At 33.2% G+C, this 57671-nt stretch carries 52 protein-coding genes (2 of these 52 only partly in view); 16 read left to right on the top strand and 36 right to left on the bottom strand.

Annotation, left to right across the window (positions count from 1 at the left end; translation table 11 throughout):
- Positions 1 to 921, top strand: the end of a protein-coding gene (locus tag ACHRWY_RS02420) for an LTA synthase family protein (RefSeq protein WP_395352159.1). 1197 nt of this gene lie to the left of the window's left edge; only the last 921 of its 2118 coding nucleotides appear in the window; its start codon lies off the left edge, out of view; its stop codon occupies positions 919 to 921.
- A gap of 407 nt (positions 922 to 1328) precedes the next feature.
- Here the strand turns inward: ACHRWY_RS02420 and ACHRWY_RS02415 are convergent, their stop codons facing one another.
- Both ACHRWY_RS02415 and ACHRWY_RS02410 read right to left on the bottom strand, forming a co-directional pair.
- Entirely contained in the window at positions 1329 to 2327 is a 999-nt protein-coding gene (locus ACHRWY_RS02415) for a zinc dependent phospholipase C family protein (RefSeq protein ID WP_395352158.1), read from the bottom strand.
- Between the two features lie 166 nt (positions 2328 to 2493).
- The gene (locus tag ACHRWY_RS02410; protein WP_395352156.1) at positions 2494 to 3513 is read right to left on the bottom strand and encodes a glycoside hydrolase; all 1020 of its coding nucleotides are present in this window, start codon (positions 3511 to 3513) and stop codon (positions 2494 to 2496) included.
- A gap of 323 nt (positions 3514 to 3836) precedes the next feature.
- On the opposite strand from ACHRWY_RS02410, the gene ACHRWY_RS02405 reads away from it, so the two are divergent.
- A complete protein-coding gene (locus ACHRWY_RS02405; RefSeq protein ID WP_395352154.1) occupies positions 3837 to 4787 on the top strand; it encodes a hypothetical protein in 951 nt (316 codons plus the stop codon).
- A gap of 13 nt (positions 4788 to 4800) precedes the next feature.
- On the opposite strand, the gene ACHRWY_RS02400 is transcribed toward ACHRWY_RS02405, so the two are convergent.
- From ACHRWY_RS02400 to ACHRWY_RS02300, 21 genes are all read right to left on the bottom strand, one after another.
- Positions 4801 to 5766: a YeiH family protein gene (locus ACHRWY_RS02400; protein ID WP_395352152.1), complete on the bottom strand. Its 966-nt coding sequence runs from the start codon at positions 5764 to 5766 to the stop codon at positions 4801 to 4803.
- Between the two features lie 73 nt (positions 5767 to 5839).
- A complete protein-coding gene (locus tag ACHRWY_RS02395; protein ID WP_395352150.1) occupies positions 5840 to 6736 on the bottom strand; it encodes a LysR family transcriptional regulator in 897 nt (298 codons plus the stop codon).
- Positions 6737 to 6929: 193 nt separating this feature from the next.
- Positions 6930 to 7697, bottom strand: coding sequence for a hypothetical protein (locus ACHRWY_RS02390; protein WP_395352148.1), 768 nt, complete (start codon positions 7695 to 7697; stop codon positions 6930 to 6932).
- Between the two features lie 51 nt (positions 7698 to 7748).
- Complete coding sequence (locus ACHRWY_RS02385) at positions 7749 to 9776, bottom strand: hypothetical protein (protein WP_395352146.1); 2028 nt, start codon at positions 9774 to 9776, stop codon at positions 7749 to 7751.
- A gap of 79 nt (positions 9777 to 9855) precedes the next feature.
- Positions 9856 to 10602: a 3-oxoacyl-[acyl-carrier-protein] reductase gene (gene fabG / locus ACHRWY_RS02380; protein WP_068840901.1), complete on the bottom strand. Its 747-nt coding sequence runs from the start codon at positions 10600 to 10602 to the stop codon at positions 9856 to 9858.
- A gap of 176 nt (positions 10603 to 10778) precedes the next feature.
- Positions 10779 to 11048, bottom strand: a complete 270-nt coding sequence (locus ACHRWY_RS02375) for a hypothetical protein (protein WP_395352144.1) — start codon at positions 11046 to 11048, stop codon at positions 10779 to 10781.
- 135 nt (positions 11049 to 11183) lie between these two features.
- Positions 11184 to 12539 carry a DUF4302 domain-containing protein gene (locus tag ACHRWY_RS02370; RefSeq protein WP_395352142.1) on the bottom strand — a complete coding sequence of 452 codons (1356 nt, stop codon included), beginning with the start codon at positions 12537 to 12539 and terminating at the stop codon, positions 11184 to 11186.
- A gap of 28 nt (positions 12540 to 12567) precedes the next feature.
- Positions 12568 to 13425 carry a putative zinc-binding metallopeptidase gene (locus ACHRWY_RS02365; protein WP_395352140.1) on the bottom strand — a complete coding sequence of 286 codons (858 nt, stop codon included), beginning with the start codon at positions 13423 to 13425 and terminating at the stop codon, positions 12568 to 12570.
- A 19-nt stretch (positions 13426 to 13444) separates the two neighbouring features.
- Complete coding sequence (locus ACHRWY_RS02360) at positions 13445 to 14932, bottom strand: RagB/SusD family nutrient uptake outer membrane protein (protein WP_395352138.1); 1488 nt, start codon at positions 14930 to 14932, stop codon at positions 13445 to 13447.
- A gap of 14 nt (positions 14933 to 14946) precedes the next feature.
- Complete coding sequence (locus ACHRWY_RS02355; protein ID WP_395352137.1) at positions 14947 to 18660, bottom strand: SusC/RagA family TonB-linked outer membrane protein; 3714 nt, start codon at positions 18658 to 18660, stop codon at positions 14947 to 14949.
- A 242-nt stretch (positions 18661 to 18902) separates the two neighbouring features.
- Positions 18903 to 20018, bottom strand: coding sequence for a FecR family protein (locus ACHRWY_RS02350; protein ID WP_395352135.1), 1116 nt, complete (start codon positions 20016 to 20018; stop codon positions 18903 to 18905).
- 91 nt (positions 20019 to 20109) lie between these two features.
- Positions 20110 to 20721 (bottom strand): RNA polymerase sigma factor, encoded by a 612-nt coding sequence (locus ACHRWY_RS02345; protein WP_395352133.1) that lies wholly within the window; start codon positions 20719 to 20721, stop codon positions 20110 to 20112.
- A gap of 397 nt (positions 20722 to 21118) precedes the next feature.
- Positions 21119 to 21547 (bottom strand): hypothetical protein, encoded by a 429-nt coding sequence (locus tag ACHRWY_RS02340; protein ID WP_395352131.1) that lies wholly within the window; start codon positions 21545 to 21547, stop codon positions 21119 to 21121.
- A gap of 152 nt (positions 21548 to 21699) precedes the next feature.
- The gene (gene sucD, locus ACHRWY_RS02335) at positions 21700 to 22572 is read right to left on the bottom strand and encodes a succinate--CoA ligase subunit alpha (RefSeq protein ID WP_055092315.1); all 873 of its coding nucleotides are present in this window, start codon (positions 22570 to 22572) and stop codon (positions 21700 to 21702) included.
- An 84-nt stretch (positions 22573 to 22656) separates the two neighbouring features.
- On the bottom strand, positions 22657 to 23019 hold the full coding sequence (locus ACHRWY_RS02330; protein ID WP_198999737.1) for a nuclear transport factor 2 family protein: 363 nt from the start codon (positions 23017 to 23019) through the stop codon (positions 22657 to 22659).
- 1 nt (position 23020) lies between these two features.
- Complete coding sequence (locus ACHRWY_RS02325; protein ID WP_395352129.1) at positions 23021 to 23950, bottom strand: UDP-3-O-(3-hydroxymyristoyl)glucosamine N-acyltransferase; 930 nt, start codon at positions 23948 to 23950, stop codon at positions 23021 to 23023.
- 136 nt (positions 23951 to 24086) lie between these two features.
- Positions 24087 to 24653, bottom strand: a complete 567-nt coding sequence (gene efp, locus ACHRWY_RS02320) for an elongation factor P (RefSeq protein WP_035624093.1) — start codon at positions 24651 to 24653, stop codon at positions 24087 to 24089.
- A 93-nt stretch (positions 24654 to 24746) separates the two neighbouring features.
- Positions 24747 to 25532, bottom strand: coding sequence for an acyl-ACP--UDP-N-acetylglucosamine O-acyltransferase (lpxA, locus tag ACHRWY_RS02315; RefSeq protein WP_029270176.1), 786 nt, complete (start codon positions 25530 to 25532; stop codon positions 24747 to 24749).
- 74 nt (positions 25533 to 25606) lie between these two features.
- Positions 25607 to 26995: a bifunctional UDP-3-O-[3-hydroxymyristoyl] N-acetylglucosamine deacetylase/3-hydroxyacyl-ACP dehydratase gene (locus tag ACHRWY_RS02310; protein ID WP_395352126.1), complete on the bottom strand. Its 1389-nt coding sequence runs from the start codon at positions 26993 to 26995 to the stop codon at positions 25607 to 25609.
- A complete protein-coding gene (gene lpxD / locus ACHRWY_RS02305) occupies positions 26988 to 28031 on the bottom strand; it encodes a UDP-3-O-(3-hydroxymyristoyl)glucosamine N-acyltransferase (RefSeq protein ID WP_395352124.1) in 1044 nt (347 codons plus the stop codon). The genes ACHRWY_RS02310 and lpxD overlap by 8 nt, the downstream gene beginning before the upstream one ends.
- 39 nt (positions 28032 to 28070) lie before the next feature.
- Positions 28071 to 29300, bottom strand: coding sequence for an HD domain-containing protein (locus ACHRWY_RS02300; protein ID WP_395352122.1), 1230 nt, complete (start codon positions 29298 to 29300; stop codon positions 28071 to 28073).
- A 223-nt stretch (positions 29301 to 29523) separates the two neighbouring features.
- Here ACHRWY_RS02300 and ACHRWY_RS02295 point away from each other — a divergent pair, with 223 nt between their 5' ends.
- The 5 genes from ACHRWY_RS02295 to ACHRWY_RS02275 all read left to right on the top strand — a co-directional run bounded on the left by ACHRWY_RS02295 (position 29524) and on the right by ACHRWY_RS02275 (position 33835).
- Positions 29524 to 31077, top strand: coding sequence for a PglZ domain-containing protein (locus ACHRWY_RS02295; RefSeq protein WP_395352120.1), 1554 nt, complete (start codon positions 29524 to 29526; stop codon positions 31075 to 31077).
- 80 nt (positions 31078 to 31157) lie between these two features.
- Positions 31158 to 31565, top strand: coding sequence for a tRNA (adenosine(37)-N6)-threonylcarbamoyltransferase complex ATPase subunit type 1 TsaE (gene tsaE, locus ACHRWY_RS02290; RefSeq protein WP_395352118.1), 408 nt, complete (start codon positions 31158 to 31160; stop codon positions 31563 to 31565).
- Positions 31566 to 31656: 91 nt separating this feature from the next.
- Positions 31657 to 32130 (top strand): GNAT family N-acetyltransferase, encoded by a 474-nt coding sequence (locus tag ACHRWY_RS02285; protein WP_395352116.1) that lies wholly within the window; start codon positions 31657 to 31659, stop codon positions 32128 to 32130.
- Between the two features lie 83 nt (positions 32131 to 32213).
- Positions 32214 to 33413, top strand: coding sequence for an alanine dehydrogenase (locus tag ACHRWY_RS02280; RefSeq protein WP_395352114.1), 1200 nt, complete (start codon positions 32214 to 32216; stop codon positions 33411 to 33413).
- 35 nt (positions 33414 to 33448) lie between these two features.
- Positions 33449 to 33835 carry a DUF4258 domain-containing protein gene (locus ACHRWY_RS02275; RefSeq protein WP_395352112.1) on the top strand — a complete coding sequence of 129 codons (387 nt, stop codon included), beginning with the start codon at positions 33449 to 33451 and terminating at the stop codon, positions 33833 to 33835.
- A 66-nt stretch (positions 33836 to 33901) separates the two neighbouring features.
- On the opposite strand, the gene ACHRWY_RS02270 is transcribed toward ACHRWY_RS02275, so the two are convergent.
- Positions 33902 to 34567, bottom strand: coding sequence for a uracil-DNA glycosylase (locus tag ACHRWY_RS02270; protein ID WP_395352110.1), 666 nt, complete (start codon positions 34565 to 34567; stop codon positions 33902 to 33904).
- 133 nt (positions 34568 to 34700) lie between these two features.
- Here ACHRWY_RS02270 and ACHRWY_RS02265 point away from each other — a divergent pair, with 133 nt between their 5' ends.
- On the top strand, positions 34701 to 36866 hold the full coding sequence (locus ACHRWY_RS02265; RefSeq protein ID WP_395352108.1) for a DNA mismatch repair protein MutS: 2166 nt from the start codon (positions 34701 to 34703) through the stop codon (positions 36864 to 36866).
- Between the two features lie 384 nt (positions 36867 to 37250).
- Positions 37251 to 37664, top strand: coding sequence for a thiol-disulfide oxidoreductase DCC family protein (locus tag ACHRWY_RS02260; protein ID WP_395352106.1), 414 nt, complete (start codon positions 37251 to 37253; stop codon positions 37662 to 37664).
- A 125-nt stretch (positions 37665 to 37789) separates the two neighbouring features.
- Here ACHRWY_RS02260 and ettA read toward each other — a convergent pair whose 3' ends face one another.
- The 3 genes from ettA to holA all read right to left on the bottom strand — a co-directional run bounded on the left by ettA (position 37790) and on the right by holA (position 40799).
- Positions 37790 to 39481, bottom strand: coding sequence for an energy-dependent translational throttle protein EttA (ettA, locus tag ACHRWY_RS02255; protein ID WP_395352104.1), 1692 nt, complete (start codon positions 39479 to 39481; stop codon positions 37790 to 37792).
- A 63-nt stretch (positions 39482 to 39544) separates the two neighbouring features.
- A complete protein-coding gene (locus ACHRWY_RS02250) occupies positions 39545 to 39727 on the bottom strand; it encodes a CAL67264 family membrane protein (protein ID WP_035666747.1) in 183 nt (60 codons plus the stop codon).
- Between the two features lie 67 nt (positions 39728 to 39794).
- Positions 39795 to 40799, bottom strand: a complete 1005-nt coding sequence (holA, locus tag ACHRWY_RS02245; protein ID WP_395352495.1) for a DNA polymerase III subunit delta — start codon at positions 40797 to 40799, stop codon at positions 39795 to 39797.
- A gap of 98 nt (positions 40800 to 40897) precedes the next feature.
- On the opposite strand from holA, the gene ACHRWY_RS02240 reads away from it, so the two are divergent.
- Genes ACHRWY_RS02240 through ACHRWY_RS02230 form a run of 3 tightly spaced genes read left to right on the top strand, consistent with a single transcriptional unit; the run spans position 40898 to position 43261 of the window.
- On the top strand, positions 40898 to 41344 hold the full coding sequence (locus ACHRWY_RS02240) for a type I restriction enzyme HsdR N-terminal domain-containing protein (protein ID WP_395352101.1): 447 nt from the start codon (positions 40898 to 40900) through the stop codon (positions 41342 to 41344).
- A 29-nt stretch (positions 41345 to 41373) separates the two neighbouring features.
- Entirely contained in the window at positions 41374 to 42393 is a 1020-nt protein-coding gene (locus ACHRWY_RS02235) for a glycosyltransferase (RefSeq protein ID WP_395352099.1), read from the top strand.
- 34 nt (positions 42394 to 42427) lie between these two features.
- Positions 42428 to 43261 carry a flagellar motor protein MotB gene (locus ACHRWY_RS02230; RefSeq protein ID WP_395352097.1) on the top strand — a complete coding sequence of 278 codons (834 nt, stop codon included), beginning with the start codon at positions 42428 to 42430 and terminating at the stop codon, positions 43259 to 43261.
- 253 nt (positions 43262 to 43514) lie between these two features.
- On the opposite strand, the gene ACHRWY_RS02225 is transcribed toward ACHRWY_RS02230, so the two are convergent.
- The 4 genes from ACHRWY_RS02225 to ACHRWY_RS02210 all read right to left on the bottom strand — a co-directional run bounded on the left by ACHRWY_RS02225 (position 43515) and on the right by ACHRWY_RS02210 (position 48785).
- Positions 43515 to 44552 (bottom strand): carboxypeptidase-like regulatory domain-containing protein, encoded by a 1038-nt coding sequence (locus tag ACHRWY_RS02225; protein WP_395352095.1) that lies wholly within the window; start codon positions 44550 to 44552, stop codon positions 43515 to 43517.
- An 80-nt stretch (positions 44553 to 44632) separates the two neighbouring features.
- A complete protein-coding gene (locus ACHRWY_RS02220; RefSeq protein ID WP_395352093.1) occupies positions 44633 to 45253 on the bottom strand; it encodes an L-threonylcarbamoyladenylate synthase in 621 nt (206 codons plus the stop codon).
- Positions 45254 to 45471: 218 nt separating this feature from the next.
- A complete protein-coding gene (locus ACHRWY_RS02215; RefSeq protein WP_395352091.1) occupies positions 45472 to 47811 on the bottom strand; it encodes an ATP-dependent helicase in 2340 nt (779 codons plus the stop codon).
- Positions 47812 to 48017: 206 nt separating this feature from the next.
- Positions 48018 to 48785: a sulfite exporter TauE/SafE family protein gene (locus ACHRWY_RS02210; protein WP_395352090.1), complete on the bottom strand. Its 768-nt coding sequence runs from the start codon at positions 48783 to 48785 to the stop codon at positions 48018 to 48020.
- Positions 48786 to 48909: 124 nt separating this feature from the next.
- Between ACHRWY_RS02210 and ACHRWY_RS02205 the strand changes: the two genes are divergently transcribed.
- Complete coding sequence (locus tag ACHRWY_RS02205) at positions 48910 to 49431, top strand: hypothetical protein (protein WP_395352088.1); 522 nt, start codon at positions 48910 to 48912, stop codon at positions 49429 to 49431.
- 62 nt (positions 49432 to 49493) lie between these two features.
- Here ACHRWY_RS02205 and ACHRWY_RS02200 read toward each other — a convergent pair whose 3' ends face one another.
- From ACHRWY_RS02200 to ACHRWY_RS02190, 3 genes are all read right to left on the bottom strand, one after another.
- A complete protein-coding gene (locus ACHRWY_RS02200) occupies positions 49494 to 50123 on the bottom strand; it encodes a hypothetical protein (RefSeq protein ID WP_395352087.1) in 630 nt (209 codons plus the stop codon).
- Between the two features lie 328 nt (positions 50124 to 50451).
- Entirely contained in the window at positions 50452 to 51351 is a 900-nt protein-coding gene (locus tag ACHRWY_RS02195) for a patatin family protein (protein WP_395352085.1), read from the bottom strand.
- 223 nt (positions 51352 to 51574) lie between these two features.
- Positions 51575 to 53635 carry a M1 family metallopeptidase gene (locus ACHRWY_RS02190; protein WP_395352083.1) on the bottom strand — a complete coding sequence of 687 codons (2061 nt, stop codon included), beginning with the start codon at positions 53633 to 53635 and terminating at the stop codon, positions 51575 to 51577.
- Between the two features lie 67 nt (positions 53636 to 53702).
- Here ACHRWY_RS02190 and ACHRWY_RS02185 point away from each other — a divergent pair, with 67 nt between their 5' ends.
- Genes ACHRWY_RS02185 through ACHRWY_RS02175 form a run of 3 tightly spaced genes read left to right on the top strand, consistent with a single transcriptional unit; the run spans position 53703 to position 55421 of the window.
- Positions 53703 to 54467: a diphthine--ammonia ligase gene (locus tag ACHRWY_RS02185; protein WP_395352081.1), complete on the top strand. Its 765-nt coding sequence runs from the start codon at positions 53703 to 53705 to the stop codon at positions 54465 to 54467.
- Positions 54468 to 54471: 4 nt separating this feature from the next.
- On the top strand, positions 54472 to 54870 hold the full coding sequence (locus tag ACHRWY_RS02180; protein WP_395352079.1) for a hypothetical protein: 399 nt from the start codon (positions 54472 to 54474) through the stop codon (positions 54868 to 54870).
- Positions 54871 to 54917: 47 nt separating this feature from the next.
- The gene (locus tag ACHRWY_RS02175) at positions 54918 to 55421 is read left to right on the top strand and encodes a hypothetical protein (RefSeq protein WP_395352077.1); all 504 of its coding nucleotides are present in this window, start codon (positions 54918 to 54920) and stop codon (positions 55419 to 55421) included.
- Between the two features lie 80 nt (positions 55422 to 55501).
- On the opposite strand, the gene ACHRWY_RS02170 is transcribed toward ACHRWY_RS02175, so the two are convergent.
- A complete protein-coding gene (locus tag ACHRWY_RS02170; protein ID WP_395352075.1) occupies positions 55502 to 56041 on the bottom strand; it encodes a DUF1697 domain-containing protein in 540 nt (179 codons plus the stop codon).
- A gap of 74 nt (positions 56042 to 56115) precedes the next feature.
- Positions 56116 to 57671 carry the 3' portion of a hypothetical protein gene (locus ACHRWY_RS02165; RefSeq protein WP_395352073.1) on the bottom strand. The gene runs 208 nt beyond the window's last position, so 1556 of the gene's 1764 nt are visible here — the last part of the coding sequence; the start codon falls outside the window, past its right edge; the stop codon is at positions 56116 to 56118.

Below are 57671 nucleotides of genomic sequence, written 5' to 3'. Positions count from 1 at the left end.
AAAAATAAATTTTCTACGGGTGCTCTTTTCAAACAGAGAGGTTACCATGTCAAATTTATGTATGGTGGTGATGCGTTCTTTGATAATATGCAGGATTTTTATTCCGGAAATGGTTATGATATTGTAGATAAATCGAGCTTTTCACCGGAAGAGGTAACTTTTGAAAATGTCTGGGGAGTTTGTGATGAAGACATGTACAACAAAGCCATAAAAGTAATGAACGCCGAAGCGAAAGAAAACAAGCCGTTTTTTAATCATATCATGACTGTAAGTAATCACAGGCCATTTACCTATCCAAATAATAAAATTGATATTCCGGGCGATATTAAATCTCGTGACGGTGGTGTAAAATATACAGATTATGCATTGAGAAAATTCTTTGAGATGGCAAGTAAGCAGTCCTGGTTTAAAAATACAGTTTTTGTAATTGTTGCAGATCATTGCGCTTCTAGTGCCGGAAAAACGGAGCTGCCGTTAGATAAATACAGAATTCCCGCTTTTATTTACAGCCCTGGTGCTAAACCTGCAAAATACAATCAAGTCATGTCGCAAATTGATCTTATGCCTACTCTTTTTGGATTATTGCATTTTAGTTATGAAAGTAAATTCTTTGGTCAGGATGTTTTTAAACCGGATTATAAACCAAGGGCTTTTATTGCTACTTATCAGGATCTGGGTTTAATAAAGGACAATGTTTTGACTATTTTATCCCCTAAACAACAAGTAAAACAGTTTGATTTACAAATAAACACAAAACCAGGTATTGCACCGGAATATCAAATTGATTACAATGAAATTCCAATGAAAAAGGAAAGAACTGATCTGGTAAATGAAACAATTTCTTTTTATCAGTCGGCTTCGGATATGCTGAAACAGAAGAAGTATCAGAAATATACTGAACTTAAAAATTCCAAAATTTAAATTGGTTCGCCTGTTCCCCAGCGCTGGGTCCAAATTCTAAAGATGAGGGTGAAATGACACATGGATGATCCGGATTAAAACTGGTTTGTAACAGATTTATTATTTTTGTCTTAATGGTACAAATCACTTTGCGGGAATTGTTTGTTTTATCCTTAGTCTGACAAAATTCGATTTTTTCTTATGAAAACGAGTGCCTTAGCCCTGATGGAAGCGGTATCCTTTTATTTTTTTTCTTTAGAAAAATAAAAGATATTAGCGTACAGCAGGAAATAGCTCCTAACTCTGCAACTTCGCCTAAACTTACAATCTGAACATAAAAAAGCCTCAAATTCCAATGAATCTGAGGCTTTTTTGTTTTTAATAATTTAGTCTTAAACCTTTAAACTAAAATCAGAGTTAGCACTTTTTTAGTCGTTCTGATTCTTCATTCCAAATAAATTCCCTTGTTGGAATAATTTTAAATCGTCTTTTAAAGACTGGTTGTTTCTTTGCGTAACCGCTGGTGCATCCAGATCGCTTAAATCTGGTTTTCCTGCATTTACCCAGGCAGTATACCAAAAGCTTGCCGTTGCTGTAATGGCTTTTTTCATTTGATTTTCTACCATTCCGTTTAACTGTTCGTGCAGTTTTTTAGCGTATTCATCAGAGAAAACAGCCGAGTTGTATTTACTTTTCAATACTTTTCCATCAGCATCCATTTTAAAAACCTGATTCTCCGGAGTCGAAGTTCTTAGTTTTTTATCAATATCTAATAATGGCTTAGCCAAACTATGTGTATCATTGATCATATCCCAGGTTGCTTTATGAACATCGGTATAATATTGAGCTTCAGGAACATTTAATTTGTAATTTTTAGCAAATAATTCAGGAAGTTTACTTTCCCAAAGGGAATGAATTCCTTTTTGATCGCTCAATTGTCCGTCATGATTTGCAGAAGTATGCAGGGGCATGTGGGCATCACCTATATAATGTCCTAAATCTGCAGCAAGAAATAAAATTTCGGCTCTGTTTTTATCTTTAAATGCTTTGGTTAATTTAACCATCATGTCTTCAATATACCAAGGTAAAATTCCGTTGTCATTCAGGAATTTAGCATCGTACTTTTTCTTGGCCTCTTCCAGGTTTTTTGGTAAGCTGTCAGCAGAACCAAAATTTTCCATGTCAAAATAATGTCTTGGATTTTCATCTTTATAATTCAAGGCGTATTTACGAATATCCGGTACAGAAGCCTCTTGTGTGATAAAATCGATGTGATTGTAAAAGAAAACCTGAAGCGGATGCGGCAAAGCCATCACTGCAGCTTTATTAATACGTTCATGTCCAACGATTCCCCAGGATAATGTCAAAAAACCAATGGCTAACGCGAATAATGCGATTAGTCTCGGTTTCATTTTAAAGTTTTTCATTTGCATTTTTTTGTTTGATGCAAATTTATCTCATTTAAAGATAATTCAAAAGAATACTAACAAATATTGTGTTAATTTAATTTTTGAGCTCCTGGAAACTCTTATTTTGAGATTTTTTCAGCCATAAATAAAACAGTGTAAATGTATGGCTGAAAATTTCTACTCCTTATAATTTATTATAAACAACATTAAAATAAGAAGATTGACTATATGTTTTTGGACTTCCGCTAACATACGCCTGAAATTGTGGTGTTGCCATGTTCATGGATCCTCCGTCGCCGTTCCAGGCCCAGCCTAAAATTGTCCAGCCTTTATTTTTGGCATAATCCACAATTCCGGACCAATCTGCACCGGATCCGCCGCTGTTGCCAAATTCCCCAATCATGCAAGGTCTTCCTGACGAAGCCAGGTCATCGATATCGGATGTATTCATATAACGTCCTTTTGCCTGATTATACGCTCCCGGATAAATATGTGCCGAAAGTATAATTTTAGTATCATTGATTTTTGTTTGTCCTGTTGAACAACCTTTTACCGCACAGGCAGCTGTAGCGGTTTCTTGTCCCCAACCCGGAATATCAATAATAATAGTACCACTATATACTTTGCGAACCTCGGTAATGGCGGTATTATAAGCTGCAGCATAAGCCGCCGGTGTAATAGTATGGCTTCCCCACTCGTTGGAAAGATTTACAATAAAATTACCTCCTAAGTATGCATAATTGTTTTTCCACCAGGTTGCCGCAGCATTAAGTTCTGATGTACTGTCTGAGCCTAATACACTTGATTTATGATAACTTACGATTACAATAAATCCGTTTGATTTGGCTTCAGAAATCCATCTTTTAGCATTTACTTCCTGACCTGGTTCTACTTCAATACGCACTGTTTTAATTTTAGTATTTTGTTTCATCAGGTTCCAGCCTAAATCAGAATTTCCGCCGTTGTAATAAGAAGGCTGTAAGTTGACACCATTCCCGATATCTCCAAAAGTTGAGGTCGTTTTTGCCGTGGCATTTGATTTTAATGCGGTCGAAATTTCAGCTGTTCCGGTTTCTGTTTTTGCAGATAGTTGGTTTTCGTTTATTTCAGTCTTTTCGCAGCTCACTAATAATGTGAGGCTTAGGGCTAAAATTAAGGAATTTACTGTTCTAATGCTTTGTGTAATAAAAGGTGTTTTTTTCATAAGTTGGTTTTTAAAATAGTTAATAAAGTTTTTATGGTTATTAAATCCTTTATGCAAATATTTAATTTAAAGTAAGATAAAACTGATGCTATTTCATCAAACAACGATACGAAAAATACATTTTTAACCAGTTAAAATAAATTTGACACATAATTAATGTTAAAAAACAAAATTAATCACAACAAAATACTCTTTTACTCATATTTAAAGATGTGTTACTCCTTTGTTTATTCACAGAAATAACGGTTCCTAAAAACATTATTTTATTGTAACTATACTAAAAAAAACAATGTAAATTTGGATTCAATTTTACTCAAACCTTTATGAATTGGACTAAATTTTTTATTTTTTATTTTCTGGTAATTTGTTCGGGCAACGCTCAGGATATTATACAGCTAAAAAATGTTAACGATACTATTTTAAATACCAAAAGAACTTTGCAGGTATCAGACCCTTTAGACGCCGTAAAAACAATGCAAAAATTGTTTCCCGGTAAAGTATACAACCTATCCGATCATAATACTTTTATAAGCTGGAATTGTAAAAACTGCAAAACTACTCCTTACACTGATGTTAATGGCGTTGAAGGGGACCAGATTTTTCCATACAGCAGAGGTGTTGCAACAAGACTGCTCTCTAATCTTGATTACACGGATTCAAAAGGAAATCAATTCAGGTTGTTGTTATTTAATCATTCCATTTATGATGAAGACGGATTGCAAACCGGTAGATTTTCCGGTGGTCTTGTAGGTGTGGCTAAGTTTACAAAAAATGATAAAACCTGGCAAATGAGGTCTTTTCAACCGGGTGTTGCAGCTTTTGGGGCGTTTGCCCAGGCTCCAAAACCTAAACTTGTAGAGATTGGCGAAGATCAATATGCTTTTACTTTATTGCATGTGAATGGCGGCGGCGGAGGTCCTTTTGAAGGTGTGCTTTATCTTGTCGCGGGGTTTGATGGTAAATACCAGCCTATTTTGGAAGTATTTAATTATCAGCTCAGCAACGTTGAAAGTGTCAAATGGTCAAGTTCTTATACTGTTGTAAATAACAATACTAAAAAGCATTTTAGAGATATTGTTATAAAAACAAATGGCTCTTTTAATAAGGCTGCGCAAGCTAATGATGAATTTGAAGTAAGTTTACCCGCTGAAATAGCTACAATGGCAAAAACGAAAAAACAATTTAATTTTGAAATTGAAAAGCATTTTTCATTTAAAGGGAAATTTTACAAGATGACAGAGAAGCCAATTGTTAAGTTTTCAAATGTAAAATAAATTAGTGTTTATCTTAATGCAAATACAATATCGCAGCCAAAGCTAAACCGGCAATAAATATCCAAAGAAAAACTCCCTGAAGCAAAGGCTTTACTCCTACTGATTTCAAGGTGTCAATATTTAAAGTGGTTCCAATCAGGAATAAGGTTACAGTTAAACCAATTTTGGCAATAGTAACAATATAGGGTCCAATAACTGTTGTGGCAGGAACATACGTGTTTAAAAGCATTGCCAAAATGAATAAACCAATAAAGTAAGGAATCTTGATTTTTGAATTTTTATTCTTAAATATCGCAGCAGTTAAAAGTGAAATTGGGATAATCCACAAAGCTCTCGCCAATTTTACGGTGGTGGCAATTTGCAAAGCTTCTGCACCGTATTTGTTGGCTGCACCAACCACTGAGCTGGTGTCATGAATAGCAATTGCACACCATAAGCCAAAATCTTTTTGAGATAAATCAAGCTGATGTCCGATAAACGGAAAGACAAATAAAGCTATTGAATTGAGAATAAATATTACACCTAAAGCAATCGACGTTTGACTTTCGTTTGATTTAATTACAGGGGAAATGGCTGCTATGGCACTTCCGCCACAAATTGCTGTTCCGCATGAAATCAAATGGGATGTCTTTTTATCTGTATTTAGCCATTTCCCTAACAATGTACCCAATAATAAGGTGCTAAAAATTGAAAATATGGTTAGCAACAAACCTTCTTTGCCCGCGGAAATTGCACTTGCAGCATTCATTCCAAAACCCAGGCCAACAACTGAAAATTGTAGTAAATATGTAATTGCTTTATGGTTGAATTCAACAAATGGATTTCCGAAAACATTCACCATAATTACTCCTAATAATAAGGCAACTGGCGGAGAAATAACAGACAATAAACACAATACGATAATTAAAGCAAAAATAGCTTGCTGGATATAGAGATTAACTTGTACTAAATGTGCGGTTGTATGTTGTTTTGTTTTCAAAATAATGAATTTGATATTTCGTTACAAAGGTCTGTTGTTTATACCATAATCACTAATCGTAAAAAACAATCGGCTATAACTCTAAGTTATAATAAGAAGACATGTTCTGAATAAAAAGTTCTGATAAAGAATCCGATTTACCTAATAAAGTGATAATATAAAAATACCTGTCTATCGCTAAATTTGCGATATCCAAAACCATTAATTCGTTATTTTTAAGCTCCTTACTTACCGCATGTACAGACATGAATGCAAAGCAATCTGAATTTAAAAGATATGATTTTATACTTTCTGTAGACCCTAATTGCATTTCGATTTGTAAGTCGGTTATTTTAAGATTAATTTGTTTCAGGGCAAATTCTATAACTTCAAGTGTTCCTGATCCACGCTCACGAGTAATAAATTTTATGGATTTTAAATCTTCTACTGAAATTTCGTTTTGCTGTGCCAAAGGATTTTTGGTATTACAAACCAAAACTAATTCATCTTTTAAAAATGGAATATATTTAATCGACTGATTTTTAGATTGACCTTCGACAATTCCGATTTCGATTTCTTTGTTGATCAATGCATTTTCGATTTGTTCTGTATTGCCGTTTAGCAAATTGACTTTGATTTCTTTTTGCTTTTGATGAAAACGGGCTAAAACCGGAGAAATAATATATTGCGAAATGGTTGTGCTTGCTCCTAGCCTTAACAATCCCTGGCGTTCCTTGATAAAGGAGCTCATATCAAAGTCGATTTCGCGGTAGATTTCGAATATATTTTTGGTATGTTTCAGTAGAATTTCCCCTGCCGGAGTTAAGACTATTTTTGAACCATTTCGTTCAAAAAGCTTTGTTTTATAGGTCTCTTCCAGCTCCTGAATGTGCTTAGAGACTGCCGGCTGCGAAATATATAGTTCCTGGGCTGCTTTAGTAAAGTTTAAGCGAAGTGCAACGGTGTAGAATACTTTTAGCCTGAAATCCATGTCTTTTGTTGTTTTTGTTTCATGTTTAAAGTTTCAGGTTAAGCAAAAGCTTTAATTTTTGTAAGTCTACAATATTCGGCTAAAGCCAATGTATGATTCAATTAATTCATCTTCAGCTAAAGCTATAGGCTATTCAATAAAATTTGAGCACAACGTTACAGAATACTTTTTAGCCTGAAATCCATATTCTTATTTAATATTTTCCCATTGCTTTAACTCCATTTTCTGAAAATTTCAAAATTTCAGTTGTAATTGGATATCCGGATTTCTCATATTCTTCAACTACAACAGAACCGAGACGTTCAGAAAAATACTCAAAATCTTGTTCTCCAAAAATATAACAAAAGTCTCTCACAGGAATAACAGCATAAAATGGGAAACCAATATTATTTTGAACTAAATCCTTGATTTTTGATGAAAAAAGACAAGCACTTTTAAGCCAAACTTCCTCAATATCAATCATTCCTAATTTATGATTATCAACATCTTCAACCTCAATTTGTACTTTATCTAAAAAAATATCTAAATTTAAATCAACTTGATTTTTTAGTTGTTCTAAGTTTAAATTCCAGTCTATCAAATCATCTTCAGAAATAAATGAAAAGTTATTATTAGTGTTTACCATAAAAACTTTGCTAAATTCATTTGTTACCTTTTCATATATCAGGTTTTCAAACTCAAAGTCATTAGGGAAAAATTGCACGTATATCTTTTCTTTAATATTCTCCCAATCTTCTTTTTTTGATGAATGTGAAACAATTGTATTAACTAAATCTGTAATATAACTATCATCACTATCTCTTTCGTAATTACGTCTAACATTATCCAAACTTACTTTTAATTCAGATTCTTCTACATTTATAAGAATAAATCCATCTTTATCAATAGAATCAATAGTTAAGCCTTTGCTTTCGAGTTGTGTTTTAAACGTATTAAAAACAACATCTTCTGAATTAAACATATATTAACAAATTTAGATTTAACTTAATTTAAATGGTACTTATAAGAGATACTACAACAAACCATTATACTTCCTAACAAACCACTCAGCAGTTAATAAGACTGCTATTAAAATCAATAACCAAACCCAGTCAATTAAAGGCGTCTTGGTCGAAACATTTTTCTCGATCGATTTGTATTCCTGATTCTCTAAAAGTTGCTGAATTAAATCATCGGCCTGATTTTCGAAAAAAGCTTTTCCATTGGTTTGCAATGCTAATTGTTTCAATTTTGAAACGTCGGGATTTACAAATTGCTTTTCAATATCAAAATCTAAAATCTCAAAATGAGCAGAATATGAGGTATTTGTATTTAATTCTTTTACAGTAAAATTATACTTACCAGTAGATAATCCGTCCAGATTTACTGAGAACGAATTATTTCCTTTTAACAGATCATAATTTTTGGATTGTTTTGTTTTGGCATTTGTAACCGTAATAGTAAGCCTGGCTTTTTCGTCAAACTCATAATTTTTATTGAAATATTGTGCGTTGATTACAATGGCTTCTCCTGAGTTATAAAAGCTTTCGTGCGTTACCACCAATGATTTTCTGGAAGTTGTCGAAGCCAGATATTGAATAATCTTATCTATAAATACATCATATTTTTCAAAGGACTGATGGTCGATATGGCTTTGCAAACGCCATTTCCAGCTATTTTCTCCTAAAAGAAAAGCAGTTCGTTTTCCCTGATTTTCGGCGAAAGCCAATAAAGGTGCATTTGTTGCTACATTTCTTATTTTCGAAGAAAGTAAAACCGATACATTTCCGTTTGTGGTGATAGTACCGAAAAGATTTTGTAAGGGTGGAAAGTTTTCAAAACCAATATTATCTATTGCAAATAAATTAAACTGAGACTGAAACTCGGATAAGTAATCTTCTCTTTGTCCGCTCATTTTAAAAACCAGGCTGTTTTGTTGCTGGTTCAGAAAATTAAAATCGGTGTTGGTTCCTGTAATGATAAAAGTATTTGTTCCGGCTAATTTGTTGTTGTCAAAAATAGCTTTAAAAGATGAATTTGGCTGATATAAAACTAAAACCGAAGCTTCCTGCAACTGGCTAATTTCATTTGGTTTAACCAATATTACTTTACGTTGCGCATTAACTTCAATTGAACGTTTTAAAGCTGCAATATCCGGATGATTTATGACCGAAACTATTGCAATGGCTGACTTTTGATCTATAACTTCAACTGCAAAATTCTTGATGTTATTATAGCTGTTTTTCTCTTTTGAACCCGATGAAATACTGGCTTTAAAGATTTGCAATCCCACTTTATCAGCCGGTAAAAGCAAATTTAGGTTTGCCGTTTTTTTAGAAGCTGAAAAAGATACTTTCTCTTTAGCTACTACAGTATTTCCTTGTGTAATGGTAAAATCAGCAGTTGTGTTTTTATCTCCGGCATATTGCAGAAAAACTTCTACCGGAAATTTATTTTTATGAAAAGCGTATTTGTTTACGTTAAGCTGATTGATTTTTAAATCCAGAAAGGTAGTTGTATCTCCCACAACCAAAGGATAAACTTTATTGACAGGATCAAAACGGTATACATAATCGTTTCCTGTGGTCTGATTTCCGTCTGTGATAATAACCGTTGGAAAAATCAGGTTTTTATTGATGCTTTTTAAATTCCTGGCTGCTTCATCCAGATTGGTTTGTTTTCCTTTAAAATCAAATTTATCAGAAGGTTTAAAATCCGCATCAAATTGATACGACTGGATTTCAAATTTTTCTTTAAGTGCCGGATTAGAAATTAGTTTCTGGTACAACTCGTTAACTTTTTTATCCGATTTTAAAACTGAAATCGAACTCGAATTATCAACCGCTATTGCCAAAGGTGTTTTGGTAATTTCCAGTGAATTTTTAGTCATTATTGGGTTTATCAATAAAACTAACAACCCAAAAATGGCGAGAAAACGTAAAAAAGCCAAAAACCAAATCACATTGGATTTGTTTTTGGCTTTAAAAAAATATTGAAAATACGATAACCCACCCGCTATTACTAAAGAAAGTAATAATAATAGAATCGTGTTTGTAGTCATATTTTATATAGTTTGTAGTTTATAGTTTTTAGTTTATGGTTGCAGAACAATAAACAACAAACCATAAACAATTAACTTTTTAAGTAAGCATTCCTCCGCATACATTAAGTACTTGTCCGGTAATATACGCGCTCATATCTGAAGCCAGGAAAAGACAAGCATTAGCCACGTCTTCTGTAGTTCCTCCACGTTTTAACGGAATTCCGTCTCTCCATCCTTTTACTACATCTTCCGGTAATTTTGCTGTCATTTCGGTTTCGATAAATCCCGGAGCAATTGCATTGCAACGAATGTTACGGGAACCTAATTCTAATGCCACTGATTTTGTAAATCCAATTGCACCCGCTTTTGAAGCTGCATAGTTTGTTTGTCCCGCATTTCCGGAAACCCCAACTACAGAACTAATGTTAATAATTGAACCTGCACGTTGTTTTAGGAAGGTTTTCTGAATAGCTTTTGTCATATTAAACACTGACTTTAGATTCACATCAATAACCTGATCAAAATCAGCTTCAGACATACGCATTAACAAATTGTCTTTTGTAATTCCTGCGTTATTAATTAAAATATCAACTGTTCCGAAATCCGCCAAAACAGCATCAACAAAAGTCTGTGCTTCATTAAAATCTGCTGCATTGGATTGGTATCCTTTTGCTTTTACGCCTAAACCATTTAACTCTGCTTCTAAAGCCTGAGCTGATTCTACAGATGAGCTATAGGTAAATGCTACATTTGCTCCGTGTTTAGCAAAAACTTCAGCAATTCCTCTGCCTATTCCGCGGCTAGCGCCAGTAATGATTGCTACTTTTCCTTCTAGTAATTTCATATTGAAGTATTCGTTTTTATTTTTTGAAATACAAATATAGAGTATTTGACCGTTTAATAAAATTTGTGGTATAAAAAATGGTTTAGATTTTCATTTATGTGAAAACAAAAAAAGCAGCTTACAAATGAGCTGCTTTATTCAAAATATAAATGGTAGTAAGACTACAATTTTAATGTTTATTTCTGATTAATGATAAAAAATAAAACTCCAAGTATTACCGCTGAAATCAATATATTGTAAATTGATAGCTTAAAACTCTCTGTATCTTCGACTTTATCTTCTTTTCTCTTTTTTATCAGGTCCAAAATGATCACCGGAACCAATATTATAATAGCGATATATGTAAAATATCTGGTGTAGGCCGGAAACAATAATGATATTGCCCAAAGCATGAATACCAGAAAAAAAGAAATAATGCCTGTTAATGTGATATACTGTTTAATCATATTCTTAGCTTTTTAATTGCTATTCTTAATTGTTACTATGAATTAAATGAAGGATGGTTTTATTCAGGCAAATTATAAAAAAGCAGCCCGAAGTGAGCTGCTTTAATTCAAAATAAATACAAAAATAAAATAAAATTACAATTGATAAGTTGTCATTCTAAAACTGCTTGATGCGCTGGCTAAAGTATAGATAACATTACTGTATGTAATTTTAAAATTTTCTTTTTTAACATATAACCCTTTGGTATTCAATAATTCATTATCTATATCTTTTAAGAATGCGGCTGCAGCAGCACCTCCAACCCAACCAGCATCTTTTAAAATAATGGTTTTATTAACAGCGTCTTCAGTTGTTGTTACTAAATGATTCATAGCTGCTTTTCCACCATTAAATTGATATTGAATGTAAGTACCATTAACAGCGTTGTTAAAATATATTTGCACTCTGGCAATAGACTGATTTGCAGGCAGTGTCGCATTGACTTTATTTATTAAGTATCTAAAATAGTCACTGGTAGTTGGAGCTGAATATAAGTTAGCCGCTATGTACCCTAAAACAATTTGAGGATTTCCTTTTCCACTTAAGAAAAGTTTGTAATCATCTGTTATTATTGGTGGCGTATTTGTATACTTAATTGTTGCACTAACTCCATTTGTACCTGTAGCTACAAAATTAGTAGTTGCACTATCATAAATAAAATTAGTAAGTTTCTGACCTTTAACTTCTACTGGAAGTTTAGTTACAGCACTGGTTGGCGTGAATGCAAATGCCACATCATAAGCATCTCTGCTTGCAGGATCTAAAGATGTTGCTGTACCAAAGCGAGCGCTGGCATTGTAATCAAAATCAAATTTATGTACCGCTGTTCCATCATTTGTTTCCAACAATCGATATAATGGACTAAACATATCGCCCGTTATATTTTTGATAATTGGTACATTTTTTGGCAAATCTGTCCAGTCTTTTGCTGTTGCTTTTACAAAACGCAGTTCATGACCATTTCTGTTGGTTTTAAAAATGATATCACCATTCTTTTGCCCATAATAATAAAATTGAAAGTCACCTAAATACCCTTTTGCTAAAAGTGCAGCCGTTGGGTAATTACCGGCATCAGACAAAAGATGAATTCTATTTTGAGTTGTAAAAACCAAACTTACGGTACTTCCCATCTGAATCTCATATTGACTTCTGTAGGTTTTTGTATCTATGTCTGTACCTATAGTAAAATCTGATGCCATATCTACTTTTCCTTCCGGCAGAAATTTAAATAAATGGGTCCATCCTCCTAATTGCGTACTATCAGTATAATAAACGGCCTTCCATCCTTCTGCTGATGAAAGTAACAGGTCATTCAATTCTTTTTTACGTCCGCTTAATCTATCCGTAGCATTTTGATCAAAATCCGAATCTACTTCTGTGCTTGTACATGATCCTAAAAGCAATGCTCCTAAAGAAATCATTAAGTACTTGTATATATTTTTTACTTTCATAACATCTATTTTTAGAAAATTATTGTCCTTAATTATTTATTACAAAATCAGTATTTTTTTGAGCTTCATCTCTTAAAGCATAAAAATCAATGTTGAAAGCATCTCTGTAATATTTAACCACAAGTGCTTCTTTTGCTTTTATATTAGCTTTTGCTGTAGCGTCTGTAACACCAGCCAATATAGCATCATATTCAGCTTTTGAACTTGTTAAAATCGTAGCGGCAGTTTCAGCAAAATCTTCATAAATACTTAGTCTGGCATAACTTGTTATAAAACCTAAGTTTCTTGAGGTAGAAATTGCCGCAGTATACCAGCTTGTAGTATATCCGGTAGGTGTTAGTTTTGCCCATGCCTGCTCATCAAAAGGCTTAGTCTGATTCAAAATATGAACATACTCATGTTGAATCGTGTGAATAAATTGAGTTACGTTTGCTCTGTTTTTTTTGTTAAGATTATCTACCTGAAAAAGGGTTACTTTTTGGCCTGCCTCGGCAAGTCCTAATGTAACTGTACCATTAGTATTTAAGTTTACTCCTCCCACAAGTACAAATTCTCTTGGTGCAATTATCTTAACAAAATTTGCCCCTCCAATAGTAGTATAACTATCGATCCAGATTTTCTTAACCACTTCCATCGCTGGCTGTACTTTATCTTGTTTTGGCGGATACAGGTATCTGTTGTTGTCTACCAGGTTCTGATTCCATATATAATACACATTGATATTATAAGGATCCAGAAAATTTACACCAATCCATTTATCTAAATCCGTTTTTGCTGGTACTGTAAAATCCAACCAGCTTTCTTTTGGCTGGTCTTCATGAGCACAGGAAGAAAGAAGTAATACTCCTGTCATAAGCACCACCGTATATATTTTTGCTATTTTCATAATACTTTCTAATTAAAATTTATCGAGGATTCATTTCTATTCCATTACTTGAAGCTCTAAGTGGTATTTGTAAAGCTCTGCGTTTGTCATCTTTTCCTAAAACATTTTTTCGAACTACTTTACCAAACTCAAGAGTATTATGCTCTACTACCAGATTAAAACGTCTTACATCAAACCATCTAAGACCTTCTCGCATAAAGTCTCTTCTTCTTGCTTCTGCAATAGCTTTAATATAAGAAGTCTGAACATCTGTTAATGCATAAAATGGAGTAAATTCATTTGCTATAACAGGATATTTAGCAACTACTCTCGCCTCATCCAATATATCTGTAGCAGGATTATATCCAGAAGTTCTTGTTCCTAAAAAATACCCCAACTCAGTATTAACCTCTGAAAATCTATTTTTCATTACAAGTGCTTCAATACGGTTCAGATACATTTCATCATTACTAAATAAAACTGTTCCGGTATAAGCTTCTCCAACACCTGCTGTCACATTAGTAAATTTAAAATACTCATAAAGTTTAGGAATAAAAACATTTGAACCACCGTAATAGTAACCATTTGCATTTATTAAATTAGCCTTACCCCACATATTTGTTAGTGTTCCCAGCAATTCATCTGATTTAAGAGATGGAAAAGCAAACCTGTATGATGCAGCCCTGTTTGCCGTTGAATTAGGAAAATTAATCAATAGGTTAGTATCCTGCTCTGACTTAGAATAATCAATTGGCATCTGAGCGAAAGCTGCAGCATTGAAAGCAGTATAATTTCTAAGCTTAGTTGGTTTAGAACCCAGTCCTTCAGAATACTCAAGTACTTTATCCCAATCTCCTTTTATCAAATAAAAACGACAGGCAAATGCTTTAGTAGCATCTACATTAAAATGATATTTAGGCTCTTTATAGTTACTTGTAATGTACTTCATTCCTTCAATAAGATCCTTTTCTACAAGGTCAAAGACTTCTTTAACTGTATTACGTTTGTATTGCGCCAACAAAGCTGTTTCAGGCTCTGTAATATAAGGAACTCCTAAATCTGTAGCTGCAGTTGCAGGATTATAACGATTTCCCCATAAAGAAACCAACATAAAATGGTTGTAGGCTCTAGTTATTAATGCTTCTCCTTTTTGAGGGTTTAAACTCGTTGGGCTGCCAAGCTTTTCAATAGAAACCAAAGCCTGGTTTGCTGCTGCAATTGCTTCGTAAGACCCTGTCCAAAATCCATTTTCAGTGTCTTTATCGATTTGAGTCTGCATTTCCCAGTTAAAGCTCTGCTCATTACTTATATTCGCATTTGTTTTTACCTCAGTGTCAAAAATATTATCTGACATTGTCTCTGCAATTACAAAATAAGTAGTTTTAGGATAGGCTGTAACTAGTAGTTCAGATATCTTTTCAGGCGTATCTATCTGTGTTCTATTATCTGGTACTTCTGAAAGAAAATCATCACAACTGCTAATACCAATTAGTAATAATAATGACAGTGTTATTTTTATATTTTTCATAATCAATTTTATTGTTAAAATGAAAGGTTTATTGCAAAAGTATATTGTGCTGTAATTGGGAAAGCTACCCCTCCTGTATTACGAAACTCCGGATCCTGACCGTGTAATTTTTTATCTGAATAAATTAACCATGGGTTAACTGCTGAACCTTTCAGATTAAAAGTACTCACCCCTAATTTTCTCTTAAAATCACTTGGAAATTCCCAGCCCAAAGAAATATTTTTTAATCTGACAAAATCACCACTGGCAATTCTAACATCAGAGAAATTATAAGTATTATATGCAATTTGTAAATTATTAGTACCATAATTTCTGTTCATCAACTGATCAGCAATAACCGGTACATCAGTATAATTCTCATCGCCCGGATTGATCCATCTGTTAGCAAATTCTTTAGTAAAAACAGTTTGATCCGTGTACTTGTTACTGTATACAGGGTTTAATCGTACCTTATTTCCACCTGATCCTACTACAAAAACATATAATGACCAACTTTTATAAGTAAATGTATTGGCAAGACCAATTGATTTATTAGGCTCAACAGACCCTTCATATTTCAAATACTTCATCACATCATTTGTATCCTGAAAATTTGCTTCTGTAATATTATTTTCAGCACCATCCTGTAATTTAAAAGTTGGCAATCCTTCATTGTTTAATCCGGTAAATTGATAAGAATACAATGAATTTCTAGGATGTCCTACAGTATTACCTCCATTTCCGGATACTAAATCAAATACAGAAGGTTTGTTAGCTAGTTTTGTAATCTTTTGATCGTATACAGAAAAATTTAATGTAGTAGACCATTTAAAATCAGATGAAACAATATTCTGAGTAGTAAAACCAACTTCAATACCTTTAGTTTCCATATCAGCATTATTTCCCATTTTTACATCCTGTCCTCCAACTCCTGAAGTAATTACATAATCAATCAAATCGAATGCTTTACGTCTATAAACATCAGTTGTCAACTGCACTCTGTTTCTAAACATCCCTAAATCGATACCAATATTAGTTTCATATTGTTTTTCCCAAGTCAAATCTTGATTTTGTAAATCCTGAATACGTATTGCATTTTCTCTGTCAGTTGTAGCAAAACGATCTGTGATATAACTTTTATAAATCGCCAAAGAGTTAGTTGCTGGTCCTGCTGTCGCTGTTAAACCATAAGAAGCCCTAAGTGCTAAAGTATTAACAGATTCCACATCTTTCATGAATTTTTCCTCTTTAATATTCCATTTACCACTCACTGTGTAAGTAGGCAGCCATCTTGAAGATCCTGTATCACCTTGTCTGTTAGATCCATCATAACGTCCTGTCACCGATCCTGTGTAACGACGATCGTATGTATATCCTACTTTTCCAAAGAAACCAACAGTACGCTCTCTTTCTGCTCCAAAGTCATAATAAGAGTTACCTTCGTTTACCATTTTTTCAATCAGCTTTGGATCAACAAAAGCACTAAGTCCTTTTTCATATTGTATTCCTGCTGCTGTAAAGTTGTCATTATTTCTGTCTACTGATCTAAACTCTGTACCAAAGAAACCTTCCAGTTCATGTTTGTCATTCAATGTATTTCTGTACGTAACACTATTTCTAACATTATATGAAGTCATATCGTTAGTGTATTTTCTTAAGAATCCACCGTTTTGCAACACTGAAACTTTAGGCGCTGTTAAATCATTTGGATTTTGGTATAAAAACACGTTATCTTTTTGGATTTGTGTATTTGGATTATCTCCCACACCCGCATTATAAGCTCCTACAACATTTGAACCTTCATAAATTCTATGCTCTCTCGATGTATTAGCATAACGGGCTGAACCAGTAAAATTATAAGTTAAGTGCTTATTGATTTTATAATCTATATCTGCCTGAAAACGAATGTCTTTCACTTTAATTCCTAAAGTATTATTTTTCAATTCGTTAAGGATGTTCATTTTGGCCCAGTTATTTTGATAATATTCTAAATTTCCATTATCATCATACGGTCTTAATGTTCTGCTTGTACTTAAAACATAATTAAAAGGGTTAATATCAAAATCCCTTGTAACCTTTCCAAATACAACATCATTTTTACTTTCATAAGTACCCGGAGCTTCCTGATCACGAGCAGAAGCAAGTGTTGATAAAGTAATATTTAATCTGTCATTTATAAAAAATGTTCCTTTTAAATTTGATGACAATTGCTTTACGTTATCAGCCAAAGTCCATCCCGGATCCGTATAATATCCTAAAGAGCCATAAAAAGTATTATTCTTTCCTCCTCCTGAAAAACTTAATGAGTGACTTTGCGTAATAGAAGGTCTAAATAAAACTTTAAACCAATCTGTATTTGCCAATTCATATTTTTTTAAGAATTCATTGATATAAGGCTGCTCATTTTTTACTCCATATAAACCATTTGAAGTATCGTAAAGATTAACCTGTTTTGCCAAAATACCATAAACCCCACTAAATCTGGAAGTTAATGACGCACTTTGACTAAGGTATCCTTTTTCTCTCATCTCTTGAAAAACGCTCATTGACTCTTGAGAATTCAAAACATCATATTGCGTATAACTTGGCACAGATCTTACTGTGTTTTCAACAGAATAGCTAATTTTTAAAGGAGAATCTCTACGGCCTTGTTTGGTTGTTACAACTACCACTCCATTTAATGATCTTGAACCATAGATTGAAGTAGCCGATGCATCTTTAAGGATTTCAATACTTTGAATATCATTCGCATTTAATCCAGCTACAGCAGAACTTAATAATGTCGCTGAATTCCCTGAAGCTAAATCTGCAAAAGTAACATTGATAATATCTTCCTGTACCACTCCGTCAATAACCCATAAAGGTTTTGTATCTCCAAAAATTGAAGAAGATCCACGTACAGTAATTTTAGGAGTAGAACCAAAAGATCCGGTAACGTTTTGTACCGTAACCCCGGCAGCTTTACCCTCGATCATTCTGCTTACATCTACAACACCATCTACTTTTAATTCAGCACCAGAAATTTTACTGATAGCTCCCGTAAAAGTTCTTTTAGATGTTTTTTCGTAACCAGTAGTAACTACAACTTCTTTTAAATTTTGTCCTTCTTCACTTAAAACAATAGAAGGATTAACATTTCCGATACCAATTTCTTTAGACTCCATACCTACATATGAAATTACAAGTCTATCATTGTTAGTAGGAACTTCTATAGTAAATCTACCGTCAAAATCAGTAAGTACAGCAACTTTAGTTCCTTTTACCATTACAGTAGCTCCTGGTAATGGACTACCATTTGAATCCGTAACAATACCTTTAATAATTGGTCCTGCCGTTAATATTTCGAATAAAGAATTATTAGCTTCTGAACTTGCAAAAGGATCTGCAGCACTTTTTTGAAGTACAATTTGATTGCTTACTTCTGTATAAGTAATATTAAAAGGTATTAAGATTCGGTTTAAAATACTTGATAGTACTTCCTCATTTGCATCTATAGTTACTTTTTGAGTAAGCTGAGGCAATCTTGAGTTGTACGAAAATTTTACATGAGCAGACTTTTCCAACTTGGATAATGCATTGTCTAAAGTTAAATTAGCAACATTTATAGTGACCTTAGTATCTAGTTTTTTTTGCCCACTTACATCATTTGCCATGGCAACGCTTGAAAATACAAGTGCCAGGACAAACTGAAATAGTGTTATTTTCATGATTCGATGGAGTAATCGTTGTTTAACAACTGGTTTTTTCATAATTTTGGATTGTTTTGATTAATACTGATTCGAGTGTATTTTAAGAAACGTCATGAATTGCTCTTTACAGAGAGCATTTCAACTAATTTAAGTGTCGAAAATGTTACAGCATTTCGGCACTTTTTTTTCTGCATTTTCATTTACATAGGCGTCTTTTATTTAGTTTATTTTGGATTGTTTTTGGTTGTTTTTTTTGCATTTTAAATAAAATCCCATTTTATAATTACAGTTATAAATGAGCATTAATTACAGCCATCGGATATTATAATAATCTGATTTCCATTCATTTCAAAACTGGTATTGTTCCCAATGCTATTACAGACTATTTTTAGTTTTTCTGTCAAAGGCTGGTCACTGAGCGAAGTGGTGAGATGACAATCTTTCAGCTTATTTTTAGGATAATCAATCTCAACTAAGTAAGCCTGTTCGATGGTCTCGAAGATTTGCGATACCGGAATATCTGTAAACTCAAAACTTAATTGTTCAATATTGCCAACACTTTTTGTCAAAACCTGATCTTGTGTAATATTGGTAATTTTATTAAAACTTAAATCACTCCTTAAGAATCGTAAGGCCTGGTTAGGTAGTAAAACCACTTCTTCCTGATCTGATTTAGAAACCAAATCATTTGATTTTACCCTAACCTTACCGGTGCGAACAAGAACTTCAACATCAGGCTGATCAGAATAAGCTTTAACTCTAAAACTAGTTCCGACAACCTTGGTTACAATTTCGTTTGCATAAACAAAAAAGGGCTTTTTAGGATTTTTACTAATTTCAAAGAAACCTTCGCCGGATAAATACACCTTTCTTTCGTTTCCGGTAAAGATTTTAGGATAACTTAGTTTACTGTTAGGCTGTAATAAAACCGAACTACCATCCGATAACGTGATGATTTGGGGTTTATCTGAATTATTGGTCTGTTCTACCAATCCTTCACTATTTTCATCGATAAGTTGTTTGTAAGTAACTACTTTGCTTTGTGGTTCAAATTGATTTTTGTAAAGCCATACTGAACTCAGGCCAATAATTAAGGCAGCAGCAACTCCTGTAAGAAAATATTTTTTGAAATATTTTATTTTTGAATTTTGAGTAGTATTATTTTGAATTTCCTTCTCTTCAATTTTAATCCAGGTAGACTGTAAGGCATTATGAAGATCAGATGGAGATATTGCTGATTCCGGCACTTTCATTGCTAACAACAATAGTCTTGCACCTTCTACCAGTTTGGCACGTTGCTGACTTTCTAATGTCCATTCTTCCCAACCATCTTTGTCAATTTTAAATAAGATCCATGACTGGAATGATTCATCAGATAAGAAATCTTCTATTTCGGTATATTTATTACGTTTTTGCATCTAAAAAATAAGGTTACAAAAACATAGAGGACAGCTTTCTTATTATATACTCACTAAATTGTGTTTTTTTTTACTTTTTTTTAAAATAAATTTAACAAGCTGTAGAAAATAGAAAAAGAATTAACGAAAAACTACTCTTCCATTCCTTGCGAAGCGTAAGTAAACCGCGGTGTAACAAGTTATTTGCAGACTGATAATTAACATCAAGCATTTCAGCAATTTGTTCTACTGATAATCCCTGATGATATCTTAGGTACAAAGCTTCTTTTTGACGTGCAGGCAAATTATTTAATAAATTATTTAAATAAACTACCTTCTCCTTAGTTACAGTGTCATCATCAATAAGATCATACTCAACAGAAAATTCCAAAAGAAACGCGACAGTATCAGTACTTGTAGATTTGCGAAAAATACGATCACGCTCATGTAAACGTGCTATTCGTTTACGAACACTCGATAATAAGTATGCTTTTACTACCACTGAACTTTGTAAACCATTTCGATATACCCAAATATCAGTAAAAACATCCTGAACACAATCCTGCACTTTTTCGGCATACGGAAATAAAGAGTTTCCATAACTAACTAAGTCTGCATAATACTTCTCAAACAACATTGAGAATGATTTTTCATCTCCATCTTTTAAGTTATTCCAAAGCGTAATATCATCAAAAGTTTTTAATTGTAAAAATTTGGTCTTCATATTTATTTGTGGTAGAATTCCTGAAAATAAGCACTTCATTTTAACATAAAGAATACGTTTTTTTAACATTATCCTTTACTTGTGTGCGATAAATATATAAAAGCAAATATTTAAAAACAATTTTTTTACACAAAAGAAGTAGTTCGCTAACATAGAGAATCACCCGTTTTTATTGATCTGTCGCGGGTTAAAGTAAATTAAAAAATATAAAATTATTTAAATAATATTAAAATATGTAAGATTTTATTACGGATAAAAATTTTAGTTTTTTTTAACATTTTATTGTTTGTCTATTTCTTAACCCGTTTTTATACTGAAATTCTGAAAAGTAATAAATTTAAAAAGCCTTACTAAATACATAGTAAGGCTTTTTAAAGTATGATTTTGAAATAGCTTTTTAGAAAGCTACATTCCATCTTGGTAATTTTGAATTTGCATCTAAGAAATTTTGTAAAACTTGTCCTTCAACAGTTGTTGGAATTCCTTTTACGTCAGCAGTGAAAGTTTCATACCAGACTACTTCTAAAGCCGAAATACCTTCTAACTTCATTTGTGCCGGCCATGAATATTTTCTTCCTGTTTTTGCAAATTGATGACCGTTTACAATTTTATCATAAAGACCGCCATTTTTACTTTTCAAAGTTCCGTCGTTTTGAACAGTTCCTGTAGAACCCACCATGATCAATTCTTTTGCATCGCCTTCAACAGCATAAACAACAAAAACTCCTGCACCTGCTTCAGGAGCATTACATGCTTGTTCTAAACTATCCTCAATAGTAAAAGTAAAACTATTGCTTACTTTAAACTTTTCTAATTCTTTGTACATATTATTTTTTGTTTTTTCACGAAGGTTCTAAGATTCTAAGGAACTCAGTTGCTAAGCGTTTGTTTACATTCCATACACTTTATTAATGTAAAAAAAGTCTCAACAAAATATTGAGACTTTTTTTTGGAATTTATTATTTTGAATATTAGAGATTATCCTAATATTTCTTTTACTTTTTTACCAATTTCAGCTGGTGAATCAACAACATGAATTCCGTTATCTCTCATAATTTGTTTTTTAGCAGCAGCTGTATCATCAGAACCACCAACAATAGCACCTGCGTGACCCATTGTTCTACCAGCAGGAGCAGTTTCTCCAGCGATAAAACCAACAACTGGCTTGCGGTTACCATCAGCTCTAACCCATTTAGCAGCATCAGCTTCTAATTGACCTCCAATTTCACCAATCATGATGATAAGTTCAGTTTCAGGATCGTTCATTAATAACTCAACAGCTTCTTTAGTTGTAGTTCCAATAATTGGATCCCCACCGATACCAATAGCTGTAGTAATACCTAAACCTTGTTTTACAACCTGGTCAGCAGCTTCGTAAGTTAAAGTTCCTGATTTAGAAACGATACCAACAGTTCCTTTTTTGAAAACAAAACCTGGCATGATACCAACTTTAGCTTCACCCGGAGTAATTACTCCCGGACAGTTTGGCCCGATTAATCTGGAATTTCTTTCTTTAACATAATTATTTGCTTTAATCATATCTGCCACAGGAATTCCTTCTGTAATAGCAATAATTACTTTAATTCCAGCATCAGCAGCTTCCATAATTGCATCAGCAGCAAAAGCTGGCGGTACGAAAATGATAGATGTATCAGCTCCGGCCTGATCAACAGCATCTTTTACTGTATTAAAAACCGGACGGTCTAAATGGCTAGTCCCCCCTTTTCCAGGAGTAACACCACCAACAACATTAGTACCGTACTCAATCATTTGAGAAGCGTGGAAAGTTCCTTCGCTTCCTGTAAATCCTTGAACAATTATTTTGGAATCTTTATTAACTAAAACACTCATGATATATATTTTATGTAGTTTTTAAAATTGTGATGCAAAAGTAAGGTTTTGTAACGTATTTTAACCTTTTTGTCTTCAAAAAAATTAAGAAAATTGACTCATCTGATAGCCACGATATAATTTATCATCTTTTATTTGCCAAATTGTAGCAAAATGGGCTAATAACATCTCTTCCCTCGGGTTTTCAATCGTTTTCACAAAATGAGAATATCGTATTGAAACTAAATCATCTTCAGCAATAATATGGCTAATTCTAACTTTAGAACGTACGTAAGCACGGCTTAACTCATTGGCCATATCTAACATCGAATTATAATCCATCTCGATCAATCCTTTGGTGCTATTCCAATCTAACTTTACATCAGTATGTAAATACGTCTTCATGATTTCGCTATCAATTAAGGCATCCGATTTATAAAATTTCTGAACAAACTCTTTTATAGACATATTACTTCAATTTATTTAAAATTTCAGGAATCTTTTTGATATTCGCCAATTGTTTTAGCTTTTCTCTGGATTCTTCGATTGGAGTTCCAAAATAAGATTTCCCCCCTTCAACCGATTTTGTAACACCAGTCTGTCCCATAATAACAGCCTTAGCTCCTATTGTGATACCGCTTGTTGTACCAACCTGTCCCCAAATTGTTACTTCATCTTCTATAACAACACAACCTGCAATACCTGTTTGAGAAGCAATCAGACACTTCTTCCCTATTACAGTATCATGTCCAACGTGAACCTGATTGTCGATTTTTGTCCCTTCACCAATAGTGGTATCTCCTGTAACACCTTTATCAATGGTACAAAGTGCACCAATACCAACATTATTTTCGATTACAACTCTTCCTCCAGAAAGCAGCTGATCAAAACCATCCGGGCGTTTTTTATAATAGAAGGCATCTGCTCCTAAAATAGTCCCCGCGTGAATAATTACATTATCTCCAATTACGGTATGATCATAAATCGTAACATTTGGATGTATCAGGCAATTTTTACCAATTGTAACATAGTTTCCAACAAAACAATTGGGCTGAATCACGGTTCCTTCTCCAATAGTTGCAGAAAGAGACACTGATACAGTTGTAGCCTGGAAAGGCCTGAAATGCCTGGTTAGGGTATTAAAATCTCTGAAAGGATCATCAGATATTAAAAGGGCTTTACCTTCCGGACAATCTACTTTTTTATTAATTAAAACAATAGTAGCTGCTGATTGTAAAGCTTTGTCGTAGTATTTAGGATGATCTACAAAAACGATATCACCCGGCTCAACAACATGTATCTCGTTCATGCCTAAAACCGGAAAGTTCTGGTCACCTATAAATTCGCACTGAAGCAAATTTGCAATTTCTTGTAAAGAATGAATCTTTGGAAATTTCATATTTTATAATTAGAAAATTTGTCAATTAGAGAATGTGTCAATTAAAAAATGTGTCAATTAGAAAATAAAATTATTCAATTTCTGCTGAAGCATCAATTTTCTAATTGACTCATTGACAAATTATCTAATAGATAAACTACTCTTTTACACGCTCCATGTATGAACCTGAAGCTGTATCAATCTTAATTTTATCGCCTTCGTTGATGAACAACGGAACGTTTACAGTTGCTCCTGTTTCTACTGTAGCAGATTTTGTAGCATTTGTAGCTGTATTTCCTTTCACACCAGGCTCAGCATAAGTAACTTCAAGAATTACTGAAGATGGCATATCTACTGATAAAGGTAAATCAGTTTCAGTATTTACCTGAACCATTACACTTGTTCCTTCTTTTAATAATCCCGGAGCATCCAAAATGTTTTTATTCAGGGAGATTTGCTCAAAAGATTCTGTATTCATGAAATGAAATTCATCACCTTCAGCATACAAAAACTGATAGTTATGCGTCTCTACACGTACATCGTCTATCTTATGTCCTGCAGAAAACGTATTGTCTAATACTCTTCCTGTGGTTAAACTTCTTAATTTTGTTCTAACGAAAGCCGGACCTTTTCCAGGTTTTACGTGAAGAAATTCAACGATTTTATAAATATCATGATTGAATTTAATACATAATCCGTTTCTAATATCTGATGTAGATGCCATTTGTTTTGTTTTATTTAATATTTTGTTGAATTGTTAAATCGTTTATTTGTTTTTCGACTAAACGATTTAACAAATAAACGATTACACTTTTATCTAATAATTCCCTGAATAACCTTTCATGATTCCTCTTGATGAATTTCGGATAAAATCTAAAATTTCATCTCTCTCAGGAGTAGCTTCCATTTCAGCTTCAATTATACTTAAAGCTTGTGTTGTATTGTAGTTTTTTTGGTATAAAATTCTGTAAATTTCCTGAATTTCTCTAATTTTTTCAGTACTAAATCCTCTTCTTCTTAAGCCAACTGAATTAATCCCAACGTAAGACAAAGGTTCTTTTGCTGCTTTTGTATACGGAGGAACATCTTTTCTAACCAGTGATCCACCGGAAATCATTGCGTGATCTCCAATATGAATAAATTGGTGAATCGCTGCCAAACCACCAATAACGGCGTGATTGCCAACTACAACGTGACCTGCCAAAGCCACACCGTTTACAATAATAGCATTATTACCAATTTCGCAATCGTGCGCAATGTGCGCGTATGCCATCACTAAACAATTATTACCTAAAATGGTTTGTCCTGAAGCAACTGTACCTCTGTTTATTGTTACACATTCTCTGATTGTGCAATTATCTCCAATGATGGCAAGAGAATCTTCTCCTCCAAATTTTAAATCTTGTGGCACCGCAGAAATCACAGCTCCTGGAAAAATATTGCAATTTTTACCAATTCTGGCTCCTTCCATGATGGTCACATTTGAACCAATCCAAGTACCATCGCCAATAACAACATTATTGTGAATTGTTGTAAAAGGCTCTATTACTACGTTTTTAGCGATTTTGGCGCCGGGATGAACATATGCTAATGGTTGATTCATCTGTATGTTTTATATTTTAAATTAAAATAGTCTAATTTGGGCAACAAACGTAAACAATAAAATTGATTTATTAATTATTGTTTTCTTGCAATCTGAGCCATCAATTCTGCCTCAGTTACTAATTTACCGTTTGCATACGCATTTGCCTGCATGTGACAGATCCCTCTTCGGATAGGAGAAATCAACTCGCATTTGAAAATTAAGGTATCACCTGGCAAAACTTTATGTTTAAACTTAACATTGTCAATTTTCATGAAATAAGTTAAGTAATTTTCAGGATCCGGAACTGTACTTAATACCAGAATCCCGCCTGTTTGTGCCATTGCTTCAACAATTAAAACACCTGGCATAACCGGGGCTTCAGGAAAATGTCCTACAAAGAAATTCTCATTCATTGTCACATTTTTCATTCCCACCACATGACTGTCAGACATTTCTATAATTCTGTCAATTAACAAAAATGGAGGTCTGTGAGGCAATACGGCCATAATTTTATGGATATCCATTAAAGGCTCCAGATTTAAATCATAAACAGGAACATGATTTCTTTGTTCAATTTTAATAATTTTTGCTAATTTTTTGGCAAACTGGGTATTAACGTAGTGCCCTGGCTTATTCGCAATAATTTTTCCCTGAATTCTAACGCCAATTAATGATAAATCACCAATAACATCAAGCAATTTATGTCTTGCCGCTTCATTAGGGTAATGCAAAGTAAGATTGTCTAAAACTCCGTTTGGCTTAACTGAAATCTTATCTTTTCCAAAAGCTTTTTTCAGGTTTTCCATTGTAGAATCAGAGATTTCCTTATCTACATAAACAATCGCATTATTTAAATCGCCCCCTTTAATTAATCCGTTTTCTAATAATGATTCTAATTCATGTAAAAAACTAAAAGTTCTTGAATTGGCTATTTCTTCTTTAAAATCAGCTATACTTTTTAAAGTAGCATTTTGAGTACCTAAAACTTTAGTACCAAAATCAACCATTGCAGTAACCTGATAATCGTCGCTTGGCATTACCAAAATCTCGCTTCCTGTAGTTTCATCAGTAAAAGAAATCACTTCTTTTACCACATAAACATTACGTTTCGCATCTTGCTCTTCAATACCCGCATTCTCGATCGCTTCAACAAAATATTTTGAAGAACCATCCATAATAGGAAGTTCTGAAGCATTTAATTCTATAATGACATTATCCAGATCACAGCCTACTAAAGCAGCTAAAACGTGTTCCGGAGTTTGAATTTTTACACCTAATTTTTCTAAATTGGTACCTCTTTGCGTATTAACAACATAATTAGCATCAGCCTCAATGACTGGTTGACCTTGCAAATCTACTCTTACAAAAGTGAAACCATTATTAATTGGAGCTGGTTTAAAAGTCATTGTAACTTCTTTCCCAGTGTGTAATCCAACTCCTGTTAGTGAAATTTCATTTTTGATGGTCTTCTGTTTAACCATTATTTCCATTTTTTGGGTTTATTATTTGTTTTTTTAATTCTTCTACTTCGGCTACAATTTTAGGCAGATTCTTGAAATGAACGTATGATTTATTAAAATCACTATATCCAAGTGATGGTGAACCTTGTAAAATTTCATCATCTTTTATGTTTCTTGCCACTCCTGACTGAGCCTGCAATCTTACATTATTGCCTATAATTAAATGACCTGCGATACCAACTTGTCCGCCAATCATACAGTTTTCGCCAATTTTTGTAGAACCTGCAACGCCTGATTGTGCTGCTATTACTGTATTTTTACCAACTTCTACATTGTGCGCAATCTGAATCTGATTGTCTAATTTAACCCCTTCTCTGATTATGGTTGAACCAAGAGTTGCTCTGTCTATTGTCGTATTGGCCCCAATATCAACATTATCTTCTATTATAACATTTCCTATTTGTGGTACTTTACTATAAACTCCTTCTTCATTCGGTACAAAACCAAAACCATCTGCACCTATAATTGTTCCTGAATGTATCGTACAATTATTTCCAATTATGGTTTCAGAATATATTTTAGCGCCTGCAAAAATATACACATTATTGCCAATAACAACATTATCACCAATAAAACTGTTTGGATAAATTTTTACATTGTCTCCTAAAACAACATTTTGACCTACATAACTAAAGCTGCCTAAATACAGATTTTCGCCATATTTAGTTCCTTCAGAAATAAAAGAATGAACTTCTATTCCTGTTTTATTCAATTTTACCTGATTATAAAAGTGTAAAAGTTTTGAGAAAGACGCATAAGCATCTTCAACTTTTATTAAGGTTGTAGTGATTTCCTGTTCTGGTACAAAGCTATCATTAACAATAGTTACCGAAGCTTTTGTAGTATATATATAATTGATATATTTGGGATTAGCCAAAAAAGTGAGCGATCCTTCCTCACCCTCTTCTATTTTAGACAGCCGAGAAACTTCTGCATTGGGATCCCCAACAACTTCTCCTTCTAAAATTCCTGCTATTTGTTCTGCTGTAAATTTCATTGCGACAAAAATATAAAAAATAGATTTTAAATGTTAATTTTAGATAAGTTGTTTTGGAAAACAGATGTAATATTTTGTCACCAATTTAGATAACGATTTCAAATTCAGCTGATCAGATGCTTCTACGACATCCTCAATTGTTTTATCTTTTTTCAAAATTCGTATCGGTTCAGCTTCTTTACTATAAGCCTGATTTTTTATTTTACCCCTGAAAATGAAATATCCGGCTTCTAACTGCGTAATATGATGGTCGTTAGCAAATTGTTCTTTCAAAGATTGGGATTCTTCAGCCGGAATTTTTTCCGCGCTTAATTTTATTTTCAATAAATCCCTATTAATCAACATCTTACTCAAAGTAGAAAGTATAAAATCATCTTGCTTTTGCCAGGCTTTTAAAGCGCTAATAATATCAAAATCATCCAGTTGAGAAAACAAATCCAATTTTTCAGCATCAAAATCTTCTAAAGAAACCTTATTTTGCATAAAATACAAAAGAGGTTCACTACAAGGTAAATTAATTCCTTTTAACGTTAATTCTTTGGCTCTTTTTAAAACATTCATCAAAATAAGCTCGGCCACTAAACTTGTTTTATGCAAGTATGCCTGCCAATACATTAACCTTCTGGAAAGTAGGAATTTTTCAACGGAGTATATCCCCTTTTCTTCAATTACCAATACATCATCAACGACATTCATCATCTGGATCAGTCGCTCAGAATTGACATTTCCTTCTGCAACTCCTGTATAAAAACTATCGCGTTTTAAATAATCCATTCTATCCATATCTAACTGACTTGAAATCAATTGCAACATGAACTTTCTATGATAATCCCCTTTAAAAACCTGAATTGCCAGGCTTAACCTTCCGTCAAACTCTTCATTTAACTGATTCATGAACAATAATGAAATCGCTTCATGATTTACATCTTCAACAATACTTTTTTCCATTGCATGCGAAAAAGGCCCGTGACCTATATCGTGCAGTAAAATAGCAATTAACAATGCGCATTCCTCATCGCCTGAAATGGCAACACCTTTAAAACGAAGTGTTTCAACAGCTTTCTGCATTAAATGCATGCAGCCTAATGCATGATGAAAACGTGTATGATTGGCTCCCGGATAAACCAAATACGACAATCCCATTTGTGAAATGCGGCGTAAACGCTGAAAATACGGATGCTGAATTAAGTCGTAAATAAGTTCGTTCGGGATGGAAATAAACCCGTAAATGGGATCATTGAATATTTTTAACTTATTGATATGAGTCACTATTTGGTGTTTTTTTTAGGTGAACAAATATAAGTAATTAACCATAAACTGCTTTGCGTTTTTCATTTTAAAATTGACATTAATTTAATGTGATTTTCAGTCAGATAACAAATTAAAAAAACGTTTTTATGCAAAAATCAGTATTTGTTATTCTGAAATTTATACTATTTTTAATACTTTTTAAGTTCTATACCTCTAAATTGCATTAAAATTAAATACGTTTATGGATAAGATAAAAATACTTTGGGTCGATGATGAGATCGATCTTTTGAAACCACATATATTATTTCTGGAGAAAAAAAACTACGCTGTAACTACCTGTAATAATGGGCTGGACGCTATTGCTTTGTTTGAAGAAGACAATTTTGATATTGTTTTTTTAGATGAAAATATGCCCGGAATGAGTGGTTTGGAAACACTTTCTGAAATGAAAGAAAAAAAGTCTGCTACCCCCATGATTATGATCACAAAAAGCGAAGAAGAATACATAATGGAAGAAGCCATTGGTTCTAAAATCGCCGATTACCTGATCAAACCGGTAAATCCGAATCAGATTTTATTGAGTTTAAAGAAAAACCTGGATCATTCAAGATTAATTTCTGAAAAGACAACCTTAGATTATCAAAAGGAATTTCGTAAAATTTCTATGGAGCTGGCCATGGTAAATTCTTTCGAAGACTGGGTAGAATTGTATAAAAAATTAATTTTCTGGGAGTTAGAACTCGAAAATATCAACGATCAGGGAATGATAGAAATTCTGGAATCCCAGAAAGTCGAAGCGAATTCGCAATTTGGTAAATATATTGAAAGAAATTACGAAGACTGGTTTGCTCCCAAAGCAGACAAACCAATTCAATCTCACAATCTATTTAAGGAATTAGTGGTTCCGGAAATAAAAAAGAAAGACAAGCCTATTTTATTTGTTGTGATTGATAATTTACGTTACGATCAGTGGAAATCATTTGAAACAGTAGTTTCTAATTATTACAAATTAGAAAAAGAGGTACCTTACTTTTCAATCCTTCCAACTGCCACACAATATGCCAGAAACGCAATTTTCTCCGGTTTATTACCAACCGAAATGGAAAAACAATTTCCGCAATACTGGAAAAATGACGTCGAAGACGGGGGAAAAAACCTATATGAAGCTGAATTTCTTTCTGCACAATTAAAACGTTTAGGACTAAACATCAAAGAAGATTATTTTAAAATTACCAACTACGCCGGAGGAAAAAAACTAGCCGAAAACTTTAAAGCCTTAAAGGGAAATGATTTGGTAACTGTTGTTTATAATTTTGTAGACATGCTGTCTCACGCAAAAACTGAAATGGAGGTCGTAAAAGAACTTGCTTCGGATGATAAAGCGTATCGCTCACTGACTTTAAGCTGGTTTAAAAATTCTCCTCTTTTGGAAATTATACAGCAAGCACAGCTTTTAGGCTTTAAATTAATCTTAACCACAGATCATGGTACAATTAATGTAAAAAACCCTTCGAAAGTAGTGGGAGATAAAAATACAAGTTTAAATTTGCGCTACAAAACAGGGCGTAGTTTAACCTACGAACAAAAAGATGTGTATGTTGTAAAAGAACCTAAAACAATTGGTTTACCGGCCATAAACATGAGTAGTTCTTTTATTTTTGCAAAAAATGATTACTTTTTAGCTTATGTAAACAACTACAATCATTATGTGAGTTATTACAAAAACACCTATCAGCACGGTGGAATTTCATTAGAAGAAATGATTATTCCGTTTCTGGTATTTAATCCGAAATAGAAAAAGTTTTCGTCGCAGTTCCAGGTTTTCAATTGAGATTAAAACTGCGACGAGACTATTATACAAATAAAATTTAAGCAATGAATATCGTTTTTTCATTAGATCAGATTCAGGAAGCAGCAGCGCAAATTTTAGCATCAAATCCTAAGAAAATTATTCTTTTTAACGGAGAGATGGGCGTTGGAAAAACTACTTTAATCAAACAATTATGCAAAAGCCTTGGCGTTCAGGATGCCACAAGCAGCCCTACATTTTCCTTAGTGAATGAGTATTATACTTCTGACAATCAGATTGTTTATCACTTCGATTTTTACCGATTAAACAAAGAAACCGAAGCGCTCGATATGGGTGTTGATGATTATTTATATTCAGGGAACTGGTGTTTTATAGAATGGTCTGAAAAAATTGCAAATTTGATTCCGGAGGAACATTCAGCAATCAATATTGAGTTAATGGCAGATGGAAAAAGAGAACTGAAATTAACTTAAAATCGCTGTGAAAACTTTGACTGTCTGGTGTTATAATTATTTCACGGAAATTCTCAAAGTTCGCGCAAAGTATCACAAAAAACGGAGTAAAATGAATACCCAAAATACAGTGGAAATCATCCCTTTTTCGCCAGATTTAAAAGAGCCAATCAAAACCTTAAATAAGGAATGGCTACAGAAATATTTTAGAGTTGAAGAAAAAGATGAATTGGTACTTTCAAATCCGCAGGAAGAAATTATTGATAAAGGGGGCTTAATTTTTTATGCTAAATATAATGATGAAATTTTGGGTACGGTTTCTTTAATTAAGGTTAACGATACTACATTCGAATTAAGCAAAATGGCTGTTTCAGATCAGGCGCAAGGTCTTGGAATTGGAAACAAACTATTACTACATTGTATTGCTGTAGCTGAAGAAAATAATATTAAGAAACTATTTTTATATTCGAATCGAAAGCTACTTCCGGCCATACATTTATATAAAAAATTTGGTTTTATTGAAATTCCTTTGGAAGATGGAATTTATGAAAGGGCCGATATTAAAATGGAGAAAAGAATGTCTTAATTATTAAAATAGTATTAGCAGAATTTTTACATTGATTTTAAAACTTTTTACGTAATTTGTACTCTTAATTTTTCGCACAATCCATGTCAATTACCTTAACTCCATTTACGAAACAACAATTGTTGCCACAAGAAGAAAAACTTGAAATTGGCCGATTTAAAAGAGAACTTTTTATAGGGATTCCTAAAGAAACAAGTTACCAGGAACGTCGTATTTGCCTTACTCCTGATGCAGTAAATTCATTGACTTATGAAGGTCACCGTGTCATGATTGAATCTGGAGCCGGTGAAAGTTCAAGTTATTCTGACAAAGAATACTCAGACGCCGGAGCAGAAGTGACTAAAGACACTAAGAAAGTTTTTGGCTGTCCCATGTTACTTAAAGTAGAGCCACCAACAATAGCTGAAATTGAAATGATTAATCCCGAAACGATTATTATTTCGGCCATTCAGTTAAAAACCAAAAAGAAAGCTTATTTTGAAGCTTTGGCTCAAAAAAAGATCACGGCACTTGCTTTTGAATATATCAAAGACGAAGACGGTTCTTATCCTGCTGTAAAATCATTAAGCGAAATTGCCGGAACAGCTTCTATACTTATCGCTGCCGAACTGATGATTACTGATGAATTCGGAAAAGGGCTTTTATTTGGAAACATTACTGGCGTCCCTCCTACTGAAGTTGTAATCTTAGGCGCAGGAACTGTAGGTGAATTTGCTGCAAAAACCGCCATTGGTTTAGGAGCAAATGTGAAAGTTTTCGATAATTCAATTACCAAATTACGTCGTTTACAAAATAATTTAAACCAAAGAATTTTCACGTCTACAGTCCAGCAAAAAGCATTATTAAAAGCATTAAGACGTTGTGATGTTGCCATCGGTGCTATGCGGGGGAAAGAGCGCTGTCCTATTATAGTAACCGAAACTATGGTGGAACACATGAAAAAAGGTGCTGTAATAGTTGATGTAAGTATTGATACAGGAGGTTGTTTTGAAACTTCTGAAGTGACTACTCATGAAAAACCTACTTTTATAAAAAGCAATGTTTTGCATTATTGTGTACCCAATATCCCATCGAGATATTCCAAAACTGCTTCATTATCAATAAGTAACATTCTGACACCATACTTACTTCAGATAGCCGAAGATGGTGGTTTAGAAAGTGCCATAAGATGCAACAAAGGACTCAAAAACGGTATTTACTTATATCATGGAATCCTGACAAACAAAGCAATTGGAGAATGGTTTGATTTGCCGGATAACGATATTAATTTACTTGTATTTTAAAGGAACTTTAATGTACCTTTGCAAAAAAAATACTCATGAAGTTCGTACATCGTTTTGCTTATTATTTGATTGGTCTTATTATGGGATGCTTTTTTGTAGCCCTTGTTTTTAGCGGAAAAGATACGCGCTGCAATTACTTTCCAAATGCAAGAGTTTTAAATAACTTAAGAACAAAACCTTTTCAATATTCTGAAAAAGCAATTCAAACTTTAAACGAAAAATGGGTTGATACTGCCGATGTTAAAAACACATTAACTTATGGTGACGTTGATTTTGATCAAAGTAATGTTCCGTTAAAAAAAGGAAAACTATATATTATTGAAGGAAAAACGGTTAAAAATCAGGAAATTATTTTAAAAGTAATTAACTACGAGAATAAAGCTGTTTTAGATGAGATTATAAAGAAACCAACAGAAGAATAGTCGATAAACCATAATGGTTATTGAGTTTTTTTTGTCATTTCGACGGAGGAGTAGTGTAATTAGAATTTACCACTCAATTTCTTTAAGTCCTTTTGATTTTAAAAAAGTATTTGCCAGACTAAAATGCTTATTTCCAAACCAAAAACCTCTATTTGCACTTAAAGGTGAAGGATGTCCTGATTTTAAAATATGATGTTTTGAAGCATCAATTAGTGCCGCTTTTTTTTGAGCAAAACCTCCCCATAGTAAAAAAACAACATTTTCACTTTCTTTCGAAATTTGCTTAATGACAGCATCTGTAAATTTTTCCCATCCTTTTCCCTGATGGCTTCCGGCTTCAGATTGCCGAACTGTCAGAGTAGCATTTAAAAGAAAAACGCCCTGATCTGCCCAACGTTCCAAATTTCCTGTCTTAGGTAGTGGTTTGTTTAAATCAGTTTCAATTTCTTTGAAAATATTCTGAAGTGATGGAGGAAACGGAATACCATCATTTACAGAAAAACATAAACCATTTGCCTGATTAGGACCGTGATAAGGATCTTGTCCAATAATAACAACTTTTACCTGATCAAAGTGACAATGATCAAAAGCTGAAAAAATCTGATTCCCTTTTGGATAACAAACTTTTGTCGCATATTCAGATTTTACAAAATCGATTAATTCATTGAAATATGGTTTTTCAAATTCTTCATTCAAAACTGGCTTCCAAGAAGAATGCATTTTTACGTCCATAATTTTTTTATGCGAATTTCAGAATTTTTTAATTAAAATCATATTTACCAAACAATAAAATTTAGACCTTAACTTTGTAGAATTCAATGCTACAATTTTTGTACTTTTGCCTGTACTTTCTTAAAGAAATTAAATGATCAGTATTACCGAAAAAACATTACAAGACTTACAATTTCCAACAGTGCTCGAAACCATTTCAGCTGGTTGCAATACCGATATTGGAAAAGAAAAAGCTTTACAAATAACCCCATTTAGAGACAAAGAAACTTTGATGCAGGCTTTAATGCAAACATCAGAATATGTATCGTCTTTTGAAAACAATAACGCCATTCCCAATCACGGATTTGACGCCATTACGCACGAAATTAAGTTTTTAGCAATTGAAGATAGCTTTCTGGAAGTCGGAAGTTTTAGAAAAATAGCCACACTTTCATCAACAGCAAACTTCTTACTGAATTTCCTTAAAAAATTTGATGATTATTATCCAAACTTAAATGCCAGAGCTTCAAGAGTTGAATACACCAAAGACATTGTTACTCTAATCGATGCTATTGTAGATAAATATGGTGAAATAAAAGACAACGCTTCTCCTGCCCTTTTGAGTATTCGTCAGAATATGAATATTGTTCGGGGCAAGGTAAATCAAAGTTTTGGTGTTGCACTTAGTCACAATAATAGTCTGGGTTATCTGGATGACATTAAGGAAAGTTTTGTTCAAAATCGTAGAGTCTTAGCAGTTCTTGCCATGTATCGCCGTAAAGTAAAAGGCTCCATTTTAGGAAGTTCCAAAACGGGAAGCATCGCTTATATTGAGCCAGAAGCAACCCTTCAATATTCCCGCGAACTAAGCAATTTAGAATACGAAGAAAAAGAAGAAATCACCAGAATTTTAAAACAATTATCAAACGCTATTCGTCCGTTTTTACCCATATTAATTGAGTATCAGGAATTTCTAAGCGATATTGACGTCGTTGCCGGAAAAGCAAAATACGCCAATCGAATTAACGGAATTTTACCTGCCATTACCGAAGAACGCAGATTGTTTTTCAGAGAAGCGTATCATCCTATCTTATATCTGAACAATAAACAAAAGAATGAAATAACGCATCCTCAAACTATTGAATTAAAACAGGATAACCGAATAATTGTAATTTCAGGACCTAATGCCGGAGGAAAAACAATCTCCTTAAAAACAGTTGGTTTATTGCAATTAATGTTGCAATCCGGTATGTTGATTCCGGTTCATGAACGCAGTGAGACTTTCTTATTTGACAGAATCCTAACCGATATTGGCGACAATCAATCTATAGAAAATCACCTAAGCACTTATAGTTACCGATTAAAAAACATGAATTATTTCTTAAAAAAATGCAATAAGAAAACTATGTTTTTGATTGATGAATTTGGTACTGGTTCTGATCCGGAATTAGGTGGCGCTTTGGCCGAAATTTTCTTAGAGGAATTTTATCATCGTGAAGCTTTCGGAATTATCACCACCCATTACTCTAATTTGAAAATTCTCGCAAACGAATTGCCTTTTGCTACAAATGCGAATATGATGTTTGATGAAAAATCATTAGAACCAATGTATAAACTGGCCTTAGGTCAGGCCGGAAGTTCTTTTACTTTTGAAGTTGCATTGAAAAATGGAATTCCCTTTGGATTGATTAATCGCGCTAAAAAGAAGATTGAAGTTGGTAAAGTTCGTTTTGACAAAACCATTGCAACACTTCAGAAAGAAAGGTCCAAGCTTGAAAAAACTTCTATCAACCTGAAAGAAGAAGAAACAAGAGCACGTGAGGAAAGTAAAAAGATGGAAAACATCAATGTAAAAATCAAACAGAAACTGGAAAGCTATCAGGAATTATACGACAGCAATCAGAAAACAATTTACATTGGTCAGAAAATAGAAGATATTTCAGAAAAATATTTTAATAATAAAAACAAAAAAGAACTTATTGGGGAATTTTTGAAAATCATAGAAATAGAAAATTCAAAACGTAAAAAAGCAACTCCAAAAGAAGCTAAAGCGATAATCGAAAAGAAAAAAGAAGTTATCGCAGAAGTAACCGTTCAGGTTGAAGAAATCAGAAAAGAGAAAAAAGAAAAGAAACTTAAACCTGTTATCGAAAAACCAAAACCAATCTTAAAAGTGGGTGACCGGGTCAGAATGCTTGACGGAAGATCGGTTGGAAGTATTGATGCTATCGAAAAAAACAAAGCAACTGTTAATTATGGAATTTTTACTTCGAAAGTAAGTTTAGATGAATTAGAATTTGTTGAAGCTGCAAAGAAATAATTTTTTAATATTTGTTTTAGTTTTCTGTCATTAAAAAAGTCTAAAATTAAAATAAAGGGATTTAAACAACTATTTTTTAAAAGACAATTTCGAAGATGCTTATTTTTTTAAAATCGTTTAAAAATAATTTATGGAGGTCATTTTCTATATGTAAAATTTATTAATTTCCATTTTTCAATAGAGATAATCAATAAGTGCAATTATTGTCGTTTTGTTAGTTTCATGCAAAAGAGCTCTCAATCTTATGATTTCAAGGAGAAATCACAAACACAGATCGACAAAGATTAATGAAATTCTGTACCGAATTAATAATGTGATTCCTCGTTCCTCGTAATAAAAAACTTCATTAAATCTGAAACCTTAAAACTTGAAACTTTTTCAATTATGCAAAACCTTCCAAAAAACAAAAAAATAATTCTTTTTGACGGCGTTTGCAATTTATGCAATGGCGCAGTTCAGTTTATCATCAGACGTGATAAAAAAGATGTTTTTAGATTTGTGGCTTTGCAATCAGAATTGGGAATTGAGATTTGTCACTATATAGATGTTGACCAAACTAAAATTGATAGTATTATTTTATACAATCCCGGAGTTGCTTATTATTATAAATCTTCAGCGATTCTTGAAATCGGAAAAGATTTAGGAGGACTATATAGTCTGGTTACTATTTTTAAAATTTTACCCGGAAAACTTCGAAATTATATTTATGATTTCATTGCTAAAAACCGTTATAAATGGTATGGCAAAAAAGAAAGCTGTATGATTCCTACCCCGGAACTTAAGGCTAAGTTTTTGTAATTATACCCTTTTATTTTAACGCAAAGAACACAAGATTTACACAAAAGTACACAAAGCAAAAATCCCAAATTCAAATCTATTCGATTGGAATTTGGGATTTTAAAAATTAAAATTACTTAGCGTATTTATCTAATTAACTTTCTGTATTTCAAACGTTTTGGAGTTAAATCACCACCCAGACGTTTCTTTTTATTTTCTTCATATTCAGAGAAACCTCCTTCGAAATAATATACTTCAGAATCTCCTTCAAAGGCTAAAATGTGAGTGCAAATTCTGTCCAGGAACCATCTGTCGTGCGAAATAATTACAGCACAACCTGCAAAATTCTCTAAACCTTCTTCCAGCGCACGAAGTGTATTTACATCCAAATCATTCGTTGGCTCATCCAGTAAAAGTACGTTTCCTTCTTCTTTCAATGTCATGGCCAAATGCAGACGGTTACGTTCACCACCAGATAACATGGATACTTTTTTGTTTTGCTCGCCTCCGCCAAAATTGAAACGGGATAAATAAGCCCTTGAATTTACTTGCTTTCCTCCCATCATAATTAATTCCTGACCGTCAGCAAAATTCTCCCAAATGGATTTATTCGGATCAATGTTAGAGTGTGACTGGTCTACGTAAGCGATTTTTACCGTTTCACCAACTGAAAATTCTCCACTATCTGTTTTCTGCTCTCCCATAATCATTTTGAAAATGGTTGATTTACCAGCACCGTTTGGTCCGATAATTCCAACAATTCCGGCTTGTGGTAAAGTGAAATTCAAATTATCATATAATAATTTATCCCCAAAAGCTTTGGCAACATTTTTTGCTTCAATAACATTTGTTCCTAAACGCGGACCATTTGGAATGTAGATTTCCAAATTTTCATCCAATTGTTTTTGGTCTTCATTCAGCAATTTATCGTAATTCTGTAAACGTGCTTTCTGCTTTGTCTGACGTCCTTTGGCTCCCTGACGAACCCAATCCAACTCGCGTTCTAACGTTTTTCTGCGTTTTGATGCTACTTTTTCTTCTTGTGCCATACGGCTTGATTTTTGGTCTAACCAGGAAGAATAATTTCCTTTCCACGGAATACCTTCTCCTCTATCCAACTCTAAAATCCAACCTGCCACATTATCAAGGAAGTATCTATCGTGCGTTACCGCAATTACAGTTCCTGCATATTGTGCTAAATGCTGCTCTAACCAAAGTACAGACTCAGCATCAAGGTGGTTGGTAGGCTCATCCAGAAGCAATACATCGGGTTGTTGCAATAACAAGCGACATAACGCTACACGACGACGCTCACCTCCTGAAAGGTTTTTAATAGGCGTATCTCCTTCCGGAGTACGTAACGCATCCATTGCAATTTCTAATTTGGTATCGATTTCCCAGGCACCAAGAGCATCAATTTTGTCTTGTAAAGCAGCCTGACGATCCATTAACTTATCCATTTTATCCTGATCTTCATAATTTTCAGGAAGACCAAACAGATCATTAATCTGATTGTACTCTTCTAAAACGGCCATAGTTTCGGCAGCTCCTTCACGAACAATTTCGATAACAGTTTTAGAATCATCCAAGATTGGTTCCTGCTCTAAGTAACCTACAGTGTAACCTGGCTGAAAAACAACATCACCCTGATAGTTTTTATCAACTCCAGCAATGATCTTTAACAGAGAAGATTTTCCTGATCCGTTAAGTCCTAAAATACCAATTTTAGCACCGTAAAAGAAGCTCAGGTAAATATTTTTAAGTACTGGTTTGTCTGCTCCCTGATAGGTCTTACTCAATTTCTGCATTGAGAAAATTACTTTCTTATCGTCTGACATTCTATTTATTTTAAATTAATTATTTTTCTTTTGAATTTTGAGGTTGTGACTGCGTTAAATTTGCTACACTCTACCTTTTAAAGCATTAAAAACCCAGGCATTAGCAAAAAAACCAACACCTACAGCTACAAATCCCCAACCAGAAACATCTCTGTATCTAAAAGCGCCAAGACCTATAAGCAACAATCCCATAAGTATCATTATAAAAGTAGCCCATCCTAAAACGGTATTTTTATTCATTCCCATAATTGTGTAATTATTATTTTAAAGTAGTAAAATTTTTAGAAAAGCAAATATCGTGAATTTTAACGGCTTAATTAAATATTTTATACAGCATTTCTTTTAACAAATCTGACTGTGGTAAAGCATTGGCTCCAACTCCCTTGCTTTTAAGATCAACATCTCGCAATGCCCCTACAATCTGGCTCACTTTTCGCATTGGGTAATTCTTTATCGCTAAATCGTACTCCTTTAAAAAATAAGGATTTACACCAATTACTGCTGCCACATTTTTAGGATTTTTATCTTTAAGTCCGTGGTACTTTAAAAGCTGGACAAAAAATCCAAATACCAGTCCGGTTGTCATCACCAGCGGATATTCTTTAGGATTATGAGCGAAATTTTCTGCTATTTTATATGCTTTTAGCTGATTGCGTTCTCCGATAGCTTTTCTGAGTTCGAAAACATTATAATCTTTACTGAAACCAATATTCTCTTCGATATGCTGCGGTGTAATTACTGTTCCCTGTGGCAGAATAATCTGAAGTTTTTCAAGTTCGTTATTAATTTTACTCAGGTCTGTGCCTAAAAACTCTACCAGCATCGCATTTGCTTTGGGATCAATTGTATATTTTTTGCCCGCCAGAACCCGTTTTATCCAGTCTCCTACCTGATTTTCGTATAATTTTTTACTTTCATAAACGATTCCTTTTTGCGCTAAAAGTTTCGTAACTTTTTTACGCTTGTCCAACGTTTTATATTTATAGCAAAAAACCAAAACCGTGGTTTCCATAGGGTTATTAACGTATGACTCTATTTTATCAATTGTTCTGGATAAATCCTGTGCTTCTTTTACAATAACAACCTGACGATCAGCCATCATTGGATAGCGTTTGGCTGTTGCCACAATATCTTCAACCGATACATCTCTTCCGTATAAAACCGTTTGATTGAACCCTTTTTCTTCTTCAGCCAGTACATTTTGTTCTATATATTCAGACAACTTATCTATATAATAAGGTTCTTCACCCATTAAAAAATAAATTGGTTTTATATTTCCCGCCTTGATATCATTAACAATTTTTACAACTTCGTCCATCCAATAATTATGTTTCAAATCTTCAGGTTTCAAATTCTCATTTCAACAACTTGAAATTTTAAACTTTGAAACCTGAAACTATTTTATATTTTTGCGCTATGCAACAATTAAATTTTCCTTCTTATACTTTCCGATTCAAAAATAGCGAAAATAAAGTGTCTATTTTTGATGAAATCAGGAAAAAATTTATCATTCTTACTCCGGAAGAATGGGTCCGTCAGCATGTTGTTCAGTTTTTAATGATAGAGAAAAAATACCCTAAATCATTAATCAATGTCGAGAAAGTTTTAACAGTCAACGGATTAAGAAAAAGGTATGATGTGGTCGTATTTAATTCAGATGGTTCTATACATATATTGGTAGAATGTAAAGCACCCGAAGTCAAAATTTCTCAGGCAACTTTTGATCAAATTGCACGTTATAACATGACAATGCAGGCACGGTTTTTGAATGTCACAAACGGACTTAATCATTTTTACTGTCAAATGGATTTTGAAAATGAAAAGTATGAGTTTTTAAGAGGCTTACCCAATTATAACGAATAATAGAATATTAAAATAAATTAAAATTACTTTTGGATAAAATTGCTGTTGTTATTTTAAATTGGAACGGAGTAAAATTGTTGGAACAATTTTTACCTTCGGTTGTTCAATTTTCTGAAGGAGCTACCATATACGTTGCTGACAATGCATCTACAGATGATTCGATAGATTTCGTCATACAAAATTTCCCTACAATCAAAATAGTTCAAAATAGTGGTAATCATGGCTTTGCAAAAGGCTATAATGACGCTTTACAACATATTGATGCTGAAATTTATGCTTTGGTAAATTCAGATATCGAAGTAACTGAAAACTGGCTTAACCCCATTATTGAAACTTTTGATACTGAAAAACAAACTGCGATTATCCAGCCTAAAATTCTTGATTTTAAAAATAAAGAGTATTTTGAATATGCCGGTGCTGCAGGTGGGTTTATTGATAAATATGGTTTTCCCTATTGCCGCGGACGTATTTTTGATACCATTGAAAAAGATAACGGACAATACAATGACAACTGCGAATTATTCTGGGCATCGGGAGCTTGTTTCTTTATTAGAAGTGAAGTATATCGCGAACTGGGAGGCTTTGATGAAAGTTTTTTTGCACATCAGGAAGAAATCGATTTATGCTGGCGTGCCGCAAATGAAGGACATATTATCAAGTATAATTCCGGATCAATTGTCTATCATGTTGGAGGAGCAACACTGCAACAAGGAAACCCGAAAAAAACCTATTTGAATTTTAGAAATTCATTATTAATGCTTGTCAAAAATTTACCCAAAAAAGGGTTGTTTTTTGTGATATTCTTTCGAATGATTTTAGATGGTATTGCTGGTATCCGTTTTCTTACACAGGGAAAATTCCAGCATACTTTTGCTATTTTGAAAGCACATTTTTCATTTTATTGCATATCTTTAAAGTATCTACGGGAACGAAAAGATTTTCAAATACAGCAATACTATTCGGTTAAAAGTATCGTTTTCCTATATTACATAAAGAAACTAACCGTATTTAAAGAAATCTTTAACAGTAATCAAAATATTAAAAACTAAATTTGTAATCAACGTTTAATTAAATATAATCCCTATGAGAAAAATAGTAATCGCACTATCAGTATTAATGGCCTTAACTTCGTGTGTATCGAAAAAACAATACGCAGCGTTAGAAGCTAAGAACAAAGAAACCCAAGATTTATTAAACTCCTGTACCGTAAAACTAAATACTTGTTTAGAGGAAAAAGCAGGATTGGCTGCTACGGCTGAAAGCTATAAACAACACAATCAAGACTTAATAAGCACTTCTAAAGACTTAACTGTTTTAACTACAAAAGGAGCTGAAAATCTTGAAAAATCTTTAGAAAGTTTAAAAGAAAAAGATCTAAAAATATCAAGACTTCAGGATGCATTAACTAAAAAAGACAGTGTGACCCTTGCTTTGGTTACAAGCTTAAAAGGCGCTGTTGGAATTAATGACCCGGATATCGAAATTAACGTAGAAAAAGGTGTTGTATTTATTTCTATTGCAGACAAACTATTATTTAAAAGTGGTAGTTATGACGTAAGTGATAAAGCAAAATCTGTTTTGGCTAAAGTGGCTAAAGTAGTAAACGACAAACCTGATTTTGAATGTATGGTTGAAGGTCATACAGACGATGTTCCTTACAAAAGCAACGGAGTTTTGTTAGACAACTGGGATTTAAGTGTTAAACGTTCTACTTCTATTGTTCGTGTATTAACGAATGATCTGGGTGTTAACCCTGCTAAATTAATTGCAGCTGGTAGAAGTTCTTATGTACCTTTAGTTGCAAATGATACTCCTGACAACAAAGCCCGTAACAGAAGAACACGTATCGTTGTTATGCCAAAAATCGATCAGTTCTATGATATGATTGAAAAAGAAATGAAAAAACAAGCAAAATAATTTAAGTTTTTACATACTTTATTATACAGAAAAAGCAGGTCAATCGACCTGCTTTTATGTATCCTTAATTTTTTTAATAACCAATTAAATATAAATCAAGAATAGCATTATTTTTAAATTAACTAACTAAATTTTAACTATACTAAAGTTAGTTATTTATTTTTAACTTTTATACGATTTCAGTTTTTTTTTACAAATACGCCATTTCCGGGCTTTACTTACATAATTTAATTAAATTTAGCAGATATAAAATTTACTTAATACCATAATTTAAAGGTAACATATCTCCCACTTTCTTTTCTGAAATCTTGCCTGAAAAAAGAATACTTTCAATATTTGAATTATTTCCGTACTTATAAATATAAAAACTGTCTGTCTGGAAAGTAATCTTAGACCCTTCCGTTTTATTAAATGTAATATTATAAGCAGCTACAATATCTTTTAGATTTTCATTTGTAATCTCTCCTTTTGGTTGTGGTAAAATTTCTACTTTTACAAAATCATCTTCTTTAATTATTTTAAAACGTTTAGCAGGATCCAGATTATCTTCGTCATTAAACAATAAGAATTTTTTAGCCCCCCAATCATTATTGGCAAAATTTCTAAAAAATTGAATCTGCGAACCCTGATATGCTTTTTCTCTTCTTTCCAGAATTTCGGCTGAGTTATCGATTTCTTCGAATCTGCTAACACCTCCATAAAAATTCTTAATAACATCTTTAGAATTAATACTTAATTTAGTAAAGGCAATTTCAAAAGCTACCAATTCAAAATCAATCTTATACCCTAAAGAAGCATTTACAATCACTAATGGTTTATCTGAAGAAGCTGTAAAAATTAATTTCTCCTTATCATATTTAAAACGAAGGTCATCTTCATTTTTAATTACAGCTGTTTTCGCATTATTTGTCTTCCCAAGGAAATATTCCCTAAATAACTTTAATTTCTGATCTCTGGTAAAAAGTTCGTTTTTAGTAATAACAACTTCTTTAAGCTCATTCCTAGAAACTGTCATCGCTACATTTAGTGCTTTAGAAGCGTCTAAACCTGTCAGGTATTCTGTTTGATAGCCCATAAAACTTATTACCAAAATACTATTGGCATTCGGTTCATATTGAATAGTGAAATTTCCGCCAGCATCTGAAATGGTGGAGATGGTTGTTCCGTCAAAATAAATATTAACTCCTTCTAAGGGAGTATTGTCTTTACTTGAAATTTTACCTTTGAGAATGTTTTGTGAAAATATAGCAACAGTAAAAAAGAAGGATAAGAAAACATATATGTTTTTCATAAAATGCAAAAGGTTTGGTTAAATTATAAGCTAATTTAACCAAACCTTTTTGTACTATCCTAAGCAATCTCTATTTATTCTTACAAAATATCGATATCGCCTTTTCCTTCTCTTATAATAACCGGCTCGTATTCTGATAAATCAATGACAGTAGATCCTACATTATCACCATAACCTCCGTCAATAACAAGATCTACAAGATTTTGCCATTTTTCAAAAATCAATTCAGGATCTGTAGTATATTCAATTACATCGTCTTCATCACGAATAGAGGTTGAAACGATGGGATTTCCTAATTGCCTCACAATTTCTAAAACAATATTATTATCAGGAACACGAATACCTACCGTTGCTTTCTTTTTAAATTCTTTTGGTAAATTATTATTTCCGGGTAAAATAAAAGTGTATGGGCCAGGTAACGCTCTTTTTAATATTTTAAAAGTCGATGTATCAATCTGACGTACATAATCTGATAAATTACTCAAATCATGACAGATAAACGAAAAGTTTGCTTTTTCAAGTTTAACCCCTTTTATTTTTGCGATTTTTTCCAGCGCACGTGAATTGGTAATATCACAGCCCAATCCGTAAACGGTATCTGTTGGATAAATTACCAAACCCCCATTCTGAAGTACTTTTACCACTTTGGCAATTGCAGCTTCACTGGGTTTATCCGGATATATTTTTATGAACTCAGCCATTTTTTAGAATAAAGATGTTAGATTATAGAATAAAGACTATTCTTTACTCTTTTATTTTTTTTAATAACAACATTCCAATTGAAATAGATTTAATCTTAAATTTAAAAAAACTTATTCTCTTGAAAAATAATAAAATTATGAAGGTCGAAAATCGAATCTTGTGATAAAAAATTGACTTTTAAAATCTATTTTCTATATTCTTTTTTCTATATTCTTTCCTAACCTACTACATCTAATTTAGCAAATCTTAGCAACAATTTCTTGATACCTCCAACCTCAAATTTTATTTCGGCTTTTTTATCAGCACCAACACCTTCTAAGTTTACAACTTCACCTTTACCAAAACGTTCGTGCATAACGACATTTCCAATCGTTAATTTATTATCAAATAAATTTGGCGCAGCAGCAGTATTTGGATTCGTTCCTGCAACAGGTTTTAATTTTCGAATATTCAAATCAGGTTTTGGCTGATTGTCCGTAACATGTTTTGGTGGTGTTGACCCGATTGGTTTTGCCAGTCTTAACTTAGATTTATCAATATCTCCAAAAATATCCCCGTCAATAGGCGATTTGTAACGGTAATTTGTTTCTGCCGGAGTCAAATACTCCAAATATTGCCCGTCGATTTCTTCAATAAAACGTGATGGTTCACTGTCTGTCAATTTACCCCAGCGGTAACGGGATTGTGCATAAGTCAAATAAGCCTGATGCTCTGCGCGAGTTAAAGCTACGTAAAATAAACGACGTTCTTCTTCTAATTCGCTTCTGGTACTCATACTCATAGCACTCGGAAACAAATCTTCTTCCATTCCCACGACAAAAACATGAGGGAATTCCAGTCCTTTAGCCAGGTGAATGGTCATTAGTGCCACACGGTCTTCATCAGAAGTGTCTTTATCCAAATCAGTTGCAAGTGCCACATCTTCCATAAATTCAGACAAAGCTCCCCTCGCACCATCAATCTCTTTTTGTCCTTCAATAAAATCTTTCAGACCGTTTAAAAGCTCTTCAATATTCTGGATCTTGGCCATTCCTTCCGGCGTGGCATCTTTTTTAAGTTCCTGAACCAATCCGGTTTTTTTAGCTACATAATCGGTAATATAAAAAGCATCCTGATTTTGATCAATAACCTGAAAACTCTGGATCATCGTTACAAAATCATTGATTTTATTCTTTGTTCCTGAGTTTAATTTCAGGTCAATTTTATCAATATTCACCATCACTTCCCAAATCGAACGCTTGTAGTGATTGGCAGCAATTGTCAGTTTTTCAACAGTAGTATCTCCAATTCCACGGGCCGGATAATTAATTACACGGATTAGCGCTTCTTCATCTTTTGGATTAATGACCAAACGCAAATAACACAATACGTCTTTAATTTCCTTACGTTGGTAGAACGATAATCCGCCATAAATTCGATACGGGATATCACGTTTTCTCAAAGCATCCTCCATCGCACGTGATTGTGCATTGGTACGATACAAAATGGCAAAAGAACCGTTATGAAGCTGATTCTGCATTTTTTGTTCAAAAATAGTACTCGCTACAAAACGACCTTCTTCGGCATCGGTCAAACTACGATGCACTTTTATCTTTTGTCCAAAATCATTTGCTGTCCAAACTACTTTATCCAGTTTGGTCTTATTATGCTCCATTACAGTATTTGCCGCTTCCACAATATTTCTCGTGGAACGGTAATTTTGCTCTAGACGAAACATTATTACGCCTTCATAATCTTTCTGGAAATTCAAGATATTATTAATATTCGCACCACGGAAAGCGTAAATACTCTGTGCATCATCTCCTACCACACAAATATTCTGAAACTTATCGGACAAAGCCCTCACGATCAAATATTGAGAATGGTTTGTATCCTGGTACTCATCCACTAAAATATAACGAAAACGGTTTTGATACTTCGCTAAAACTTCTGGAAAACGGGTCAGTAACTCATTGGTTTTCAATAACAAATCGTCAAAATCCATAGCACCAGCCTTAAAACAGCGCTCTACATATTGCTGATAAATTTCGCCTAATCTTGGTCTTTTTGCCATGGCATCAGCTTCAACCAATTCCGGATTATTAAAATAGGCTTTTACCGTAATCAAACTGTTTTTATAGTTTGAAATACGTCCTAAAATTTGCTTTGGTTTATAAATATCACGATCCAGCTGCATTTCTTTTATAATAGAAGAAATTAGTCTCGCCGAATCCTGAGAATCGTAAATCGTAAAATTAGACGGATATCCCAAATGATCTGATTCTGCACGAAGGATACGCGCAAAAATCGAGTGAAAAGTTCCCATCCAAAGGTTTTTTGCTTCGGATGCACCCACAATATCTGAAATCCTGTGCTTCATTTCACGGGCTGCTTTATTGGTAAAAGTAAGCGACAAAATATTGAACGCATCAATACCCTGAGCCATCAAATAAGCAATTCTAATAGTTAAAACACGGGTTTTTCCTGAACCTGCACCGGCAATGATAATCATTGGCCCGTCTTTCTTTAAAACAGGCTGCCTCTGTGCTTCATTGAGCTGGTCAATGTATTTTTGCATGAAATTTTTCTCCATAATTAATGCAAAAATAAGAATTATAAAATAAAGTTCCTAAGGTGCTAAACTTCTGAGTTGCTAAGTTTTTTTTGAAGCAGAAGAATCAGTGCTTTTTAGAAATATAGTTCCCGCTTTCGGCTTTATCTCTCCGTTTCACTGCGAGGATATCGCCTCTATCGGGGCTAGATTACAACAATTGGCTTTTGAAATTATTTATAAAATACATCATAAGCAAATCGAATCAACGTTCCTGCCACCACAATCAAAAAGAAAATTCTAATAAAACCATTTCCTTTGTTGATTGCCAGTTTTGCGCCAATCCATCCGCCAAGTCCATTACTGACTGCCATCGGAATTGCAATTGACCAGATGATTTTGCCTTTGATCATAAACAAACAAATCGAACCAAAATTAGTTGCCAGATTGACCATTTTAGCATTTGCAGAAGCGTGCAAAAAGTCAAAGCCTAAAAGTGCGATAAAAGCAACCACAAAAAAACTTCCGGTTCCGGGACCAATAAATCCATCGTAAAAACCCACAATTATGCTAATAACAACAGCATAAATTATTTGAGTTGCAGCAGAATGATCTTTAGCGACATGCTGTCCAAAGTTTTTCTTGGCATATGTGTAAATAAACAATAAAGACAAAACAACCAATAAAAGCGGTTTCATAAAATCATTGCTGACCATCGTAAGTAAAGTAGAACCTAAAAATGCCGAAGGAACTGCTAAGCACATCATAATCAACAATAATCGCCATTGAACAACTACTTTTTTCAGGTATTGAAAAGCTGCAAAAGCGGTTCCGGTAAAAGCGGGTAGTTTTAAAGTTCCAACAACCGTCGAAACAGGTAGATTTGGCAATAAAATCAACCCCATTGGAGTTTGAATCAATCCGCCGCCGCCAACAATGGCATCAATAAATCCGGCTGCGAATGCCGCTAAACAAAGTAAAATTATGACATAAGAATCCATTAATATTGTGTTTCAGTTGGTTTAGAAAGAGATGCACAAAAGTAGCCTTCCATTTTGTTTATTACAATAAATTAAAAGTGGATTTCTCCTCAAAAAGTATATTTTTGTTGAAAATTTAAACCAAATGGATTTTAACAGAATTATAGAATTAGCCAGTTATACTTTACCAGCCATCGTTACAGGATTTGTAGCTTACAGTTTTTTTGAATTACACATTAAAAACAACGACAAAAAACGTAATTTTTTATTGAACAGAGAAGCGCATAAAGAATCTCTGCCAATACGTTTACAGGCTTACGAGCGTATGACCTTATTTTTGGAGCGTATTAATTTGACAAAACTCCTGATTAGAATTGCGCCAATTTCAAACGAAAAACACGATTACGAAAACTTTCTAATCGACCAGATTGAGCATGAATTTGAACATAATTTAACGCAACAAATTTATATGTCCGACGAATGCTGGACAATCATTACGACAGCAAAAAACTCAACGATACAAATCATTCGTAAAACTGCTATGGGCGATCGCGTAGACAGCGCTGATAAATTACGTGAGAAGATTTTGAATGATTTATTAGAAAAACAATCTCCAAGCAATGCTGCTTTAGCGTACATTAAAAACGAAGTGAGCGAATTGTGGTAGATAATATTTTTTTGAAAGATTGAATATCTTTTTATTCAATCTTTCAAAATTAATCTAATTCACTAACTGACCCAATCACGGTGGATTTTTACAATCTTCCACTTTCTATTTACTTTTTCTAAGAATATTTCCCAGCCTTCACCGCACAAACCAGAACAAACCAGAGTGAATTGCACGAAAGCTCTTTTTCCATCTAGTGAAACAATAGGAATTGTGCAATAAAAAAAACTAAAGTATTCTTTTGTCTTGAAATCTTTTTTCAGCTGAATTAGTGATTGCAGATTCAGTTTACCAAAACTCTTTTTTTCTAACTTAAAATTTTTAAAATTTTTATTTTGAAACTGTAAATAAGAAGAATCTAATTTAGAGAAGAAAAAAAACTTTCTCGGTACATCCGGGAATCCAATAAAATCCTGAATCAATTTAGAATTCGATGATACTTTTGGCGGAAATTTACTTTTTTTTACATCCCAGGAAACTATCTCTAGTTTTTGTAAATCTTCAGAAAAAGAAAGTTTAGATTTTTGATTAAAATCTTTATACACCCCTAAACTATCATCAAAAATTACCGCTTTAATTATTGAACTGGTTTCATGAGGTTTCGGTAATTTATAGTCGTTCTTGTTCTCTTGACAACCAATAAATATAAAAAGGAATATTACAAATATCCACTTAATAATTATTTTACTCATACAAAAGATTTATTATCTAAAATTTATATTCCAAATTAAACTACAAGCTTACAGGTTTTATAAAAACTCCCATTTTAAAAAATAAATCTTCTTATTGAAATTTTCGTTCCAGGAAACTTTTCAAACTCAAGCGAAGGCGAGTACTATATATTCTTTGCATTCTCCATCTCCTGCAAATGTGATTTCCACGGAAAATTTTGAAATATATCTATTATCTCTGACGAATCAATTTTTCCTTTTTCAATGATTTTTGGTGTTATTGGTTCACAAATACTATATCTGAATTCACTCATTTTTATTAAATCTGATTTTTTTATATAATTATATATTATTTGTTATCACTCATAACCTCAGATTTATTCTGAGCATATTCATAACCCTGTTCCCACCATTCTTTCATAACTTCCTTATTAAAAATAAGGGCATTATCTGTTAGTTTAGTTGGGGTATAATATAAGTTAAGTTTCACATTTTTATTGTTTGCCATCAGTTTTCCTATAGCAATATCGTGTTTTTCGACCTGGTCTAATGCGATTCTAAACAAATCAATCATCAGTGAAAACGGATTTTTACCAATAACCATTTTATCCATATTGACTTCGGTTTCCAATATAATAACATCAATTTCGGTGGCACCGCGGTTAATCGCTTCCCGAATCGGAACCAGACTTGAAAATCCTCCGTCACCGTATTCGAAGTTATCTTTCTCCACCAAACTCATAAACGGAACATAATTACTGGAGATCCATGACCAATCGCAAAACTCTTCGTAAGTGCAATCTTTTATCGATTTATACTCAGATTCATTCTTAGTAAAATTGGTTACCGTAATAACAACATCGTTTTTCTGTTTCTTTAGTTTGTTAAAATCTGATAAAGAAAAGTTGTTCCTGATGTATTTTTTAAGTCCTTTACTTTCTCCAAAGGTTCTTTTCCCTTTAAAAAACTGACGTAAAACATTGAAATGATTTATGGTAACAATATCTACTCCTCCTTTGGTTTTAATCACAAAGGGGCAAATATTGAAAATATTAGCCATGGTAACATTAGTATAAATGGAGTGAATTTGTTTAATATGACCTAGCGCTAAATGCGGAATAAGTAAGCTGCCTGTAGAAGTTCCTATAAACAAATCATATTCGTGATTTTTCTCTTCTATTAAATATTGCGCTACACCACCGGCAAACGCGCCTTTACTTCCTCCACCAGAAATAACCAATGCTCTCATAAATATTATTGTAGGTTTTGTTTTTCAGAAATAGATTAAAGAGGATAGAATATAGAATAAATACTTTTCCATTTGTTTTAAAATCTTATTCTCCCCTCTTTATTCTCCCCTCTTTATTCTTTAGTCTTTATTCTTTATCCTTTAATCTTGCTTCTCTAATCTTGCTTCTTTAATCTATTCTCTATATTCTATTCTCTATATTCTATTCTCTATATTCTATTCTCTACTCTTTCAGCAAACGGTTCAATTGAAATTGTTCTTCGGAGGTCAAATTAGGCAAAATTCTTTCAAACGAAGCACGCAATTCAGAATTTTTTAATAAAAACCGAATAGAATCCCGGCCAAATTTAGAAAATTGCCACATATGATGCGTTGTAGCGCTTACTAAATTCGTTAAAACCTGATCGTTTATAATTTTAAAAGAAAGTAATTTCTCAAGTGCATTTTGTCTTGTTGTTGCTTCGTATTTAGATGAAGAAAAAGCAATTAACTCAGAAGCTAAAACTTCGGGGTTATCTGTATAATTTGGGGTTGACAACGCCAGTGATAACCACAGAGTACGAAGATTATAATCATTAAAACCAATTCGGTTTTGAGTTTTGTTTAAATATGCTGTACGATGATCCGGGAAATTTTTCCATAAATAATACAAAGCAATTTCTTGTGTCTGATAGGACTGATCGTCTAACAAAGTTTCATACTCTGCCCTGAAATCTTCGGGAACTTTCGATAATGAACTTGCAACCGCTTGTCGAACTTGTAGGTTGTTTGTTTTTAAAGCCGTTTGTAAAAGTGTTTTTTTGGCATCGAACTTTTCAGCCTCTAACTGATTTACAATAGCTTCTTTTACTGTTTCGTAAACATTCGATTCTAAAGTCTTTTTAAGGAACTCTTCTTTTTCTGCCAGTGGAGTTTTCTTTAGTTTATCTACTTCTAAACGCAGCTGAATTGCTTTGTTTTTGCTCAATAAGGCATTCGCTGTTGGCGTATCAAAAGCGGTTGATTCCAGCCATGTTTTCTGAAATTGAACCAAATCAAAGTCAGATACTTTTTTTATTTCATCGAAGAAATTTTGTGTGTTTACGGTTTGATAAGCGTATTTCCTGAGGTAATTTTTTATCGCTTTTTTGAAGGCTTTATCACCAATAGATTCATGCAGGACAAACAAAGCCCAAGCACCTTTTTCATAAAAAGTTAATGAACTGGCTTTGACATTCAGAACCGGAATTGAATCCGTTCGGGATGCAAATTTTATTTGTTGTGCTGTTTCGTAAAGTTTCGCATAAAAATAATCATCTCCGTAAATCTCTCTTTCTGCCAATGCTGCATAATAGGTGGCAAATCCTTCCTGAAGCCAGTGATGTGTACTGCTTTCGGCCGTAATTAAATCTCCAAACCAATGATGGGCCAATTCATGAGCATCAACATTAGTGTAATTTCGATCTTCAAAACCTATTGAATCTACAACATAACGTGTTGCAAAAAGTGTTGTGGTGGTGTTTTCCATTCCTGCATAAAGAAAATCCCTAACCGGAATTTCTCTATAAATTTTCCACGGATATTTAACACCTATTTCCTTTTCTAAAAAATCAAAAATACGCTTTGAATAACGATATGTTGGTTCAAAACGGTTTGAGTCTTTATTCTCAAGGTAATATTCGAGTGGAATTTTAGATTTTGCTTTCAACTCTTTTTTATTGTATTTTCCAATGGCAAGCATTAATAAATACGAGCTCATTGGGTTTTCCATTTTGTATTGCCAATGAAACTGATTCTCATTTTCAGTTTTATTTTCTAAAATACCATTTGAAACAACCTGATACTCTTTGTCATAAGTTATTCCTAAACTAAAAATTACTTTTTCGTTGACGTCATCAAAACTCGGAAACCAATTACTGGTATACCTGCCTTGTCCCTGCGTCCAGATTTGTATTTCGGAATTATCAATATTTACAAAATACAAGGCTTGTTTAGGTTTAGCGGAGTATTCAAATGTCAGATGGTTTTCTCCTTTTTGAAAATTTCCTATAATTTGTAATTCCTTACCGGTATTTGTAAAAGCAGTTTCTTTGTTATTAAGCTGAACTTTAGAAAATTCCATGTTCTTCGCGTCAATTTTAATGGTGTCCACAGGTTTTAGAACCTCGAATTGATACTCTACAATTCCGGAAACCGATTTTTCAATTGAATTGAATTTCAATTGTCCGTTAACTGCTTTAAAATCGACAAATTGGGTTTGTTGCGCAAAAACGAAACTGGTAATAAATAGAAAGATGTATTTCATTGAAATAAATTTGAAGGCAAAAATCCAAAGTTACAAAGGTTTCACTAACAAATCGAATGAAATTTGTATGTTTACCATAGAAAATTATAACGACGTGTCAATACCCAAAAAAGCCTTATTTAACTGGAGCAGCGGAAAAGATTCTGCTCTGGCTTTGTATAAAACATTACAGAATCCTGATTTTAAAATCGAATATTTACTCACTAGTGTCAATCAGCAATTTCAGCGTATCTCTATGCATGGCGTTCGTGTGGCCTTACTGGAAGCGCAGGCAAAAAGCATTGGTCTTCCTTTAAAAATAATGCAGATTCCGGAAATGCCAACGATGGAAGTTTATGAAGACGTGATGACTGAAACCTTAACTGAATTAAAAAACGAAGGAATTACACAGGCTGTTTTTGGCGATATTTTCCTGGAAGATCTCCGTAAATACAGAGAAGCCCAATTAGACAAAATAGGCTTTGAAGCTGTTTTTCCACTTTGGAAAATCCCAACACAGGATTTAATTCAGGAATTTATAGCTCTTGGTTTTAAAACCATTGTGGTTTGCGTAAACGAACGTTATTTAGATAAAAGTTTTGTTGGCCGAATTATCGATCAGGATTTTATCAACGATTTGCCTGAGAATGTAGATGTTTGTGGAGAAAATGGCGAATTTCATACTTTTACATTTGACGGGCCTGTTTTTTCAAAACCCATACAATTTGAAATTGGAGAAATTGTTTATCGAAAATACGAAAAACCAAAAGCCGAAAATTCAACCAATACGGCTTGTGACACAAATGCAGGTGATGCTTTTGATTTTGGATTTTGGTATTGTGATTTAATTTAATAAAATGAAAATATCTTATTCTAAAAAGTACTGTACAATTGTTTTCGTAATCGCTATTGCCTTTACTTTTCAAAGTTGCCTGGTTAGCCGCTGTAAAAGGCCTCAAATTGTTGGTTATATTTATGATTCTATAACCAGAATGCCTATTGAAAATTGTAAAGTTGGAGAAAATCTCACTGATGCAAAAGGTTATTTTGAACTAAAAGAGTTACGTTATTCTCAATTTACTTTCGTTGGTTATGAAGCACCTCCTTTAATGGTAAATGAACTCATTTCTAAAGAAGGTTATGAAAAGAAATCTATAGCGTTATTTAATCCTTTTGGTGGCGGAAACAGAAAAGGTGCTCTTCATAATGCTGATACTATCTTTTTAAAAAAAGCCATAATAACTGATTACAAATAAGTTAAAATTTCATTTAAAATATTAATTTTATAAAAAAATAAGTTCGTATGGCTTTAAAAGAAAGTTTAGAAATGCAGAAAGTTTTACCTTTTCTTACTGAAATTGGAATAGAAGTACTCGAAAGAGAATTAGACGCTACTTTTTTGCCTGGATTAAGTTTAGGTCCCGATTGCATTTATATCGATTATGATAAATTATTATATCCCGGCGATATATTGCACGAAGCCGGACATTTAGCTGTTACCGCTTCTTCCGAAAGAAAATTAGTCGGCACAAGTAAAATATCAGCTAACTGGCCCACTCAGGGTGAAGAAATAGCCGCAATTTTATGGTCTTTTGCTGCAATGAATCATTTAAAATTACCGCTTGATTTTGTCTTTCATCCTAACGGCTACAGAAATGCATCTGATTGGTATATTTCAAATTTTAGCAATCAAACTTATATTGGCTTACCGCTTTTAGAATGGATGGGGCTTTGCTTAAGTGAAAACCGTGCTGCAAAGGAAGGAAAACCGGCCTTTCCCACAATGCTGAAATGGGTGAGAGATTAATAGGGCAATTGGATAATTACTTTGAATAAATACTAGTAAACTCTCCCTCTTTTCATTTTCATATTTTCAAATTATCTCATTTAAACATACATACTTAGTAAATTGGTCACCGTATTCCAGTTTCTAATAGTAGCCGTTACACTTAGTTTTTTCTCAATATATTTTTGATCAAATCTTGTTTTTCCTGCTCCAACAGCATATTTTATAAAAATCCTGTTTCCGTCGATACTTGCTTCATCGGGTTTAAACTGGCTAATTTTCAGATCATTTATATTTTCACTTTTCAAAGCAGTAGAAACAAATGCTACATAAAGTTTTTTAGTGTCAACCTCTTTTTCTTTTAAAAAAGGACTGTTTTTAAAGCACAATTCCAGATCTTCCCTGGTAATTACAATCGTAGGAACTTCATGCCCGAAAACCTTAAAGATTTCCTGTTTAATCATAAAGCCTACTTTCGAAGCACTTTCTTCTTCGGTATCAACGAAAACATTACCGGATTGCAGATAGGTCCGAACGTTTTGAAAACCTATATTTTCCAACATTGCTTTCAAAGCTTCCATCTTCATCATATTGTGGCCCGAAACGTTTATACCTCTTAAAAGTGCTAAATGTGTTGTCATTTTTTAAATTTTGTGTAAAGATAAAAATTCAGATTCTTTACGGTTGTTTTCTAATACTTTTATCAGCATAAAAGCTATTCATCATCTTCCCCTGTTTCAATGTCAAACTTTGTCAAAAAATCATTTAGTCTTTTTTTGTATTTTTCTTTAGCCTCGTTTACGATTTCTTCCGTCTCTTCGTTGGATACTATCGGGTCCAGATCAAATTCTTTTTTAGCCCATTCCTCAAACGCTTCCTTATTTTCATTTTCTTCGTAATACTCTTCATCTTTATAGAAATATGCCTCATCAAAATCAACTGAAATTTCTGTATCAAAAGTGAGTAAATGAATTAGTTTTCGGGTATTTTCTGCTACAACATGAATACCGCCTTCGTCTCCAAAAACAACTATAGGACAATTATTTAAATCTTTGTCAATAAGCCAGTACGCATAAGAACTTCCGGAACCGTTTGCACCTGCAAATTCAATAAAACTGGTGTAGAACTCTTCCTTTTCAGACCAGGTTTTTATCCCAGTCTTATCTTCTATGATTCTTAAACCAAAACATTCTGAGTAGGTTTCTGAACCGTATTCCTGATCAAATTCGTAGAGTTTTACTAAATCTTGCGGTAATGCATAACTGCCAAATTGAGCTGCAAATTCTTCTAATGAGAAACTATCATCATAGGTTTCATATTCTGTATCATCACTGGAATCTTCATCAGAAGATTCAGCCGTAAGTATTTCAAAAGCTTTAATTGCCGCGCGCTTTACACAATAAAATTCTATTCCCGGTGCGGTTTCATCATTAGCCCATTGGTACTTTGGATTTCCGTCTTCATCAAGATATTCCAATACCAGTGTAATTTCTTTGGTATCATGACACCATACAGTACGCATTCTAATATTGAAACCGTTTGCAATTTCTTCTGAAATCTGGCTGTATTTCATGCCTTCATAATCAAAAGGAATAAATAAATATTTCGTATTTGAATTTTCTTTGTAAAGCCTACCGTCAGTTTTAAAGTCTTCCTTTTCATGTAAAACTTCAATCATTTTTATGAACTGATTGTGAAAATCAGTATACATATACTTTTCCGTTTTATTATAATCGATGATGGACATCCCTTTTTTAAAGGCATCTTCGTGGTAATTATTACCTAAAATTTCTGTACCGTAATCTGAATATTCAATAAAAGAGTCCTGTACAATATCAGATAATGTATGAGTTGACGGAAAGTAGTTTTCTATTGTTATAATAGATCCGTCAGTATCAGAAAGGTTACTGCAAATCAGCACATCCGGCCTGCTTATATTAATTATGGCCTGCACATTAGTAAAGCGTTCAAAATGCATCAGCATATCGTCACTGTAAATTAACCAGGCTGTCACATCACCTTTTACAAAAAGTTCTCCATGATTGTATTCTCCTAAAAGGGCATCACATTTTAAACCGCCGCCTAAATAATGTACATTTCCAAACAAAGTGATATTAACCGTTGTAGTTTGTCCTAATACAATTAAAGCAGGCGAATTATCTGTGTCAAAAGAACTTATAATTTTAGTAACATTCAGATTTCCTGTAAAGATAAAGCCCAGTATAAAAATATCCGGATGCTCATCTGTACTAAAATCCATCTCAAATACAT

The organism is Flavobacterium sp. FlaQc-48 (assembly GCF_044007335.1).
Lineage (GTDB): Bacteria > Bacteroidota > Bacteroidia > Flavobacteriales > Flavobacteriaceae > Flavobacterium.
This window is presented reverse-complemented; position numbering and strand designations above follow the sequence as displayed.

Excerpts from the sequence above, each read along its gene's own strand:
- ACHRWY_RS02285 (WP_395352116.1), top strand. The coding sequence starts at position 31,657 with ATGAATACCCAAAATACAGTGGAAATCATCCCTTTTTCGCCAGATTTA.
- ACHRWY_RS02190 (WP_395352083.1), bottom strand. The coding sequence starts at position 53,635 with ATGAAATACATCTTTCTATTTATTACCAGTTTCGTTTTTGCGCAACAA.
- ACHRWY_RS02415 (WP_395352158.1), bottom strand. The coding sequence starts at position 2,327 with ATGAAAAACTTTAAAATGAAACCGAGACTAATCGCATTATTCGCGTTA.
- ACHRWY_RS02385 (WP_395352146.1), bottom strand. The coding sequence starts at position 9,776 with ATGACTACAAACACGATTCTATTATTATTACTTTCTTTAGTAATAGCG.
- ACHRWY_RS02350 (WP_395352135.1), bottom strand. The coding sequence starts at position 20,018 with ATGCAAAAACGTAATAAATATACCGAAATAGAAGATTTCTTATCTGAT.
- ACHRWY_RS02340 (WP_395352131.1), bottom strand. The coding sequence starts at position 21,547 with ATGTACAAAGAATTAGAAAAGTTTAAAGTAAGCAATAGTTTTACTTTT.
- ACHRWY_RS02310 (WP_395352126.1), bottom strand. The coding sequence starts at position 26,995 with ATGGTTAAACAGAAGACCATCAAAAATGAAATTTCACTAACAGGAGTT.
- tsaE (WP_395352118.1), top strand. The coding sequence starts at position 31,158 with ATGAATATCGTTTTTTCATTAGATCAGATTCAGGAAGCAGCAGCGCAA.
- ACHRWY_RS02280 (WP_395352114.1), top strand. The coding sequence starts at position 32,214 with ATGTCAATTACCTTAACTCCATTTACGAAACAACAATTGTTGCCACAA.
- ACHRWY_RS02200 (WP_395352087.1), bottom strand. The coding sequence starts at position 50,123 with ATGAGTAAAATAATTATTAAGTGGATATTTGTAATATTCCTTTTTATA.
- ACHRWY_RS02405 (WP_395352154.1), top strand. The coding sequence starts at position 3,837 with ATGAATTGGACTAAATTTTTTATTTTTTATTTTCTGGTAATTTGTTCG.
- lpxD (WP_395352124.1), bottom strand. The coding sequence starts at position 28,031 with ATGAAATTTACAGCAGAACAAATAGCAGGAATTTTAGAAGGAGAAGTT.
- ACHRWY_RS02265 (WP_395352108.1), top strand. The coding sequence starts at position 34,701 with ATGATCAGTATTACCGAAAAAACATTACAAGACTTACAATTTCCAACA.
- ACHRWY_RS02195 (WP_395352085.1), bottom strand. The coding sequence starts at position 51,351 with ATGAGAGCATTGGTTATTTCTGGTGGAGGAAGTAAAGGCGCGTTTGCC.
- ACHRWY_RS02370 (WP_395352142.1), bottom strand. The coding sequence starts at position 12,539 with ATGAAAGTAAAAAATATATACAAGTACTTAATGATTTCTTTAGGAGCA.
- ACHRWY_RS02390 (WP_395352148.1), bottom strand. The coding sequence starts at position 7,697 with ATGTTTAATTCAGAAGATGTTGTTTTTAATACGTTTAAAACACAACTC.
- holA (WP_395352495.1), bottom strand. The coding sequence starts at position 40,799 with ATGGACGAAGTTGTAAAAATTGTTAATGATATCAAGGCGGGAAATATA.
- ACHRWY_RS02175 (WP_395352077.1), top strand. The coding sequence starts at position 54,918 with ATGGCTTTAAAAGAAAGTTTAGAAATGCAGAAAGTTTTACCTTTTCTT.
- ACHRWY_RS02360 (WP_395352138.1), bottom strand. The coding sequence starts at position 14,932 with ATGAAAAATATAAAAATAACACTGTCATTATTATTACTAATTGGTATT.
- ACHRWY_RS02375 (WP_395352144.1), bottom strand. The coding sequence starts at position 11,048 with ATGATTAAACAGTATATCACATTAACAGGCATTATTTCTTTTTTTCTG.
- ACHRWY_RS02170 (WP_395352075.1), bottom strand. The coding sequence starts at position 56,041 with ATGACAACACATTTAGCACTTTTAAGAGGTATAAACGTTTCGGGCCAC.
- sucD (WP_055092315.1), bottom strand. The coding sequence starts at position 22,572 with ATGAGTGTTTTAGTTAATAAAGATTCCAAAATAATTGTTCAAGGATTT.
- ACHRWY_RS02185 (WP_395352081.1), top strand. The coding sequence starts at position 53,703 with ATGTTTACCATAGAAAATTATAACGACGTGTCAATACCCAAAAAAGCC.
- ACHRWY_RS02275 (WP_395352112.1), top strand. The coding sequence starts at position 33,449 with ATGAAGTTCGTACATCGTTTTGCTTATTATTTGATTGGTCTTATTATG.
- ACHRWY_RS02180 (WP_395352079.1), top strand. The coding sequence starts at position 54,472 with ATGAAAATATCTTATTCTAAAAAGTACTGTACAATTGTTTTCGTAATC.
- ACHRWY_RS02330 (WP_198999737.1), bottom strand. The coding sequence starts at position 23,019 with ATGTCTATAAAAGAGTTTGTTCAGAAATTTTATAAATCGGATGCCTTA.
- ACHRWY_RS02230 (WP_395352097.1), top strand. The coding sequence starts at position 42,428 with ATGAGAAAAATAGTAATCGCACTATCAGTATTAATGGCCTTAACTTCG.
- efp (WP_035624093.1), bottom strand. The coding sequence starts at position 24,653 with ATGGCATCTACATCAGATATTAGAAACGGATTATGTATTAAATTCAAT.
- ACHRWY_RS02220 (WP_395352093.1), bottom strand. The coding sequence starts at position 45,253 with ATGGCTGAGTTCATAAAAATATATCCGGATAAACCCAGTGAAGCTGCA.
- ACHRWY_RS02355 (WP_395352137.1), bottom strand. The coding sequence starts at position 18,660 with ATGAAAAAACCAGTTGTTAAACAACGATTACTCCATCGAATCATGAAA.
- fabG (WP_068840901.1), bottom strand. The coding sequence starts at position 10,602 with ATGAAATTACTAGAAGGAAAAGTAGCAATCATTACTGGCGCTAGCCGC.
- ACHRWY_RS02240 (WP_395352101.1), top strand. The coding sequence starts at position 40,898 with ATGCAACAATTAAATTTTCCTTCTTATACTTTCCGATTCAAAAATAGC.
- ACHRWY_RS02260 (WP_395352106.1), top strand. The coding sequence starts at position 37,251 with ATGCAAAACCTTCCAAAAAACAAAAAAATAATTCTTTTTGACGGCGTT.
- ACHRWY_RS02345 (WP_395352133.1), bottom strand. The coding sequence starts at position 20,721 with ATGAAGACCAAATTTTTACAATTAAAAACTTTTGATGATATTACGCTT.
- ACHRWY_RS02205 (WP_395352088.1), top strand. The coding sequence starts at position 48,910 with ATGGATTTTAACAGAATTATAGAATTAGCCAGTTATACTTTACCAGCC.
- ACHRWY_RS02325 (WP_395352129.1), bottom strand. The coding sequence starts at position 23,950 with ATGAAATTTCCAAAGATTCATTCTTTACAAGAAATTGCAAATTTGCTT.
- ettA (WP_395352104.1), bottom strand. The coding sequence starts at position 39,481 with ATGTCAGACGATAAGAAAGTAATTTTCTCAATGCAGAAATTGAGTAAG.
- ACHRWY_RS02295 (WP_395352120.1), top strand. The coding sequence starts at position 29,524 with ATGGATAAGATAAAAATACTTTGGGTCGATGATGAGATCGATCTTTTG.
- ACHRWY_RS02215 (WP_395352091.1), bottom strand. The coding sequence starts at position 47,811 with ATGCAAAAATACATTGACCAGCTCAATGAAGCACAGAGGCAGCCTGTT.
- ACHRWY_RS02225 (WP_395352095.1), bottom strand. The coding sequence starts at position 44,552 with ATGAAAAACATATATGTTTTCTTATCCTTCTTTTTTACTGTTGCTATA.
- ACHRWY_RS02410 (WP_395352156.1), bottom strand. The coding sequence starts at position 3,513 with ATGAAAAAAACACCTTTTATTACACAAAGCATTAGAACAGTAAATTCC.
- lpxA (WP_029270176.1), bottom strand. The coding sequence starts at position 25,532 with ATGAATCAACCATTAGCATATGTTCATCCCGGCGCCAAAATCGCTAAA.
- ACHRWY_RS02270 (WP_395352110.1), bottom strand. The coding sequence starts at position 34,567 with ATGGACGTAAAAATGCATTCTTCTTGGAAGCCAGTTTTGAATGAAGAA.
- ACHRWY_RS02365 (WP_395352140.1), bottom strand. The coding sequence starts at position 13,425 with ATGAAAATAGCAAAAATATATACGGTGGTGCTTATGACAGGAGTATTA.
- ACHRWY_RS02250 (WP_035666747.1), bottom strand. The coding sequence starts at position 39,727 with ATGGGAATGAATAAAAATACCGTTTTAGGATGGGCTACTTTTATAATG.
- ACHRWY_RS02210 (WP_395352090.1), bottom strand. The coding sequence starts at position 48,785 with ATGGATTCTTATGTCATAATTTTACTTTGTTTAGCGGCATTCGCAGCC.
- ACHRWY_RS02395 (WP_395352150.1), bottom strand. The coding sequence starts at position 6,736 with ATGGATTTCAGGCTAAAAGTATTCTACACCGTTGCACTTCGCTTAAAC.